Annotated in this window: 54 protein-coding genes and 1 riboswitch (1 of these 55 only partly in view); of the genes, 31 read left to right on the top strand and 23 right to left on the bottom strand. The window is 71.1% G+C overall.

Translation table 11 applies throughout. The features are described from left to right. The 3 genes in view from ACWDR3_RS24680 to tyrS are tightly spaced (at most 56 nt apart) and all read left to right on the top strand, a layout consistent with a single transcriptional unit that may run on beyond the window. A protein-coding gene (locus tag ACWDR3_RS24680; RefSeq protein WP_450354706.1) for a TldD/PmbA family protein crosses the window boundary here: on the top strand, positions 1-683 show its end. It extends 841 nt beyond the left edge of the window; 683 of the gene's 1524 nt are visible here — the last part of the coding sequence; its start codon lies off the left edge, out of view; its stop codon occupies positions 681-683. Continuing rightward, the gene (locus ACWDR3_RS24675) at positions 680-2074 is read left to right on the top strand and encodes a metallopeptidase TldD-related protein (RefSeq protein WP_450354705.1); all 1395 of its coding nucleotides are present in this window, start codon (positions 680-682) and stop codon (positions 2072-2074) included. The genes ACWDR3_RS24680 and ACWDR3_RS24675 overlap by 4 nt, the downstream gene beginning before the upstream one ends. 56 nt (positions 2075-2130) lie before the next feature. After that, entirely contained in the window at positions 2131-3399 is a 1269-nt protein-coding gene (tyrS, locus tag ACWDR3_RS24670) for a tyrosine--tRNA ligase (protein ID WP_450354704.1), read from the top strand. Between the two features lie 100 nt (positions 3400-3499). Here tyrS and ACWDR3_RS24665 read toward each other — a convergent pair whose 3' ends face one another. Further along, entirely contained in the window at positions 3500-3778 is a 279-nt protein-coding gene (locus ACWDR3_RS24665; protein ID WP_124002431.1) for a GlsB/YeaQ/YmgE family stress response membrane protein, read from the bottom strand. Between the two features lie 244 nt (positions 3779-4022). On the opposite strand from ACWDR3_RS24665, the gene ACWDR3_RS24660 reads away from it, so the two are divergent. Next, positions 4023-4421 (top strand): DUF3099 domain-containing protein, encoded by a 399-nt coding sequence (locus ACWDR3_RS24660; RefSeq protein ID WP_401727891.1) that lies wholly within the window; start codon positions 4023-4025, stop codon positions 4419-4421. Between the two features lie 247 nt (positions 4422-4668). Then, positions 4669-4884 (top strand): hypothetical protein, encoded by a 216-nt coding sequence (locus tag ACWDR3_RS24655; protein ID WP_450354703.1) that lies wholly within the window; start codon positions 4669-4671, stop codon positions 4882-4884. Positions 4885-4923: 39 nt separating this feature from the next. On the opposite strand, the gene moaA is transcribed toward ACWDR3_RS24655, so the two are convergent. The 3 genes from moaA to ACWDR3_RS24640 all read right to left on the bottom strand — a co-directional run bounded on the left by moaA (position 4924) and on the right by ACWDR3_RS24640 (position 8081). Continuing rightward, entirely contained in the window at positions 4924-5913 is a 990-nt protein-coding gene (moaA, locus tag ACWDR3_RS24650; RefSeq protein WP_450354702.1) for a GTP 3',8-cyclase MoaA, read from the bottom strand. 171 nt (positions 5914-6084) lie between these two features. Further along, entirely contained in the window at positions 6085-7728 is a 1644-nt protein-coding gene (locus ACWDR3_RS24645) for a solute symporter family protein (RefSeq protein WP_450354701.1), read from the bottom strand. Further along, entirely contained in the window at positions 7725-8081 is a 357-nt protein-coding gene (locus ACWDR3_RS24640) for a DUF485 domain-containing protein (protein ID WP_124002427.1), read from the bottom strand. Before ACWDR3_RS24640 ends, ACWDR3_RS24645 begins: the two co-directional genes overlap by 4 nt. 327 nt (positions 8082-8408) lie before the next feature. Here ACWDR3_RS24640 and ACWDR3_RS24635 point away from each other — a divergent pair, with 327 nt between their 5' ends. From ACWDR3_RS24635 to ACWDR3_RS24620, 4 genes are all read left to right on the top strand, one after another. Then, positions 8409-9935: a S8 family serine peptidase gene (locus ACWDR3_RS24635; protein ID WP_450354700.1), complete on the top strand. Its 1527-nt coding sequence runs from the start codon at positions 8409-8411 to the stop codon at positions 9933-9935. A 157-nt stretch (positions 9936-10092) separates the two neighbouring features. Next, positions 10093-11625: a S8 family peptidase gene (locus ACWDR3_RS24630; protein WP_450354699.1), complete on the top strand. Its 1533-nt coding sequence runs from the start codon at positions 10093-10095 to the stop codon at positions 11623-11625. Between the two features lie 51 nt (positions 11626-11676). Next, entirely contained in the window at positions 11677-13116 is a 1440-nt protein-coding gene (locus ACWDR3_RS24625) for a CoA transferase (RefSeq protein WP_450354698.1), read from the top strand. A gap of 135 nt (positions 13117-13251) precedes the next feature. After that, entirely contained in the window at positions 13252-14262 is a 1011-nt protein-coding gene (locus ACWDR3_RS24620) for a CopD family protein (RefSeq protein ID WP_450354697.1), read from the top strand. 54 nt (positions 14263-14316) lie between these two features. On the opposite strand, the gene ACWDR3_RS24615 is transcribed toward ACWDR3_RS24620, so the two are convergent. The 6 genes from ACWDR3_RS24615 to ACWDR3_RS24590 all read right to left on the bottom strand — a co-directional run bounded on the left by ACWDR3_RS24615 (position 14317) and on the right by ACWDR3_RS24590 (position 20612). Beyond that, positions 14317-15363: a zinc-dependent alcohol dehydrogenase family protein gene (locus ACWDR3_RS24615; RefSeq protein WP_450354696.1), complete on the bottom strand. Its 1047-nt coding sequence runs from the start codon at positions 15361-15363 to the stop codon at positions 14317-14319. Positions 15364-15506: 143 nt separating this feature from the next. Next, positions 15507-16157, bottom strand: coding sequence for a VIT1/CCC1 transporter family protein (locus ACWDR3_RS24610; RefSeq protein WP_450354714.1), 651 nt, complete (start codon positions 16155-16157; stop codon positions 15507-15509). A gap of 153 nt (positions 16158-16310) precedes the next feature. After that, entirely contained in the window at positions 16311-17567 is a 1257-nt protein-coding gene (locus ACWDR3_RS24605) for an amidohydrolase family protein (protein WP_450354695.1), read from the bottom strand. Continuing rightward, positions 17564-18847, bottom strand: a complete 1284-nt coding sequence (locus tag ACWDR3_RS24600) for an amidohydrolase family protein (protein WP_450354694.1) — start codon at positions 18845-18847, stop codon at positions 17564-17566. Before ACWDR3_RS24600 ends, ACWDR3_RS24605 begins: the two co-directional genes overlap by 4 nt. Before the next feature lie 83 nt (positions 18848-18930). Further along, entirely contained in the window at positions 18931-19815 is an 885-nt protein-coding gene (locus ACWDR3_RS24595) for an SDR family NAD(P)-dependent oxidoreductase (protein ID WP_450354693.1), read from the bottom strand. Beyond that, on the bottom strand, positions 19815-20612 hold the full coding sequence (locus tag ACWDR3_RS24590) for an acetoacetate decarboxylase family protein (RefSeq protein WP_450354692.1): 798 nt from the start codon (positions 20610-20612) through the stop codon (positions 19815-19817). The genes ACWDR3_RS24595 and ACWDR3_RS24590 overlap by 1 nt, the downstream gene beginning before the upstream one ends. A gap of 194 nt (positions 20613-20806) precedes the next feature. Here ACWDR3_RS24590 and ACWDR3_RS24585 point away from each other — a divergent pair, with 194 nt between their 5' ends. From ACWDR3_RS24585 to ACWDR3_RS24565, 5 genes are all read left to right on the top strand, one after another. After that, positions 20807-21802, top strand: coding sequence for a DEDDh family exonuclease (locus tag ACWDR3_RS24585; protein WP_450354691.1), 996 nt, complete (start codon positions 20807-20809; stop codon positions 21800-21802). Positions 21803-21882: 80 nt separating this feature from the next. Further along, positions 21883-22116: a hypothetical protein gene (locus ACWDR3_RS24580; RefSeq protein ID WP_124002417.1), complete on the top strand. Its 234-nt coding sequence runs from the start codon at positions 21883-21885 to the stop codon at positions 22114-22116. Positions 22117-22165: 49 nt separating this feature from the next. Further along, the gene (locus ACWDR3_RS24575) at positions 22166-22957 is read left to right on the top strand and encodes an SURF1 family cytochrome oxidase biogenesis protein (RefSeq protein ID WP_450354690.1); all 792 of its coding nucleotides are present in this window, start codon (positions 22166-22168) and stop codon (positions 22955-22957) included. 116 nt (positions 22958-23073) lie between these two features. After that, a complete protein-coding gene (locus tag ACWDR3_RS24570) occupies positions 23074-24867 on the top strand; it encodes a glycoside hydrolase family 15 protein (RefSeq protein WP_450354689.1) in 1794 nt (597 codons plus the stop codon). A 5-nt stretch (positions 24868-24872) separates the two neighbouring features. Continuing rightward, positions 24873-25628 carry an SDR family oxidoreductase gene (locus ACWDR3_RS24565; protein ID WP_450354688.1) on the top strand — a complete coding sequence of 252 codons (756 nt, stop codon included), beginning with the start codon at positions 24873-24875 and terminating at the stop codon, positions 25626-25628. A gap of 45 nt (positions 25629-25673) precedes the next feature. Here ACWDR3_RS24565 and amaP read toward each other — a convergent pair whose 3' ends face one another. The 5 genes from amaP to ACWDR3_RS24540 are packed head-to-tail and all read right to left on the bottom strand — an operon-like array spanning position 25674 to position 28032. Further along, positions 25674-26252 carry an alkaline shock response membrane anchor protein AmaP gene (amaP, locus tag ACWDR3_RS24560; RefSeq protein WP_450354713.1) on the bottom strand — a complete coding sequence of 193 codons (579 nt, stop codon included), beginning with the start codon at positions 26250-26252 and terminating at the stop codon, positions 25674-25676. 5 nt (positions 26253-26257) lie between these two features. Next, on the bottom strand, positions 26258-26962 hold the full coding sequence (locus tag ACWDR3_RS24555) for a DUF6286 domain-containing protein (RefSeq protein ID WP_450354687.1): 705 nt from the start codon (positions 26960-26962) through the stop codon (positions 26258-26260). Next, the gene (locus tag ACWDR3_RS24550) at positions 26959-27333 is read right to left on the bottom strand and encodes an Asp23/Gls24 family envelope stress response protein (RefSeq protein WP_450354686.1); all 375 of its coding nucleotides are present in this window, start codon (positions 27331-27333) and stop codon (positions 26959-26961) included. Before ACWDR3_RS24550 ends, ACWDR3_RS24555 begins: the two co-directional genes overlap by 4 nt. 5 nt (positions 27334-27338) lie before the next feature. Further along, entirely contained in the window at positions 27339-27524 is a 186-nt protein-coding gene (locus ACWDR3_RS24545; RefSeq protein ID WP_351764570.1) for a hypothetical protein, read from the bottom strand. A 28-nt stretch (positions 27525-27552) separates the two neighbouring features. Next, positions 27553-28032, bottom strand: a complete 480-nt coding sequence (locus ACWDR3_RS24540) for an Asp23/Gls24 family envelope stress response protein (protein ID WP_124002411.1) — start codon at positions 28030-28032, stop codon at positions 27553-27555. 87 nt (positions 28033-28119) lie between these two features. On the opposite strand from ACWDR3_RS24540, the gene ACWDR3_RS24535 reads away from it, so the two are divergent. Next, positions 28120-28827, top strand: coding sequence for a nucleopolyhedrovirus P10 family protein (locus ACWDR3_RS24535; RefSeq protein ID WP_450354685.1), 708 nt, complete (start codon positions 28120-28122; stop codon positions 28825-28827). Between the two features lie 13 nt (positions 28828-28840). Here the strand turns inward: ACWDR3_RS24535 and ACWDR3_RS24530 are convergent, their stop codons facing one another. The 3 genes from ACWDR3_RS24530 to ACWDR3_RS24520 all read right to left on the bottom strand — a co-directional run bounded on the left by ACWDR3_RS24530 (position 28841) and on the right by ACWDR3_RS24520 (position 31948). Beyond that, on the bottom strand, positions 28841-29644 hold the full coding sequence (locus tag ACWDR3_RS24530; protein ID WP_450354684.1) for an enoyl-CoA hydratase/isomerase family protein: 804 nt from the start codon (positions 29642-29644) through the stop codon (positions 28841-28843). 121 nt (positions 29645-29765) lie between these two features. Next, positions 29766-29987: a helix-turn-helix domain-containing protein gene (locus ACWDR3_RS24525; protein ID WP_018533414.1), complete on the bottom strand. Its 222-nt coding sequence runs from the start codon at positions 29985-29987 to the stop codon at positions 29766-29768. Positions 29988-30349: 362 nt separating this feature from the next. Beyond that, positions 30350-31948, bottom strand: coding sequence for an ABC-F family ATP-binding cassette domain-containing protein (locus ACWDR3_RS24520; RefSeq protein WP_450354683.1), 1599 nt, complete (start codon positions 31946-31948; stop codon positions 30350-30352). 316 nt (positions 31949-32264) lie between these two features. Here ACWDR3_RS24520 and ypfJ point away from each other — a divergent pair, with 316 nt between their 5' ends. Both ypfJ and ACWDR3_RS24510 read left to right on the top strand, forming a co-directional pair. Continuing rightward, positions 32265-33155, top strand: coding sequence for a KPN_02809 family neutral zinc metallopeptidase (gene ypfJ / locus ACWDR3_RS24515; protein WP_450354682.1), 891 nt, complete (start codon positions 32265-32267; stop codon positions 33153-33155). Positions 33156-33295: 140 nt separating this feature from the next. Further along, positions 33296-33709 carry a VOC family protein gene (locus tag ACWDR3_RS24510; protein ID WP_450354681.1) on the top strand — a complete coding sequence of 138 codons (414 nt, stop codon included), beginning with the start codon at positions 33296-33298 and terminating at the stop codon, positions 33707-33709. Between the two features lie 20 nt (positions 33710-33729). Here ACWDR3_RS24510 and ACWDR3_RS24505 read toward each other — a convergent pair whose 3' ends face one another. The 3 genes from ACWDR3_RS24505 to ACWDR3_RS24495 form a co-directional block, all read right to left on the bottom strand. Continuing rightward, a complete protein-coding gene (locus ACWDR3_RS24505) occupies positions 33730-35451 on the bottom strand; it encodes a hypothetical protein (protein WP_450354680.1) in 1722 nt (573 codons plus the stop codon). A 371-nt stretch (positions 35452-35822) separates the two neighbouring features. Further along, entirely contained in the window at positions 35823-36950 is a 1128-nt protein-coding gene (locus tag ACWDR3_RS24500) for an alpha/beta hydrolase family protein (protein WP_450354679.1), read from the bottom strand. 171 nt (positions 36951-37121) lie between these two features. Further along, entirely contained in the window at positions 37122-37853 is a 732-nt protein-coding gene (locus ACWDR3_RS24495; RefSeq protein ID WP_450354678.1) for a class II aldolase/adducin family protein, read from the bottom strand. Between the two features lie 345 nt (positions 37854-38198). Here ACWDR3_RS24495 and ACWDR3_RS24490 point away from each other — a divergent pair, with 345 nt between their 5' ends. The 5 genes from ACWDR3_RS24490 (at position 38199) to ACWDR3_RS24470 (ending at position 42330) form a co-directional block, all read left to right on the top strand. Further along, positions 38199-38891 (top strand): lysozyme, encoded by a 693-nt coding sequence (locus ACWDR3_RS24490; protein WP_450354677.1) that lies wholly within the window; start codon positions 38199-38201, stop codon positions 38889-38891. 153 nt (positions 38892-39044) lie between these two features. Continuing rightward, positions 39045-40286, top strand: a complete 1242-nt coding sequence (locus ACWDR3_RS24485; protein ID WP_450354676.1) for an anion permease — start codon at positions 39045-39047, stop codon at positions 40284-40286. 34 nt (positions 40287-40320) lie between these two features. After that, positions 40321-40542, top strand: a complete 222-nt coding sequence (locus tag ACWDR3_RS24480) for a hypothetical protein (RefSeq protein ID WP_450354675.1) — start codon at positions 40321-40323, stop codon at positions 40540-40542. Between the two features lie 382 nt (positions 40543-40924). Beyond that, the gene (locus ACWDR3_RS24475; protein ID WP_450354674.1) at positions 40925-41782 is read left to right on the top strand and encodes a helix-turn-helix domain-containing protein; all 858 of its coding nucleotides are present in this window, start codon (positions 40925-40927) and stop codon (positions 41780-41782) included. A 41-nt stretch (positions 41783-41823) separates the two neighbouring features. Next, entirely contained in the window at positions 41824-42330 is a 507-nt protein-coding gene (locus tag ACWDR3_RS24470) for a hypothetical protein (protein WP_450354673.1), read from the top strand. 272 nt (positions 42331-42602) lie between these two features. Here the strand turns inward: ACWDR3_RS24470 and ACWDR3_RS24465 are convergent, their stop codons facing one another. Next, a complete protein-coding gene (locus ACWDR3_RS24465) occupies positions 42603-42782 on the bottom strand; it encodes a DUF397 domain-containing protein (RefSeq protein WP_450354712.1) in 180 nt (59 codons plus the stop codon). Positions 42783-43034: 252 nt separating this feature from the next. Then, positions 43035-43174, top strand: a riboswitch (cobalamin riboswitch). A 101-nt stretch (positions 43175-43275) separates the two neighbouring features. On the opposite strand from ACWDR3_RS24465, the gene ACWDR3_RS24460 reads away from it, so the two are divergent. From ACWDR3_RS24460 to cobI, 7 genes are read left to right on the top strand one after another with little or no spacing between them, the layout of a single operon-like run. After that, positions 43276-44217 carry a cobalamin biosynthesis protein gene (locus tag ACWDR3_RS24460; RefSeq protein WP_450354672.1) on the top strand — a complete coding sequence of 314 codons (942 nt, stop codon included), beginning with the start codon at positions 43276-43278 and terminating at the stop codon, positions 44215-44217. After that, on the top strand, positions 44214-45725 hold the full coding sequence (locus ACWDR3_RS24455; RefSeq protein ID WP_450354671.1) for a cobyric acid synthase: 1512 nt from the start codon (positions 44214-44216) through the stop codon (positions 45723-45725). Before ACWDR3_RS24460 ends, ACWDR3_RS24455 begins: the two co-directional genes overlap by 4 nt. Further along, positions 45722-49375, top strand: a complete 3654-nt coding sequence (gene cobN, locus ACWDR3_RS24450; protein WP_450354670.1) for a cobaltochelatase subunit CobN — start codon at positions 45722-45724, stop codon at positions 49373-49375. Before ACWDR3_RS24455 ends, cobN begins: the two co-directional genes overlap by 4 nt. Beyond that, on the top strand, positions 49372-51387 hold the full coding sequence (locus tag ACWDR3_RS24445; protein WP_450354669.1) for a putative cobaltochelatase: 2016 nt from the start codon (positions 49372-49374) through the stop codon (positions 51385-51387). The genes cobN and ACWDR3_RS24445 overlap by 4 nt, the downstream gene beginning before the upstream one ends. Beyond that, positions 51387-51986 carry a cob(I)yrinic acid a,c-diamide adenosyltransferase gene (gene cobO, locus ACWDR3_RS24440; protein WP_450354668.1) on the top strand — a complete coding sequence of 200 codons (600 nt, stop codon included), beginning with the start codon at positions 51387-51389 and terminating at the stop codon, positions 51984-51986. Before ACWDR3_RS24445 ends, cobO begins: the two co-directional genes overlap by 1 nt. Before the next feature lie 31 nt (positions 51987-52017). Beyond that, on the top strand, positions 52018-53532 hold the full coding sequence (locus ACWDR3_RS24435) for a cobyrinate a,c-diamide synthase (RefSeq protein WP_450354711.1): 1515 nt from the start codon (positions 52018-52020) through the stop codon (positions 53530-53532). After that, positions 53517-54263 carry a precorrin-2 C(20)-methyltransferase gene (gene cobI / locus ACWDR3_RS24430; RefSeq protein WP_450354667.1) on the top strand — a complete coding sequence of 249 codons (747 nt, stop codon included), beginning with the start codon at positions 53517-53519 and terminating at the stop codon, positions 54261-54263. The genes ACWDR3_RS24435 and cobI overlap by 16 nt, the downstream gene beginning before the upstream one ends. A gap of 59 nt (positions 54264-54322) precedes the next feature. Here cobI and ACWDR3_RS24425 read toward each other — a convergent pair whose 3' ends face one another. After that, positions 54323-55051 carry a ZIP family metal transporter gene (locus tag ACWDR3_RS24425; protein WP_124002390.1) on the bottom strand — a complete coding sequence of 243 codons (729 nt, stop codon included), beginning with the start codon at positions 55049-55051 and terminating at the stop codon, positions 54323-54325. A 96-nt stretch (positions 55052-55147) separates the two neighbouring features. Between ACWDR3_RS24425 and cobM the strand changes: the two genes are divergently transcribed. Together cobM and cbiE are read left to right on the top strand one after the other, a co-directional pair. After that, positions 55148-55966 (top strand): precorrin-4 C(11)-methyltransferase, encoded by an 819-nt coding sequence (gene cobM, locus ACWDR3_RS24420; RefSeq protein WP_450354666.1) that lies wholly within the window; start codon positions 55148-55150, stop codon positions 55964-55966. Next, the coding region (cbiE, locus tag ACWDR3_RS24415; protein WP_450354665.1) for a precorrin-6y C5,15-methyltransferase (decarboxylating) subunit CbiE at positions 55963-56358 on the top strand (396 nt) is incomplete at its 3' end. The genes cobM and cbiE, both read left to right, overlap by 4 nt.

Here is a 56358-nt window from a genome sequence, read left to right as displayed (position 1 = left end):
CGCTGGGCTACGAGGCCGCGTACGCCGGCACCTCCTTCGCCACCTTCGACCAGCTGGGCAAGCTGCGCTACGGCTCCGAGCTGATGAACGTCGCCGGTGACCGCACCGCCGAGCACGGCCTGGCGACCATCGGCTACGACGACGAGGGCGTCGCCGGCCAGTCCTGGGACCTGGTGAAGGACGGCACGCTCGTCGGCTACCAACTGGACCGCAGGATCGCCAAGTTGACCGGCTTCGAGCGCTCCAACGGCTGCGCGTACGCCGACTCCCCCGGGCATGTGCCCGTGCAGCGCATGGCCAACGTGTCGCTCCAGCCGGACCCGGCGGGGATGGCGACCGAGGACCTGATCGGCGCCGTCGACCGCGGGATCTACGTCGTCGGGGACCGGTCCTGGTCGATCGACATGCAGCGCTACAACTTCCAGTTCACCGGCCAGCGGTTCTTCCGGATCGAGAACGGGCGGATCACCGGGCAGCTGCGGGACGTCGCGTACCAGGCGACGACCACCGACTTCTGGGGCTCGATGGCCGCGGTGGGCGGCCCGCAGACGTACGTCCTCGGGGGCGCCTTCAACTGCGGCAAGGCCCAGCCGGGCCAGGTCGCCGCCGTGTCGCACGGCTGCCCCTCCGCGCTCTTCAAGGGCGTCAACATCCTCAACACCACGCAGGAGGCCGGTCGATGAGCGCGCGTACGAGCAAGCCGCACGAGATCGTCGAGCGGGCCCTGGAGCTGTCGACCGCCGACGGGTGCGTGGTGATCGCCGACGAGCACTCGACCGCCAACCTGCGCTGGGCCGGGAACGCGCTCACCACGAACGGCGTCACGCGCGGGCGCACGCTCACCGTCGTCGCGACCGTCGACGGCAAGGAGGGCACCGCCTCCGGTGTCGTCTCCCGCTCGGCCGTCACCCTGGACGAGCTGGAGCCCCTGGTGCGGGCCGCCGAGGCCGCCGCGCGCGGCGGCGGGCCCGCCGAGGACGCGCAGCCCCTGGTCACCGGCGTGACGCAGGCACCCGACTTCACGGACGCGCCCGCCGAGACCACCTCCGCCGTGTTCGCCGACTTCGCGCCGGCCCTCGGCGAGGCCTTCGCACGCGCGCGTGCGGGCGGTCGCGAGCTGTACGGCTTCGCCAACCACGAGCTGGTGTCGAGCTACCTCGGTACGTCGACGGGACTGCGCCTGCGGCACGACCAGCCCAACGGGACGCTGGAACTCAACGCCAAGTCGCCCGACCGTACGCGCTCGGCGTGGGCCGGCCGCTCGACCCGGGACTTCAAGGACGTCGACCCGGCCGCGCTGGACGCCGAGCTCGCCGTACGCCTCGGCTGGGCCGAGCGGCGGATCGAGCTGCCCGCCGGGCGGTACGAGACGCTGCTGCCGCCGACCGCGGTCGCGGACCTGCTGATCTACCAGATGTGGTCGGCGTCGGGCCGGGACGCGGTCGAGGGGCGCACGGTGTTCTCCAAGCCGGGCGGCGGCACGCGCGTGGGCGACCGGCTCACCGAGCTGCCGCTGACCCTGCGCAGCGACCCGAACGAACCGGGCCTGGAGTCGGCGCCGTTCGTGATCGCGCACTCCTCCGACGGCGACCAGTCGGTCTTCGACAACGGCCTGCCGCTCACAGCCACCGACTGGGTGCGCGAGGGCGAGCTGGCCCGGCTGACGACCAGCCGGAACACGGCGGCCAGGACCGGCCTCGCGGTGGCCCCCACGATCGACAACCTCATCCTGGACGGCGGCGACGACACGTCCCTGGAGGAGATGGTCGCCAACACCGAGCGCGGGCTGCTGCTGACCTGCCTCTGGTACATCCGCGAGGTCGACCCGGCGACGCTGCTGCTCACCGGTCTGACCCGGGACGGGGTCTACCTGGTGGAGAACGGCGAGGTGAGCGGCGAGGTCAACAACTTCCGCTTCAACGAGTCGCCGGTCGGTCTGCTGGGCCGCGCCACCGAGGCCGGGCGCACGGAAAAGACGCTGCCGAGGGAGTGGAGCGACTGGTTCACTAGGGCTGCGATGCCCGCGCTGCGGGTGCCCGACTTCAATATGAGCTCTGTCAGTCAGGGCGTATAACCTCGTAGCCGTGGTCGCTCGACCGCTCGAAGATCATCCAAGGAGATACGAGAACCGTGACGGACATCGTCGACGAACTGCAGTGGCGTGGGCTGATCGCCCTCTCCACTGACGAGGACGCATTGCGCAAGGCGTTCGCGGACGGTCCCGTCACGTTCTATTGCGGTTTCGACCCGACCGCGCCCAGCCTGCACCTCGGCAACCTGGTGCAGATCCTGACGATGCGCCGGATCCAGCTGGCGGGCAACCGCCCGCTGGGCCTGGTCGGGGGCGCCACGGGCCTGATCGGCGACCCGAAGCCGAACGCGGAGCGCACGCTGAACGCGCCGGAGGTCGTCGCCCAGTGGGTCGAGCGGCTGCGCGCGCAGATCGCCCCGCTGCTGGACTTCGAGGGACCGCACGCGGCGGTCATGGTCAACAACCTGGACTGGACCCAGGGCCTGTCGGCCATCGAGTTCCTGCGGGACGTCGGCAAGCACTTCCGCGTGAACAAGATGATCGCGAAGGAGGCCGTCTCCCGGCGCCTGGAGTCCCAGGAGGGCATCAGCTACACCGAGTTCAGCTACCAGATCCTGCAAGGGATGGACTTCCTGGAGCTGTACCGGCGGTACGGCTGCACGCTGCAGACCGGCGGCAGCGACCAGTGGGGCAACCTCACCTCGGGCACGGACCTGATCCACCGGGTCGAGCCCGAGGCCGCGGTGCACGCGCTGGGTACGCCGCTGATCACCAAGGCCGACGGCACCAAGTTCGGCAAGACGGAGTCCGGCACGATCTGGCTCGACGCCGAGATGACCACGCCGTACGCCTTCTACCAGTTCTGGCTGAACGCGGACGACCGGGACGTCTCCAAGTTCCTGCGCATCTTCTCCTTCAAGTCCCGTGAGGAGATCGAGGAGTTGGAGAAGCAGACCGAGGAGCGGCCGCAGGCGCGGGCCGCGCAGCGGGCGCTGGCCGAGGAGCTGACGACCATGGTGCACGGGGCGGACCAGACGGCCGCCGTGACCGCCGCGTCCAAGGCGCTGTTCGGCCAGGGCGAGTTGGCGGAGCTGGACGAGAAGACGCTCGCCGCGTCGCTCTCCGAGGTGCCGCACATCCAGGTCGCCGAGCTCGTGCCGGTCGTGGACCTGCTCGCCGAGGTCGGTCTGGTCGCCAGCAAGTCCGCTGCGCGGCGGACGGTGAAGGAGGGCGGGGCCTACGTGAACAACGTGAAGGTCGCGTCCGAGGATGCCGTCCCGGCGACGGAGGAGCTGTTGCACGGGCGGTGGCTGGTGCTGCGGCGGGGCAAGAAGAACCTGGCCGCCGTTGAGGTGACCGGAGCGTAAGCGCCGTAGGGGCGTGGGGTTCGTTGCGGACCGCGGGTTCGTTGCGGCTGGTCGCGCAGTTCCCCGCGCCCCTACGGGCGCTGCTGCTTACGTCGGCTGCTCAGGCCCGCTGCTTGCGCTTGCCCAGCGTTGCCATGTACAGCATGTCTCCCACCGCCACGATGATGATCGCTGCTACCAGCTGGAAGGCGTGGCGGCTCCAGTCGATGCCTGACGTCTCGTCGACGCCCGCCGCTCGGGCGATGGCGTTGCCCGCGATCGCGCCCAGCATGCCGAAGATGGTGGTCAGCCAGAGCGGACTGTGCTGCTTGCCCGGGAGAATCGCCTTGGCGATCAGACCCAGCACGAATCCGACGATGATCGCCCACAACCAGCCCATGGCTGCCTCCTAGTACGGCTCTACGTGAGCATTACGTCGAGTGTCGGCCCGTGCGCCGTACGGCGCACGTCGGGTACACCCGTACGTGCTACGGCTGAGTCCGCTCACCCAGGCCGGAGGTGCCCCGCTCTCGTAGCCGACGCAGGCGGGGCGTAACGTGGGACGAGTCCGGGTGCCGCCTCCCGAGCGGGGTGTACCGGACCGGGGCCGGGGAGAGTCCGAATCGGGCGGATGGTGGAATGGGATGCGGAAGCAGCATGCCGGTGGCAACGGCCAGGTGTTCCGGATCACCGGAGCTCGGACCGGCCTCGAAGAGGACGTGCGGGGCCGGCAACGGCGTTACGTCATCTCGATGTCCATCCGTACGGTGGCGGTGATCCTCGCGGCCACGCTGTGGAACGTCGAACGGCACGTCGCGATCGTGGCGTTGGTGCTCGGCGTGGCACTGCCCTATGTCGCGGTGGTGATCGCGAACGCCGGGCGGGAGAACGCGACCTCGCTGCCGACGACGTTCGTGACCGTGCCGACGCGTCCGATGATTGCCTCTCCGCGGACGAATGACGGTTTCGCGGAACCCGTCCCGGAAGATGTCACGACCGAGTCCGCGCCGGGCGCACGAAGCGAGCCGCACGACCGGTCATGACCTCGGTGAGCGGGCCGTAAGCGGAATTCCGCTCCGCGCCAAGCTCAAGAAAAGCTCAGATCAATCATGTTGTTCCAGTGCCGGGCGGCGGCTTACCCGTGACATACTTCGTAGGCGCTCCGCATCCCCCGTCGGAGCGACAGACCGACGCCGGGCAGCTCCCCCCGTGGCTGCTCGGCGTCGCCTTGTTTGCCGGCCGCAGCGCCCCGCCGAGCCGCCTTGTTCAGCCCCTTTGCGAGACGAACCTGTGAGTGACGAGACCCCCATCTGCTCCGCCAAGGGCTGCCGCAACGACGCCGTGTGGGTGCTCGTGTGGAACAACCCCAAGGTCCATACGCCGGACCGGCGCAAGACGTGGGTGGCGTGCGAGGAGCACCGGGAGCATCTGTCGCAGTTCCTCGGAGTGCGGAGCTTCCTGAAGGACGTCGTGCCGCTGGCGGAGTGGGAAGCCCAGGAGTCCTGAGAGACCCTGACTCGTCGTCGCCGTCGTCGTCACCCGGGATCAGCCGCCGATCGCGGACATCGGGCGCTCCGGCTGAAGGAAGGTCGGGTCGTCCAGACCGGAACCGGCCTTCTTTCCCCACATCGCCAGGCGCCAGATGCGGGCGATCTCCTCGTCCGGGGCGTCCGCGCGCAGGGCGGCGCGCAGATCGGTCTCCTCGCGGGCGAACAGACAGTTCCGTATCTGACCGTCGGCGGTGAGGCGGGTGCGGTCGCAGGCCGCGCAGAACGGGCGGGTGACGGAGGCGATGACGCCGACGCGGTGCGGTCCGCCGTCGACCAGCCAGCGCTCGGCGGGCGCCGAGCCGCGCTCGTCCGCCTGCTCGGGGGTCAGGTCGAAGCGGGTGCGCAGCGAGGCCAGGATGTCGCCGGCCGTGACCATGCCCTCGCGCTTCCAGCCGTGCTGGGCGTCCAGCGGCATCTGCTCGATGAAGCGCAGCTCGTAGTCGTGCTCGACGGCCCAGGAGAGCAGGTCCGGTGCCTCGTCCTCGTTCAGGCCCGGCATCAGGACCGCGTTGACCTTGACCGGAATCAGACCGGCGGCCGAGGCGGCTTCCAGGCCCTCGATGACGTCCTTGTGGCGGTCCCGGCGGGTGAGGGTCTTGAAGACGTCGGGGCGCAGGGTGTCCAGGGAGACGTTGACCCGGTCCAGGCCGGCCGTCTTCAGGGCCGCCGCCGTGCGCTTGAGGCCGATGCCGTTGGTGGTGATGGACATCCGGGGCCGCGGGGACAGCGCGGCGACCCGTTCCACGATGCCGACCACCCCTGGGCGCAGCAGGGGCTCGCCGCCGGTGAAGCGGACCTCGGTAATACCCAGCGAGGTGACGGCGATGTCGATCAGGCGGACGATCTCGTCGTCCGTGAGCAGATCGGGTTTGCCGAGCCACTGCAGGCCCTCCTCGGGCATGCAGTACGTGCACCGGAGATTGCACCGGTCGGTCAGCGAGACTCTCAGGTCGGTGGCCACCCGGCCATAGGTGTCGATGAGCACGTGGGCCCCCTCCCTCACATGTCGATGAATCGTTTTCCGTCACTTGCGAGCCTACGCGACCCCACTGACATCGACAGGGCCCGATCCGACGAGGTACGACGCGGCCGCGTCGTAGAGAGCTACGACGCGGCCGCGTTCCAGGGGGCGGTACGGGGGTCTGTGCAGGGGCTGTCAGTGGGCTCCGGTGCCGGTCAGGGACCTGACCTCCAGCTCCGCGTACTTGCCCTTGTCCGGCTCCTCCTTGGACAGGTAGGTGCCGAGGATGCCCAGCAGGAAACCGACCGGGATCGAGATGATGCCGGGGTTCTCCAGCGGGAACCAGTGGAAGTCGACGTCCGGGAACATCGACGTGGGCTTGCCCGAGACGACCGGCGAGAACAGCACCAGGCCGACCGCGGTGACCAAGCCGCCGTAGATCGACCAGAGCGCTCCGGAGGTGGTGAACCGCTTCCAGAAGAGGCTGTAGAGGATCGTGGGCAGGTTGGCGGAGGCGGCCACCGCGAAGGCGAGGGCGACCAGTCCGGCGACGTTCAGGTCGCGGGCGAGGGCGCCCAGGAGGATGGAGACGGCCCCGATGCCGACCGTGGCGTAGCGGGCCGCGGACATCTCCTGCTTCTCGGTGGCCGTGCCCCTCTTGATGACGTTGGCGTAGATGTCGTGCGCGAAGGACGAGGACGACGCCAGGGTCAGGCCCGCGACGACCGCGAGGATCGTGGCGAAGGCGACGGCCGAGATGGTGGCCAGGAGGATGGCGCCCCAGTTGGAGTCGACACCGCCCAGATGCAGGGCCAGCAGCGGTGCGGCCGTGTTGCCCGCCTTGTTGGAGGCGATGATCTCGTCGGGCTTGATGAGTGCGGCGGCACCGAAGCCGAGGGCGAGGGTCATCAGGTAGAAGGCGCCGATCAGGCCGATGGCCCAGAGGACCGACTTACGGGCGGCCTTGGCGGTGGGCACGGTGTAGAAGCGGATCAGGATGTGCGGCAGGCCGGCGGTGCCGAGGACCAGGGCGATGCCGAGGGAGATGAAGTCCAGCTTGGTGGTGCCGGTGGCGCCGTACTTGAGGCCGGGCTCCAGGAAGGCCGAGCCCTTGCCGCTGTTGCTGGCCGCCGTGCCGAGCAGGTCGGAGATGTTGAAGTTGAACTTCAGCAGCACCAGGAAGGTCAGCAGCAGGGCGCCCGCGATGAGCAGCACGGCCTTGACCATCTGGACCCAGGTGGTGCCCTTCATGCCGCCGATGGTGACGTAGACGATCATCAGGACGCCGACCAGGGCGACGATGCTGATCTTGCCCGCGTCGCTGGTGATGCCGAGCAGCAGGGAGACCAGGACGCCCGCGCCGGCCATCTGGGCCAGCAGGTAGAAGATCGACACGACGATCGTGGAGGTGCCGGCCGCGGTGCGGACCGGGCGCTGGCGCATGCGGTACGCGAGCACGTCACCCATGGTGTAGCGGCCGGAGTTGCGCAGCGGCTCGGCGACCAGGAGCAGGGCGACCAGCCAGGCGACCAGGAAGCCGATGGAGTACAGGAAGCCGTCGTATCCGAAGAGGGCGATGGCGCCCGCGATGCCGAGGAAGGACGCGGCGGACATGTAGTCGCCGGAGACCGCGAGGCCGTTCTGGAAGCCGGTGAACTGCCGCCCGCCGGCGTAGAAGTCGGCGGCGTCCTTGGTCTGGCGGCCCGCCCACACGGTGATGACGAGGGTCGCCGCGACGAAGATCGAGAACAGGATGATGATCAGCGTCCGGTGCTCGCTGGCCTCACCTGCCGCGAGCGTGACCGTGGGGTTGATCGCGGTGTTGATCGCGGGGCTCATTCGCCGCCCTCCATCCGGGACTTGATCGCCTCGGCCTTGGGGTCGAACTTGGCGGCGGCGGTGCGCGCGTACCACCAGGCGATGAGGAACGTGGTCAGGAACTGGGCCAGGCCCAGCACGAGCGCGACATTGATGTTGCCGAACAACTTGGTGCCCATGAAGTCGCCCGCGTAGTTGGACAGCAGGACGAACAGCAGGTACCAGGCGATGAAGGCGACGGTCAGCGGAAAGGCGAAGCCGCGGTAGGAGCGGCGCAGTTCGCCGAACTCCGCACTCTCCTGCACCGCGACGAACTCCTCGGTGGAGGGGAGTTGGGCTGGGGTCTTCGAGGGGGGCGGTGTCTCGGTGGCCACGGAGTCTCCTCGCGTTGCGGGTGCTGTTGCGACGGTTGACGGGCGCTGCTCGGGGGGCGGGGACGGGTTGGGTACGGCGGACATGACGGCTCTGTTCCTCATCGAGTGGTCGGGAGGCTCGATCGTGCTCGGGCTTCCTGCCCAAGGTCACGGCGCCACGCGAGGGCCGGTTCAACTCCCTTGCCGTCTTTCCGAAGTCGGCTCCGGCAGGTCATTGCTGGCCAGCGACTTCGGGAGATAGCTTCAGGTCTGCACCACCCGTCATGTACCTGCCCGAGCACCACCTGTGTCTCGGGCGGATTCGTATCCGGATGATGTGGAGACCCCATGGCTCATCTGCGTTCCAGACGCCGGCTCGCCCTCGCCGTGCCGGTCGCGCTGTCGCTGACCGCCTCGCTCGGCTTCCTGCCGGCGGCTGCGCAGGCCGCCCCCTACGCGGAGCCCACGGCCCAGGCGGCCAGTGCGGACAACTTCGCGTATCTCGTCAACACCAGGACGGACCGTCACACCATCAAGTCGGTCGAGAAGGCGATCGCCGAGGCCGGCGGCAGCGTCGTCGTGACGTACGACAAGATCGGTGTGATCGTCGCCCACTCCGCCGACCCCGACTTCGCCACCCTGATACGCAAGGTGCGCGGAGTGCAGTCGGCCGGTGCCTCGCGCACCTCGCCGGTGACCGCGGCGGGCACGACCGACGAGGGCGCGGTGCAGTACCTCTCGAAGGCCCAGGCGGCGAAGGTCGCGAAGGGCTCGGCGGCCGGGGAGGAGCCGCTCGAGGCCGACCAGTGGGACCTCAAGGCGATCGGCGCCGACAAGGCCGCGAAGATCGACCCGGGCAGCAAGAAGGTGACGGTCGCCGTGATCGACACCGGCGTGGACGACACCCACCCCGACATCGCGCCGAACTTCTCCGCCTCGCAGTCCGCGAACTGTGTCAGCGGCAAGCCGGACACCACGTACGGCGCCTGGCGTCCGGTGGACGCCGACCACTACCACGGCACGCACGTGGCCGGCGAGATCGCCGCGGCCCGCAACGGCATCGGTGTCGCGGGCGTCGCGCCCGGCGTGAAGGTCGCGAGCATCACCGTGGCCCAGCCGGACGTGAACTCGCTGTTCTTCCCGGAGAGCGTCGTGTGCGCCTTCGTGTTCGCCGCCGACCACGGCGTCGAGGTCACGAACAACAGCTACTACGTTGATCCCTGGCTGTACAACTGCATGGACGACCCCGATCAACGTGCCATCGTTGATTCGGTCAACAGGGCCCAGCTGTACGCACAGCACAAGGGCACGCTCAATGTCGCCTCGGCGGGCAACTCCAACGACGACCTCGACTCGGACGCCCTGGTCGACGACTCCAGCCCCGACGACTCGACCCCCGTCACCCGTACGGTCGATCCGCACGAGTGCTTCGACGTGCCGACCCAGCTGCCGGGTGTCGTCACGGTCAGCGCGACCGGCGTCAAGGGCACCAAGTCGTACTACTCCAGCTACGGCAAGGGCGTGGTCGACGTCGCGGCGCCGGGCGGCGACAAGTACCAGATCCCGGACACGCCGTCGGCCAACGGCCGCATCCTCTCCACCCTGCCGAACAACCAGTACGGCTTCCTCCAGGGCACCTCGATGGCCTCGCCGCACGTGGCCGCCGTCGCCGCGCTCCTGAAGTCGACCCGCCCGCACGCCTCCCCGGCCCAGCTGCAGGCGCTCCTCAAGGCGCAGGCGAACAACCCGGGCTGCCCGACCGAGCCCTACGACGGCGACGGCGACGGCATCGTGGACGCCACCTGCGTCGGCGGCAAGCGCGTCAACGGGTTCTTCGGCGCCGGCATCGTCAACGCGCTGCGCGCGGTCAAGTAGTGACGGTCGAGCACTGACAGTCGAGTAGTGGCGGTGCCGCGATCACGGTGAAGTGGTGCTCGTGATCGCGGCCCGCCCGCCCGGAGGACAGGACACCGTGCCTCCCGGCTCCCCGCACAGTCCGCGCGAACCGCGAACGAACTGGAGAACCTGACACATGACAGCGCCTCACCCGCGCTTCCGTCGCGCCCTCGCGATCCCGCTCGGGATGGCCATGGCGACGGGCCTCGCGTTCCTGCCGAACGTCACCGCCAGCGCCGCGACGGCCGCCACGGACACCCCGTCGGCCACCGTCCCGGCCGACGCGACCGCGCTCAGCTACGTCGTCAACATCCGTCCCGGACACGGCCCTTCGGCTCACCTGAAGAAGGCGATCGCCGCGGCCGGCGGCACGATCGTGACGTCGTACGACCGGATCGGCGTGATCGTCGTCCACTCCTCGAACGCCGACTTCGCGAAGACCATCCGCGAGGTGCGCGGGGTCCAGTCGGCCGGCAACACCCGTAACGCGCCGCTGCCCGCCCAGTCGACGAACGACGAGGGCACGCCCAAGGCGCTCACCGCCGACGAGCTGGCGAGTGTCCAGGCCGTCGACGGGCAGGACCCGCTGGAGCCCCTGCAGTGGGACCTGCCGGCCATCAAGGCCGACAAGGCGCACGAGAAGACGCTGGGCAGCAGGAAGGTCACCGTCGCCGTGATCGACACCGGCGTCGACGACACCCACCCCGACATCGCGCCGAACTTCGACCGCCAGGCCTCGGTCAACTGTGTGACGGGCAAGCCGGACACGGCCGACGGCGCCTGGCGGCCGACCGCCGCGGAGAGCCCGCACGGCACGCACGTGGCGGGCGAGATCGCCGCCGCGAAGAACGGCGTCGGCATGACGGGCGTCGCGCCCGGCGTGAAGGTCGCCGGCATCAAGGTGGCCACGACCGCCGGCTACTTCTACACGGAGGCCGTCGTCTGCGGCTTCGTATGGGCGGCCGAGCACGGCGTCGACGTCACGAACAACAGCTATTACACCGACCCGTGGTACTTCAACTGCACCGACGACCCGGACCAGAAGGCGCTCGTCGACGCCATCACCCGGGCCTCGCGGTACGCGGAGAAGAAGGGCACGGTCAACGTCGCGGCGGCCGGCAACGAGCACTACGACCTCGCCGCCGACGAGATCACCGACCCGGTCTCCCCGAACGACGGCACGCCCTCGGACCGGGTGATCGACCCGTCCGAGTGCTTCGACATACCGACCCAGCTGCCGGGTGTCGTCACGGTCGCCGCCACGGGCGCGAAGGGCCTCAAGTCGTCCTTCTCCAACTACGGCCTCGGTGTCATCGACGTCGCCGCACCCGGCGGCGACTCGACGGCCTACCAGCCCCCGGCCCCGCCGGCCACCAGCGGCTCGATCCTGGGCACGCTGCCCGGCGGCAGGTGGGGCTACATGTCCGGTACGTCGATGGCGTCGCCGCACGTGGCCGCGGTGGCCGCATTGATCAAGTCAACCCATCCGCACGCCTCCGCCGCCCTGGTCAAGGCCCTCCTGTACGCCGAGGCCGACGCCACGGCGTGCACGGACCCGTACGACATCAACGGCGACGGCAAGGTCGACGCGGTGTGCGAGGGGTCGAAGAACCGCAACGGCTTCTACGGCTGGGGCACCGTGGACGCACTGGACGCGGTCACGAGGTAATTGAGGTAGCACGCATCCATATTGATTCAGTCAATACTGCATAGTGCAGTCATGACTGGATTGACGTTCGCATGGTCCGCGCTGGGCGGCGATCCCGCCCTCCTCCCGCGGGTGACGGCCGTGACGCGGGAGGGCGCTCTCCAAGGGCGCCTTCCCGTACGGGAGTTGGCGCGGGCCTGCGTCGGAGCGTGCGCGCTGGCCGCGGCGGAGCTGAGGGCGCGGCGGACCGGGACGACGGACGTGCCCGAGATGCGTGTGCCCGAGGTGCGCGTGGACGACGGGGCCGTCGCGACGGCGTTCGTCAGTGAACGGCATCTCCTCGTCGACGGCCGCGCACCGCAGACCTTCGCGCCCCTGTCCCGCTTCTGGCGGACCTCGGACGGCTGGGTCCGCACGCACGCCAACTATCCGCACCACCGGGCCCGACTGCTGGCCGCGCTCGGTGTGCCGGAGGACGTCGACGCCGTGGCGGCGGCGCTCGCCGAGCGGTCCTCGGTGGAGGTCGAGGAGGCCGTGTACGCGGCCGGCGGACTGGCCGTCGCCCTGCGCACGGCGAAGGAGTGGGCGGCGCACGGGCAGGCGGTCGCGGTGGCCGCGCGCCCCCTCGTCGAACGCGAGCGACGCGACACCGCCCACGCGCGCGTGCTCGACCCGATCGCGAGCACTCCCCCACCATCCGTACCGGGCACTCCCCTGCTGCCCGCCGCCGGACTGCGTGTCCTCGACCTGACCCGGGTCATCGCAGGCCCCGTGGCCACCCGCACGCTCGCCCTGCTCGGCGCCGACGTGCTGCGCGTGGACGCCCCGCAGCTGCCCGAACTCCCCGACCAGCACACCGACACGGGCTTCGGGAAACGGTCGGCGCGGCTGGACTTGGCCACCGACCGGCGCACCTTCGAGGAACTGCTCGCGGCGGCGGACGTGGTGGTCACCGGGTACCGGCCGGGCGCCCTCGACCGGTTCGGTCTGTCTCCCGAGGCGCTCGCCGAGCGGCGGCCGGGGGTGGTCGTGGCGCAGTTGTCGGCGTGGGGCGCGTACGGGCCCTGGTACGGGCGGCGGGGCTTCGACAGCCTGGTGCAGGTGGCCACCGGGATCGCCGCGCTGGAGGGCACGGCGGAACGGCCGGGTGCGCTGCCCGCGCAGGCGCTGGACCACGGGACGGGCTATCTGCTGGCGGCGGCCGTGCTGCGCGCGCTGACCGAGCAGTCGAACGAGGGCGGCAGCCGGTGCGTACGGCTCTCGCTCGCGCGAACGGCCGAGTGGCTCGTGAACGGCGTCGGGGTGGGTGGCTCGGAGGGTGCCGGGGGTGCCGAGGACGTCCTCACGGAGGCTGGCCTCCCGTACGACGATCCGGGTCCCTGGCTGGCCGAGACGGACAGCGCGCTCGGGTGGCTGCGGTACGCCCGCTCGCCGGTGTCCTTCGCGGGCGGGCCGACCGACTGGGCCCGGCCTCCGGCGCCCTGGGGGACCGATCCGGCGCGGTGGGTCTGAGGCGGTCGCGGCACGTGGGCGACGGACGGTTATGAGTCCCGGGGCGACCGAAAACGTACCCATCGGGCGAATGCCGTACCGCCAGTTGTTTTACTGCAGTTGCCCGGTTCTGCGACGGCTGGTGAAGATCGTGAGGTGACCTTGATACGACCTACGTCCGAGGTGGCCGACGCGAGCGGGCCGGTACGGCGTCCCGGTGTCGGCCGGGCCGTCGCCGTCCTCGTCCTCGTGACGCTCGCCGCGCTCATACCGCTGCTCGGCCCGTCCGCCGCCCTGCACGGCACCGGCGAGGCCGCCGCGCCCGGCATCCGAGGCATCGGGCTGCTGCGGGCGGTGCTGTTCGCCGCGCTGTGCGTGCAGGTGGGCGAGGTGTTCGTGAACCGTCTTGCCCGGCGGCTGCCCGGCGCCCCCGCCGACGCGCCCCGCAGCTGGGCCCCGTACGCGGCCGCCGCCGGTTTCGTCGCCGCGCTGGGCCTGGCCTCGGTCGTCGCCACGGGCAATCTGGTGCCGCACAGCCTCGCCGAGATCGACGTCGGCGGCCTCTACGACTCGCGCGACGGCAAGCTCGCCCTGATCGAGGTCAACGCCTTCCTGGTGGCCGCCCTGTGCGCCCGTTCGCTCCGTCCGGCGACCCAGCTGTGGCCGCTGGCCGCGGTGGTCGTGGCGGAGGCCCTGCGCGCCCATCCCACGACCGAGCACAACCCCCTGTTCGGGTCCGGACTGACGCTGGTGCATCTCACGTGCGCGACGCTGTGGGTGGGCGGCCTGCTGCACGCGCTGCGGACACTGCGGCGATGGGGACCCGGTGCGCCGGGCGCGGCCCTGCTGGGGCTCTACGCGCGCGTGGCGGCCGTACTGCTCGCCGCCATCACGGCGTCCGGGGTGTGGAGTTCACTGCGCCGCATGCCCTCGCACACGATCCTGGATCAGCTGACGACGACGGCCTACGGGCGCACCCTGCTCGCCAAGGTGATCCTCGTGGCCGCCGTCGCCGTGCTCGCCCTGTGGGCGCGGTACCGGCTGCGCCGCGCCGCCGATCCGCTCGCCGCGTGTTCGCCCGCGCGGGCGGAGGTCGTCGCCCTGGGGGTGGTGGTCGCGCTGTCAGGGCTGCTCACGGCGCTGCCGCTGCCGATCCGCTGGTCGTGACGTTGATGCATTGATGCGTTGACAAGACTGATCAAGTGTTGACGACAGGCACCTTCAGTTGTTGACGACGAGCACCTTCAGCGCCGTCCGCTCGTCCATCGCCTTGTAGCCGTCGGGGACGCCCTCGATCCCGACCGTCAGATCGAAGACGGGCGAGGCGTCGACCGTGCCGTCCAGGACGTCGGGCAGCAACTCGGGGATGTACGCGCGGACCGGCGCGACACCGCCGCGCAGCGCGATGTTCCGGTCGAACATGACCGTGAGGTCGAGACCGGTGCCGCTGCCGTGCGGCACGCCGACGTAGCCGATCGCGCCGCCGTCCCGTGTGATGCCGACGGCCGTCCGCATGGACTGCTCAGTGCCTACGGCCTCAATGACCGCGTGCGCGCCCTGTCCGCGCGTGAGTTGACGTACGGCGGCGACGGCGGCCTCACCGCGCTCCGCGACGACGTCGGTGGCGCCGAAGCGGCGCGCGATGTCGGTGCGGACCTCGTGCCGGCCGAGCGCGATGATCCGCTCCGCGCCGAGCCGCTTGGCGGCGAGCACCGCGCACAGTCCGACGGCTCCGTCGCCGACGACGGCGACGGTGGCTCCCGGGCGGACGCCCGCGCCGATCGCCGCGTGGTGGCCGGTGCCCAGGACGTCGGAGAGGGTCAGCAGGGCGGACAGCAGGTGGTCGTCGGAGGCGGCCTCCTTGGGCAGCTGGACGAGGGTGCCGTCGGCGAAGGGCACGCGCACGGCCTCGCCCTGGCCGCCGTCGTAGCCGACCGCGCCCCAGAAGCCGCCGTGCTCGCAGGAGGTGGTCAGGCCCTCGCGGCAGTAGTCGCAGACGCCGTCGGACCACATGAAGGGCGCGACGACGAGGTCGCCGACCCGGACGGTGCCCACCTCGGAGCCGGTCGCCTCGACCACGCCGAGGAACTCGTGCCCGATCCGCTGCCCCGGCCGCCGGGCCGACTCGCCGCGGTAGGCCCACAGGTCGCTGCCGCAGATGCAGGCGCGCAGCACCCGCACCACGGCGTCGGTGGGCAGCTGCACGATCGGCTCGGGCACGTCCTCCACGCGCATGTCGAACGGGGCGTGGATGGTGGTGGCGCGCATGGCGAGGGTCCCTCTCGTGCGGGTGTGCGGTGCGTGCGCCCGGGGGGTGGTCGGGCGCACTTCACGGTACGCCGACCGGGTGGCGCGTCGCGCATCGAGGGCCCCCGACCAGCGGTTACCCCCTCGCGGTCACGCGCCCGTGGTCACACTCCCGCCGCCCCCAGCAGCGTCCCGACCGCGTACGTGACCCCCATCGCCAGCGCCCCGCCCAGGACGTTGCGCAGCACGGCCCTGCCGGGCTCCGCGCCGCCCGTACGGGCGCTGCTCCAGCCGGTGAAGACGAGGGCCGCCAGGACGGACACCACGGTGACCAGGAGCCGCCAGCCGGTCGGTGGCAGCACGATCGCGAGGAGCGGCAGCAGGGCTCCCACGGTGAACGCCAGGAAGCTCGCCCACGCCGCGTGCCACGGGTTGGTCAGCTCGTCGGGGTCGATGCCGAGCTCCACGCGTGCGTGCGCGTTGAGCGCGTCACGTTCCGTGAGCTGGACGGCGGCCTCACGGGCCACCTCCCGGGTCAGGCCCCGGCCCTCCAGGAGTTCCGTCAGCTCCTCCAACTCGGCCTCCGGCTGCTCGCGCAGTTCGCGTTTCTCGTAGGCCAGGGCGGCCATCTCCGAGTCGCGCTGGGTGGAGACGGACACGTACTCGCCCGCGGCCATCGACATCGACCCGGCGAGCAGGCCCGCGAGGCCCGCCGTGAGCAGCGTGGAGCGGTCGTCGGTCGCCCCGGCCACGCCGACGACGAGACCCGCGGTCGACACGATGCCGTCGTTGGCCCCGAGGACCGCGGCCCGCAGCCAGTTGAGCCGCGAGCCGAGCGCGCCGCCGTGTGCCTCGTCGTGCGCATCGACCCGCGCGTCCGCGTTCGCCTCGTCGGGCTCTTCGGCCTTCGCGCCATTCCTCGGTTCCGTCACACGGGGAGGATGCCACCCTCGATCACGCCGGACCCGTCACCACACCCGCACCGACGCCCCCTTGGCGAACACCGGGCTCGTCGCGTCCGCCGGCGGTTCGGCGAGCGGCTCCGCGAGCTCCTCGACCGTCGGTCCCACCTTCGCAGCGATCGCGTCCAGTTGATCGAGGTCGAAGCCGTACACGCGGGCCGCGTTGCCGCCCACCATCGCGGCGACCTCCTCGCGGGGCACGCGCGCGTAGGCGCAGCGCAGGCCTTCGCGGGAGTACGGGTAGGTGCCCTCGTCGTGCGGGTAGTCGCTGCCCCACATGATCTTCTCGACTCCGATACGGTCCCGTAGCGGCACCTCGTGGGGGCGCATGAAGCTGGCGCCGACGAAGCAGTTGTCGCGCCATACCTCGGAGGGCGCCTTGCCCATGCGGGCGGCGAGTCCCGCGCCGAACTTGGACTCCGCGGTGGCCGCCTTCGTCGCGGCCCTGACCAGCCGCCCGTGGTAGTAGTCGAGCATGTCGAGGACGCCGGGGATCCAGCCGGAGCCCTGCTCGGTGAGGACCAGCCGGAGGTCCGGGTGACGGCGGAAGGCCCCGCCGAAGACCAGGTGCCACAGCGCCCTGTGCGAGAACCACGTCGTCTCCACCATGAAGACCGCCCGGGCCGCCGGTTCCTCGCCCAGCGGCGGTGAGGCCGAGCCCGCGTGATGGTTGACGGGGACGCCGAGTTCGGCGCAGACGGCCCAGATCGGGTCGTACGCCGATGAGTACAGCTCGGGCAGGCCGGAGCCCGGTGGGGTGCCGGGCAGCAGCAGGCCGCCCGTGAGGCCCGCTTCGACCGCCCACCGGATCTCCCGTACCGCCTCCTCGGGGTCGTTGAGGAGGATCTGGAAGACGCCCGCCCTGCGGCCCGGTGCCGCGGCGCAGAAGTCGGCCAACCAGCGGTTGTGGGCGCGCAGTCCGGCCCAGCGCAGGTCGAGGTCCTCGGCGGTCGGGGCGGGCGCCATCAGGGAGCCGGACGGGAAGAAGGGCGGGATGGTGTTCGGGAAGACGACCTCCGCGACGATCCCGTCCTCCTCCAACTCCGCGATCCGGCGCGCGGAGTTCCAGTTCTTGTCGGCCGTGTCGGCGAGCAGGTCCTCGTACGGGTTGACGTAGGTCGCCGCCCACGCGTCGAAGTCCTCGTGGTACCGCTTCTCCAAGTAGGGCCTGTAGTCGAGGAGATCGGCGCCCGCGTGGCAGTCCGCCGAGATGACGGTGTAGCGCTCCTCGCTCAGTGAGCGGGTGGAGCCCGTGGAGCTCACGGGGTCACCCCCAGGACGGGGAAGTCGTGGTCGGTCAGCCAGTGCCGGCCCACCTCGCGCGAGCGTGCCCAGGAGGCTGCCACGGCCGTCTGGTCGTCGGGCTGGCCGAGGTCGGCCGGGGTGGGGCCTATGCGCTGGGCCAGCGGGGTCAACTTGCCCACGTCGAAGCCGAAGACGTCCGCCGCCGCCAGGCCCAGCATGCGGCGGGTCTCGTCGACCGGGATGTCGTGGAAGGTGCGCGTCAGCCACGCGCGCGTGTCGGGCCAGGTGCCTTCGGGGTGCGGGAAGTCGCTGCCCCAGAGGATGTTGTCGACGCCGATCTCGTACCGCTGGGCCAGTTCGCGGCGCTTGGTGTTGGTGGCGCAGATGAAGACCTGGCGGTCGAGGTATTCGTGCGGCGATCGTTTCAGCTCACCGAAGGGTGACAGCTTCTTGCCGCCGTGCGCACCCAGGTACAGGCGGTCCATGAACCACAGGAGGTTGGGCAGCCACCAGCAACCCGACTCCGCCACCCCGAACTTGAGGCCCGGGTGCCGTTCGAAGACGCCCGACCAGAGCAGGAACCACAGCGGCCTTGCGGGCCACCAGGTGACTTCGGAGACGTAGATCCCGAGGTGGTCGCCGTACTCGTGCCGCGGGGCCGCCCCGGAGTGCGTCAGGACCGGCATCGCGCACTCGGCGGCGGCCGCCCACACGGGGTCATAACGGCGGTCGTGGTAGGGCTCCTTGTCGACCCACATGGACGGGATCATCAAGGCGCCGAGGCCGGACTCCTTGGCCCGGTGGATCTCCGCGACGACCTTCTCCGTGGGTGCCGTCACCGGCAACAGGGCGACTCCGCAGTGCCGTTCGGGGTTCTCGGACACGAAGTCGGCGAGCCAGCGGTTGTGCGCCTGCGCGCCCGCTATGCCCAACTCGGAGTCGTGGTCGCCGGAGAGGCCGAGACCGACCCCGAAGGGCGCGGCCGTCCGGCTGTCCACGGCGTCGGCGTCCGGGAAGACGACCTCGGCGGCCACCCCGTCTCCGTCCAGCTCCTTCAGGCGCTGCGCGGAGTCCCAACCCCCGCGCAGGCCCTCCTCGTTGTCCTGGAACCACTTCGTCGCGAAGGCCTCGTTGCGGATGCCGAGCCGGGTCATCTCCTCCCGGCGCCGCTCGCGCCCGGCGAGGAAGTCGTCGAAGTCCCGGTGGAACCGGGCGTCCAGATAGGGCCGGTACTCCTCGGTGGGCAGTCCGGCGTGGCAGTCGGAGGAGATGATCAGGTACGGGTCCTGGCCGGTCATGACGACCCTCCTCAATCCAGTCGATCAAGTTGATCAAGTCGGCAATCAACTCGACATTCAGTTGATCAAGTCAGTCCAGCAAGTCAGTCCAGAATGAAGTTTTCGAGGTACGACGGGTTCGCCCGGTCGAGCATCGACTGAGCCCGCGCCCGGATCTGCGCGTCGCTGCGCTCGCTCTCGGGCAGCAGCCAGAACCGATCCGCGCGGATGCCGTCGACGACGAGGTCGGCGACCTCCTCGACGGGTGTGAAGGCGACTTCCTTGCCGGCCGCCCTCATCGCGCTCTCCCATTGGTCGAGGCTGCGGTAGGGGGTCCTGCGGGGGCGCTCTTTCGCATACCTGGCGGGCCGGTTGCGGTGCGACTCCCACAGGCCCGTGCGCAGCATGTGCGGGCCCGGGAAGAGGACGGAGGCGCCCACGCGTGCGTGCTCCGCCCTGAGATGCGCGTACAGGGACTCGGTCAGCGTGACGACGGCCGCCTTGGTGACGGCATACACGGAGGCGGTGGGCAGCGGGGCGATGCCGCCGTCGCCGGAGGACGTGTTGACGACATGACCGGGTTGACCCGACTTGATCATCCTGGGCACGAACGCCTGGACTCCGTGGAAGACGCCCCACACATTGACGGCGAACGCCCACTGCCAGTCGTTCGGTTCGTGCTCCCACATCCGGCCCTCGGCCCCCGAGCCGACGCCCGCGTTGTTGCACAGCACATGGACGGCGCCGAACGTCTCGTACGCCGACTCGGCCAGATCCAGGACCTGTTGGCGCTCGCCGACGTCCACCACGCGGGCGTGCACCTCGGCGCCCTCGTCCCGCAGCAGAGCCGCCGCCTTGTCCAGCGCGCCCTGTTCGACGTCCGCGAGGACCACCTTGAGCCCCTCGGCGGCGAACCGCCGGGCCATCGCCAGCCCGATCCCGCTCGCCGCCCCGGTGACGACGGCGACCTGTCCCGCCCGCAGCTCCATCAGACGCTCCCCTCGGGCGGGCCGTCCAGGATCTGCCGGGGGTCGTCGTAGCGCTGGTGGATGTACGGCAACAGGGCCTGCGCGTCGACCCGTTCGACGACCCGGCCGCGCTGGTCGCTCGTCTTCTCGCCGAGGGTGATCTCGACGAGCCGGCGCACGGGAAGGTCGGCCACCGGGTCGTACATCGACTCGCGCAGGACGACGTCTCCGGTGACCCGCTCCAGCTTGCGCACCTTCTCGTGGCGCACGCAGTGCACGAGCACCGGCTCTGTGTCGAAGCCCGAACCGTCCACCGCCGGAAGGAACTTGAAGTAGAAGTCGGTCTTCCGGCTGGGCTCCGGCAGGGGCAGTCGCTCGGTGACCGCGCCACGCACCTCCACGAAGGCGATGCCGTGCCGGGCCAGCGAGGCGTGCACCACGAGGCCCTCGCGGTCGACGACGACCTCGCCGAGCTTCTTGGGCTCGCCGAAGACCTCACGGCCACCCGTGAGGGCGCGTTCGTGGGTCATCGGCATGACGAGCGGGTACCAGCCCTCGACGCCGTCGTGGGCCGCCGCGACCGCGAACGAGCCCGCGCCCAGCGGGTATCCGGGCAGCTGGACCTTGCTGATGTTGACGCGGACCAGGGGCCGCCCGGTGGGTTTCAGCGGCGGTGGCAGCACCGCGGCGACCGCGTCCGGGTCGCTCTCCCAGAGGGCCACCACTCCGGTGGACCAGATGTCGGGGAGCTTCGCGCTCGCCGTACGCGTGGCGGCGATCTCCGCCTCGGTCCGTGCGCCGTACCGTACGCGTGCCATCCGCCGTACCGCCCTTCCGTCGACCGTCACACGCCGGGCGGGCAGCACGCTTGCACCGGGCGGCGAAAAGGTCCATAGCCGTGTGCGCAGACGTTCGGGGCGCCGGCCGTGCTCGAACACGTGGGCCCGGCACGGGAGCTGACGGACAGGGGGCCGGACGGGAGTGTCAGTCGCGGCCCGTATCCTCAGGGACCATGCTCGATGACCAGACGACCGCAGTGTCCTCCCCCACTTCGTGGCCGTCCGCGTATCCCCAGGGGTACGCGGTCGTCGACGTGGAGACCACGGGCCTGGCCCGGGACGACCGGATAATCTCCGCGGCCGTCTACCGGCTGGACGCGCGCGGCGAGGTCGAGGACCACTGGTACACGCTGGTCAATCCGGAGCGCGACCCGGGCCCGGTGTGGATCCACGGTCTGACGAGTGACGTGCTGGAGGGCGCGCCCCTCTTCGAGGACATCGCCGAGGAGTTCTCGACCCGCCTGGAGGGCCGGGTGCTCGTCGCGCACAACGCGGTCTTCGACTGGCAGATGATCGCCCGGGAGTACGCGCGTGCCCGGCGCGAGGCGCCGGTGCGGCAGCGGCTGTGCACGATCGTGCTCTCCAAGGAGCTGCGGCTGCCGCTGCCCAACCACAAGCTGTCGACGCTGGCCGCGCACTTCGGTGTCGTGCAGCGGCGGGCGCACCACGCGCTGGACGACGCGCGCGTGCTGGCGGAGGCGTTCCGGCCGAGCCTGCTGGCCGCGGCGGCGGAGGGCGTACCGCTGCCGTTGCACGAGTGCCGGCCGCTGACCGAGTGGACGGACCGGCCCGCGGCGGTGATCGGGCAGCAGGCGGGTGGCGGCGGGTACGGCAACTATCGGCCGACGAGTTGGCGGCCCGCGCGCAGGCGGCCGGCGTGCCCGTATCCCAATCCCGGTCGCTACGAGGACGGCAAGCCGCTCAAGCAGGGCATGCGGGTGGCGTTCTCCGGGGACACCTCGATCGAGCGCGATCTGCTGGAGGACCGCGCGGTCGAGGCGGGGCTGCACGTCGCCACGAGCCTGTCCCGGCTGACCAGCCTGCTCGTGACGAACGACCCGGACTCGGGCACCTCGAAGGTGGTCAAGGCCCGGCAGTTCGGCACACCGGTCGTCGACGAGGCGGCGTTCGGACAGCTGCTGCGGGACGTGGCGGACGCCGACGGGTGAGCCGTACGGACGGGTGATTGCCGGGCGACGCGCCCGCCGCCCGCTCGCCCGCGCGGCGGTGACGGCCCACCCTGTGGCGCATGGCGAGATGTGAAGTGTGCGGCAATGACTACGGCATGTCCTTCGAGGTGCACGCGCAGGGCGCGGTCCACGTCTTCGACTGCTTCTCCTGTGCGATCCATCGCATGGCGCCGATCTGCGAGCACTGCCGGGTGCAGATCATCGGGCAGGGCGTCGAGGTCGAGGGCCACTGGTACTGCGGCGGCCACTGCGCCCGCGCCGAGGGGAGGGCCGGCATCGTCGACAAGGTCTGACCACACCCCCTGCGAAAGCACCCCGCGGCCCGAGTTGTACGGTCGTGGGGTGTACCGCTTCCTGATGACCCGGCAGTGGGTGATCCTCACCCTGATCGCCCTGCTCCTGATCCCCACGATGATCAGGCTGGGCATCTGGCAGATGCACCGCTACGAGATGCGCACCGCCCGCAACGACCTCGTCTCGCACGCCCTGCACGCCGATCCGGTCCCCGTCGAGCGGGTGACCACCGCCGGCCACGCGGTGACCCGCGACGAGAAGTACCGCACCGTCACCGCGACCGGCACCTTCGACACCGCCGACGAGGTCGTCGTGCGGCGGCGCACCAACTCCGACGACGAGGTCGGCTTCCACGTCCTGACCCCGTTCGTGCTCACCGACGGCAAGGTGCTGCTGGTCAACCGCGGCTGGATCCCCGCGAACGGAATCCAGACCGCCTACCCCAAGGTGCCCGCACCGCCCAAGGGCAACGTCACCATCAAGGGGCGGCTGATGGCCGACGAGACGACCGCGGCCAGCGGCATCAAGGACCTCAAGGGCCTGCCGGACCGCCAGATCATGCTGATCAACAGCGAGGAACAGGCCCGCCGGCTCGGCAAGGTGGTGCTCGGCGGCTACATCCAGCAGACCGGGCCCGAGCCGAAGGGCGGCAGCCCGGAGCAGATCTCGAACCCGGGCAGCGAGGACGCCCCGCTGAACTACGCGTACATGATCCAGTGGTGGCTGTTCGCCGCGGCCGTCCCGGTGGGCTGGTGGTTCCTGGTCCGCCGCGAGGTCCGCGACCGCGCGGAGGCGGCGGCCAAGGAGAGCGTCCCGGAGGCGGAGCCCGCCTCGGTGTAACCGCGGGACCCTCCTCGGTGTAACCGCAGGAACCGTCGCGGTGCGGCCGCGGGCCTCGTCACTCCCCCGGCCCTCCGCCTTGATTGCCGGGCCCTCCGGCCGGGAACTCGCACCCCGTGCACCCCCGTATCGAGGATTACGCGCTCATCGGCGACGAGCAGACCGCCGCCCTCATCGGCAGGGACGGCTCGGTCGACTGGCTGTGTCTGCCCCGCTTCGACTCGGCCGCCTGTTTCGCCAGACTGCTCGGCGACGAGGACAACGGTCACTGGCGCGTCGCCCCCAAGGACGCCGACGGCCTCTGCGCCCGGCGCGCCTACCGTCCCGGGACGCTCGTCCTGGACACCGAATGGGAGACCGCCGAGGGGACAGTCCGCGTCACCGACCTGATGCCGCAGCGCGACCACGCCCCCGACCTCGTACGCATCGTCGAAGGCGTCAGCGGACGCGTGACCATGCGCAGCACCCTGCGGCTGCGCTTCGACTACGGCTCCGTCATGCCGTGGGTGCGCAAGGTGCACGGACATCGGGTGGCCGTCGCCGGGCCGGACTCGGCGTGGCTGCGCAGCGAGCCCCCGGTGAAGACCTGGGGCGAGGACTTCAGCACCCTGTCCGAGTTCACCGTCGAGGAGGGCGAGAAGGTCGCGTTCGTGCTCACCTGGCACCCCTCGCACGAGCGCCGCCCGGACCTGGTCGACCCGTACGAGGCGCTGCGCGTCAGCCTCGCCGACTGGCAGGCCTGGGCGGACCGCTGCCGCTACGACGGTCCCCACCGGGACATCGTGCTGCGCTCCCTGATCACCCTCAAGGCCCTGACGTACCGGCCGACCGGTGGCATCGTCGCCGCCCCTACGACGTCCCTGCCCGAGGAACTGGGCGGGGTCCGCAACTGGGACTACCGCTTCTGCTGGCTGCGCGACTCCACGCTCACCCTCGGCGCGCTGCTGTCGGCCGGCTACCAGGAGGAGGCGGAGGCCTGGCGGAAGTGGCTGCTGCGCGCGGTCGCGGGCGACCCGGCGGACCTGCAGATCATGTACGGCCTGGCGGGCGAGCGCCGGCTGCCCGAGTTCGAACTGCCGTGGCTGTCCGGGTTCGACGGCTCGGCGCCCGTACGCATCGGCAACGGGGCGGTCGACCAGCTGCAGTTGGACGTGTACGGCGAGGTGATGGACTCGCTGTGGCTGGCCCGGCACGCGGGTCTGGCCACGAAGCCGCACATGTGGGCGCTCCAGCGCATCCTGATGGAGTTCCTGGAGACCGCGTGGCGCCAGCCCGACGAGGGGCTGTGGGAGGTGCGCGGCGGCCGGCAGCACTTCGTGCACTCCAAGGTGATGGTGTGGGTGGCCGCCGACCGTGCCGTGCGCACGCTGGAGGAGAACCCCGAGCTCCCCGGCGACCTGGACGGCTGGCGGGCGATGCGGGACGAGGTCCACCGCGAGGTGTGCGAGAAGGGCTACGACCCCGCGCGGAACACCTTCACCCAGTACTACGGCTCGGCCGAGCTCGACGCCTCGCTGCTGCTCATCCCCCGCGTCGGCTTCCTGCCGCCCGACGACCCGCGCGTGATCGGCACCGTGGACGCGGTCCGCGCGGAGCTGGGCCACGACGGCTTCATGCGCCGCTACAGCGCCGAGGAGTCGCCGGTCGACGGCCTGCCGGGCGGCGAGGGCACCTTCCTGGTGTGCTCGTTCTGGCTCGCGGACGCGCTGCATCTGACGGGTCGTACGAAGGAGGCGCGGGAGCTGTTCGAACGGCTGGTGGGGCTCGCCAACGACGTGGGGCTGCTGGCCGAGGAGTACGACCCCACCTCCGGCCGCCTGCTCGGCAACTTCCCGCAGGCCTTCAGCCACATCGGTCTGGTGAGCACCGCCGTCGCCCTGTTCGGGAGCGAAGCGGAGGAGGCAGGATAGGGGCCATGGATCTTGGACTGAAGGACCGGGTGTACGTCGTCACCGGGGCCACCCGCGGCCTCGGCAACGCGACCGCGCGCGAGCTCGTCGCGGACGGCGCGAAGGTGGTCGTCACGGGGCGGGACGAGAAGCGGGCCGCCGACGCGGCGGCCGAACTGGGGCCCGACGCGGCCGGGGTGGGCGTCGACAACGCGGAGCCGGACGCGGCGGAGCGGCTGGTCGCGTTCGCGCGGGAGCGGTTCGGACGCTTCGACGGAATCCTCATCAGCGTGGGCGGGCCGCCGGCCGGCTTCGTCGCCGACACCACGGACGAGCAGTGGCAGACGGCGTTCGAGTCGGTGTTCCTGGGCGCGGTCCGGCTGGCCCGGGCCGCCGCCGCGGAGCTGCCGGAGGGCGGTGTCATCGGGTTCGTACTGTCCACGTCGGTGCACGAGCCGATTCCGGGGCTGACGATCTCCAACGCGCTGCGTCCTGGCCTCGCCGGTTTCGCGAAGTCCCTCGCGGACGAGCTGGGGCCGCGGGGCATCCGGGTCGTGGGGCTGCTGCCGGCCCGCATCGACACGGACCGCGTACGCGAGCTGGACGGCCTGTCGGCGGACCCGGCGGCGACCAGGGCCGCCAACGAGTCGCGCATCCCGCTGCGCCGGTACGGGCGGCCGGAGGAGTTCGGGCGGGCCGCCGCGTTCTTCCTGTCGCCGGCCGCTTCCTATCTGACCGGCGTCATGCTGCCGGTGGACGGGGGCATGCGGCACGGCTTCTGAGTGCCGCATGCCTGACGTTCTGAGTGCCGCATGCCTGACGCTGGGTCAACTGACCCGTTCCGCCCGGTGCTTGACCGCGCTGAGGCGGACCTCGGCCGGGAGTTTCGCCAGGCCGGCCGAGTTGCGGGCGTGGGTCAGGGCCTCGTCCGTGAGGTGGTGGAGGGCCGTCGCCGGGTCCACGTGCGGCTCCAGCAGGAGCTGTACGCGGGCCTGGGGCGCCGTCCGGGTGCCGGTGAGGTGGACGTTGGCGTGGGCGACACCGTCCGGGGCGCCCGCGTCGCCCGCGAGCACGCCCTCCAGGGCCCGGCCCCGCAGCAGCGCGCCCTCGCCGTCGCCGGTGTCGACGAGGACCTCGGCGAGCCGGTGGCGGCGCAGGTTGGCGGTGATCCACCACAGGGCCAGCAGGACGAGGACGGCGAGTACGGCGATGACGGTCGGCCACCACCAGCCGGAGTCCCGCCACCGGGTGCGGTCGGCGTCGCTGAGCAGCACGTCGTGCCGGCCGTCGTGGATCCACCAGGACGGCGGCTTCACGCCCAGTCCGACGGCGAGCACGGAGCCGCCGAGGACGACCAGGACGAGACCGACCAGGCCGACGAGTACGCGGTTGACGATCCTGAGCATCGCGGTCATCCCTTCTTCCCGGGGCGCCTGACATGCACCGACAGGAGCGGCGTGCGGGCCAGCCCAAGGCCCTTGACCGCCTCGTCGAGGGCGGTGTCCAGGTCGTCGTGCACGTCGTCCAGTTCGCGGAAGTGCGAGACGGCGTACACATCGGCGCGGCTGCGGCGCACACGCACGCGTGCCGACTGGACGCCGGAGACCTCCATGGCGCGGTCGCGCAGCACCAGGGCGGCGGCGTTCCGGTGCAGTCCGGCGCTCACGTCGGTGTGGGCTCGGCGCATCGGCAGGACGGCGCGCAGGCCGGGCGTGGTGGCGAGGACGATCAGCCAGAGGCCGAGGGCCGTGGCGACGCCCGCGCCGACGAGCACCGCGGTGTCGTCCAGGGGGCGTTCGGCGAGCTGGCGGGCGAGTTCGCGGCGCCAGTGCATGGCGGGCCGGTCCGCGCGGACGGCCGCGATGTCGTAGAGGAAGAGGCCGGTCACGGCGAGGAGGAGCAGGGCGACGAGGGTCGCGGGGACGCGCCGCGGCGACCAGAAGCGGCCCTGTCCGCCGCCCTTGGCGTCGACCTCCTTGCCCGTGTCCTCGCCGTCGGGCAGGGGTGGGGGCCAGTGCTCGGCCGCCGAACCGTCGCCTTCGGTGCCGGGTGCCTTCTCGATCACCGGCAGTCGCTGTGTGGTGCCTTCGCCCTCGGAGCCCTGGGGCTCGCTCATCGCGTCCTCCCCTGTCCCACGCCGTGCAGAGATGTCGGATGCAGCCGTTCCACGTGCACGGCGACCTCGGGCACCTCCATGTCCACCAACGCGACTACCCGCTCGACCACGTTGTGACGCACATCCGCGCACCGGGTCCCGATGTCGCTCGGATAGTCGAGTTCGACGTGCACGCGTACGTGGGCGACGTTCTGCCGGACCACGACGGTGGCGTGCGGGGACACGGCGTCGGGCGGCAGCGGGCCGAGGGCCTCGCGGGCCGCCTGGGCGGCGATCTTCGAGACCACCCGGTCGGCGATCCGGGTCGACCCACGCTCACCGGGCGGGACGGCCGCCCGTCCGCTGCCGGCGGACTCGGTCCCCGCGCTCATGGACGTCACCGCCGCCGGTCGTCACGCGTGCGGAAGAAGTCCCCGAGCTCCAGGTCCCCCTCCAGGAACCGGCCGACGACGAACCCGATCGCGCCCAGGGCGGCCACCAGGAGGAAGGCCCCGAAACCGCCGAAGTACCCGGCGAATCCCAGTGCCATCCCGGCGATCATGCCCACCACGGCCATGCTCATGGTGTTCTCCTCCGCTCATCCGCCCCCGTCACTGGATCCGGGGTTCCGGCTCGTCGTCCTCTTCGTCCGGCAGCTTCACGTCGCTCACGGCGATGTTGACCTCGACGACTTCGAGGCCGGTCATCCGCTCCACCGCGGCGACCACGTTCTCCCGCACGGCCCGTGCGACATCGGCGATCGACACGCCGTACTCGACGACGATCTCCAGGTCGAGCGCGGTCTGCACCTCGCCGACCTCGGCCTTCACCCCGCGGCTCACCGATTTGGAACCACCGGGCACCCGGTCGCGCACCGCTCCGAAGGTGCGGCTGAGCCCGCTGCCCATCGCGTGGACGCCCAGGACGTCCCGCGCGGCGAGCCCGGCGATCTTCTCCACCACGCCGTCGGCGATGGTCGTCCGCCCGCGCGACCCCGGATCCCCGCCACCGCGCTTGGTGGGCTTGCGGGTCTGCACCTGCCCCGAGTTCTCCCCGGCCTGCACCCGGGCCTGCTCCGTCATGTCGGTCATGGCCGTACGTCCCTTCCGGTCATCGTCCTTGAACCACCGTATGTGGGGTTGCCCCACCGCGCCCCGGGGATGCGGCAGGCTGGGGCAATGACGGCGGATCAGTGGGCGCACGCGGTACGGCATCGGCTCGGGCTGGGCAGGTTGCTGCCCCTGGGCGGCCCGCGCGACGGCGCGTGGATCACGGAGGAGGCGGCCGACGCGGTGCTGCGACACGCGGCCGGAGGACTGCGCGGGGTGCGCCTGGAGGGGCTGCGGATCGCGCTCGCCGATCCGGATCAGGCGTACGACAGTTCCGTACCGTCGCCGCCGAGCGCGCTGCCGCCCGGTCCGCTGCGGGTGACGGCGGAGTTCGCGGCCACGGCGGCCGAGGCGCTGCCGACGACGGCGGACCGGCTGCGGGCGGCGTTGACGGTCGCGGCGACCGAGCGGCTCGGCATGACGGTCGTGGAGGTGGATCTGCGGGTCACGGCCCTGCTGGACGAGGAGCCGGAGCCCGCGCCCGCACTGGAGCCGTCCGTGCCGGCGGCTCCGGAACCCTCGGGCGCGGACGAGGAACGCGTGGCCGCGGCCGCCCTGGCCGTCGCGGGCGTGGTCCGGCTGACCCGTGGCCTGGGCCGGGCGGTGCACATCGAGGAGCGGCAGGAGGAAGGGGCGCTGGCCCACCGCCACGTGCGCGTGGAGATCGCCGTGCACACGGACCGCCGGGCGCTGGAGGTGGCCCTGGAGGTCCGTGCGGCGGTGTCCGGGGCGCTGCCCGATCGCCCGACGGTGGCGGTACTGGTGACGGCGGCCTGAGCCCCGTCCCCGGCTATTCGCCGAGGCCGGCGAGGTCCCGCAGTCGGCGTGCCTGTGCGGCCCGCTCGGCGGCGCGCTGGTCGTCGTAGGACCGGCCGTGCGCTCCGCGCAGCAGGGCCTTGGTCTCGATGACGGCGTCGCGGGGAGCGGCCAGGAGGGCGGACGCCAGGTCCTTGACGGCGGCGTCGAGCTGGTCGCCGGGCACGGCGAGGTTGGCGAGGCCGATATTGACGGACTCCTCGGCCAGCACGGCCCGTCCGGTCGCGCAGATCTCCAGCGCGCGGGCGTAGCCGACGAGGCTGAGCAGCGGGTGCGTGCCGGTCAGGTCGGGCACCAGGCCGAGGCTGGTCTCGCGCATGGCGAACTGCACGTCGTCCGCGACGACGCGCAGATCACAGGCGAGGGCGAGCTGGAAGCCCGCGCCGATGGCATGGCCCTGCACGGCGGCGATGGAGATGATGTCGCTCCGCCGCCACCAGGTGAAGCCTTCCTGGAACTCGGCGATGCTCGCGTCGAGTTCGCCGTCGGCACTGCGCGCGAGGTCGACGAACGTCGGCTCGCCCTCGATGCCTTCGGGCGTGAACATCTGCCGGTCGAGGCCGGCGGAGAAGGAACGGCCCTCGGCACGCAGCACCACGACCCGGACCGACCCCGGCAGCTGCCGTCCGGCCTCGGCGAGCGTCCGCCACAGGGCGGGGCTCTGCGCGTTGCGCTTGGCCGGGTTGGTCAGCGTCACCGTGGCGATCGCGTCGTCGACGGTGAGCCGTACGCCGTCCTTGTCGAGTACCGGACCGAGGTCCTGGGCGGGCGAAGCCATGCGTGCCTCCGATGAGTGCGGTCAACAGAGCAAACTACTAGCTAAGTGACTGCACAGTAACCACCCGGTCGGTCAGCCGACCGACCGGGTGGCCACCATCGAAGCGATGGACCGCCCGGAGTCAGGACGCGGCGGCTTTTTTGCCTCGTGTCGCTCCGCCACGCCCACGAAGCGTGACGCCCGACTCACTGAGCATCCGGTGCACGAAGCCATACGAGCGGCCGGTCTCTTCGGCCAGCGCCCGAATGCTCGCACCGGAGTCGTACTTCTTCTTCAGGTCTGCCGCGAGCTTGTCGCGCGCGGCGCCGGTTACCCGGCTGCCCTTCTTCAGAGTCTCGGCCACCCGTGCCTCCTCATGGGAAGTGCGCTCTGGTCTCCTCATGATCACCCCTCCCGGGCTTCATGGCCACCCATTCGGCAAGGTCCGTGAGACAGGGTTTTGACGACAGGAGTACGTCCACACAAGGGGAATCTGTGATTCCACACAGAGGCGTTCGTTCCGCCGAACGGGTTATTTCGCGAAGTGCCAGGTCAGAGACGCGCGACGGCCGAGCCCTTGTCGATAAAGGACTCGGCCGGAAAATCGATGTAGGACACACTTCGGTACGAGGAGATCTCACACAGATGGTGGATCACCGGTCGGCCGAATGATCCATACGCAGTGGATCACGCCTCCGCGAAGCCGGTTCGATCAAGCCGCCGCGATCAGGCCAGGGCGACCAGGTCCGCGTAATCGGCACCCCACAGGTCCTCGACGCCGTCCGGCAGCAGGATGATCCGCTCCGGCTGCAGCGCCTCGACCGCGCCCTCGTCGTGGGTGACGAGGACGACGGCGCCCTTGTAGGTGCTCAGTGCCCCGAGGATCTCCGCGCGGCTGGCCAGGTCGAGGTTGTTCGTCGGCTCGTCCAGGAGCAGGACGTTCGCCGCGGACACGACCAGGGTGGCGAGGGCGAGGCGGGTCTTCTCGCCGCCGGAGAGGACCCCGGCGGGCTTGTCGACGTCGTCTCCGGAGAACAGGAACGAGCCGAGCGTCTTACGGACCTCGACCAGGTCCAGGTCAGGGGCGGCGGAGCGCATGTTCTCCAGGACCGTGCGCTCCGGGTCGAGGGTCTCGTGCTCCTGCGCGTAGTAGCCGAGCTTGAGGCCGTGCCCCTTGATGACCTCGCCGGTGTCCGGTTCCTCGACACCGCCGAGGAGCTTCAGGAGGGTCGTCTTGCCGGCGCCGTTCAGGCCGAGGATGACGACGCGCGAGCCCTTGTCGATGGCCAGGTCGACGTCGGTGAAGATCTCCAGGGAGCCGTAGGACTTCGACAGGCCCTCCGCCATGAGCGGGGTCTTGCCGCAGGGCGAGGGCTCCGGGAAGCGCAGCTTGGCGACCTTGTCGGAGACGCGCACGGCTTCCAGCCCGGCGAGCAGCCGGTCGGCGCGCTTGGCCATGTTCTGCGCGGCGACCGTCTTGGTGGCCTTGGCACGCATCTTGTCGGCCTGCGAGTGCAGGGCGGCGGCCTTCTTCTCGGCGTTCTGCCGCTCGCGCTTGCGGCGCTTCTCGTCGGCCTCGCGCTGCTGCTGGTAGAGCTTCCAGCCCATGTTGTAGACGTCGATCTGGGCGCGGTTGGCGTCCAGATAGAACACCTTGTTGACGACGGTCTCCACGAGGTCGGCGTCGTGGGAGATCACGATGAAGCCGCCGCGGTACGTCTTCAGGTAGTCGCGGAGCCAGACGATCGAGTCGGCGTCGAGGTGGTTCGTGGGCTCGTCGAGCAGGAGCGTGTCCGCGTCCGAGAACAGGATGCGGGCCAGCTCGATACGGCGGCGCTGACCACCGGAGAGCGTATGGAGCGGCTGGCCGAGCACCCGGTCGGGCAGGTTCAGCGCGGCGGCGATGGTGGCGGCCTCGGCCTCGGCGGAGTAGCCGCCCTTGGTGAGGAACTCCGTCTCCTGGCGCTCGTACTGGCGCAGGGCCTTCTCGCGGGTGGCGCCGCTGCCGTTGGCGATGCGCTGTTCGTTCTCCCGCATCTTGCGGATCAGGGTGTCCAGGCCGCGGGCGGAGAGGATGCGGTCGCGGGCCAGCACGTCCAGGTCACCGGTGCGGGGGTCCTGGGGGAGGTAGCCGACCTCGCCGGAGCGGGTGACGGTGCCTCCGGCGGGGGTGCCCTCGCCTGCCAGGACCTTGGTCAGCGTGGTCTTGCCGGCGCCGTTGCGCCCGACCAGACCGATGCGGTCGCCCTTGGCGATACGGAAGGTGGCGGACTCGATGAGGACGCGGGCACCGGCTCGCAGCTCGATACCGGAGGCGGAGATCACGGACAGACTCCAGGGCGGGAAGAGGTTGACGGTGGACGGCTGAGGACGTTCCCGCCGTCTAGTGCGCGAGGAGAATGGCCATGAGACAAGTCTAACGGGGCCGTGCAAGCACTTTTTCTGCGTGCGCGTGTTCGGGCCGCTTTCCCCGCGGCTCGTCGGCATCCGCGCAGGGTGGCGGCGACGAGCGGCACGCACGCGTGACGTACGGCACGTGTCCGGGACGCGTCGCCCGTTCGGCCGCGGGTCCGGCGCCGGGCGCGAGGGGGCGGGCGAGGATGGCGGCAGGGGGACGACGTACGCAGAGGGTGGTGCCCCCGTGCAGTTCGACGACGACGCCCAGCTGGACACCTCCGAGGTGCAGGACGTGCGCGGCAGCCGGATCCCGGGCGGCCGGGCGACCGTGGGCGGCGGGCTCGCCGGTCTGATCGCGCTGCTCCTCGGGCTCTTCTTCGGGGTCGGTCCCGACAACCTCGGGCTCTCCTCCGGCTCCGACCAGCCCGCGGCGACGGCCTCCTCGCTCGCGCAGGTCCAGCAGACCTGCCGTACCGGGCAGGACGCGAACACCAAGGACGACTGCCGGATGGTGGCGGTGGTCAACAGCGTGCAGGACTTCTGGGACCAGGAGTTCGCCCGGCGCAGCGCCAGATACACGCGGTCCCCCACGGTCTTCTTCAGCCAGCAGATCGGGACGGCGTGCGGTACGGCGACCAGCGCGGTGGGGCCCTTCTACTGCCCCGGTGACCGGAAGGTCTATCTGGACCTGGGGTTCTTCGACGAATTGCGGTCGAAGTTCGGCGCGAGCGGCGGGGCGTTCACGCAGGCGTACGTGGTCGCGCACGAGTACGGGCACCACGTCCAGGACCTGATGGGCACGCTGAGCCGGTCGCAGGACGGGCGGACGGGTGCGAACAGCAACGCGGTGAAGGTGGAGCTGCAGGCCGACTGCTACGCCGGGGTGTGGGCGCACCACGCGACCACGACCAAGGACGAGTCGACCGGGCGGCCGCTGATCACCAGCCTCACCGACGCGGACATCCGGGACGGGCTGGACGCGGCGGCGGCCGTGGGCGACGACCGGATCCAGGAGCGGTTCCAGGGGCGGGTGACGCCGGAGACGTGGACGCACGGGTCGGCGCGGCAGCGGCAGCAGTGGTTCGACGAGGGGTACCGGAGCGGGGACATGGCGCGGTGCAACACGTTCCGCTGAGGCGCGTGCTCCGTCGAGTCGGCGTTCTCCCTTTTGCCGGTGTTCTCCCTTTCCGGGGCCGTTGTCAGTGGTCGCTGCGAGACTGGGTCGTGGCCGGCCGGTTCCACGGTTTCCGGCGGTGATCACGATGGGGGTTCGGCATGGCAGGCACGAGCGGCGGACGTCCGAGCATGTACCCGACGCTGTTGTACGTCGACGCGAAGGCGGCGATCAAGCAGCTCACGCAGGCCCTCGGCTTCACCGAGCTGTCGGTGTACGAGGGTGAGGACGGCACGGTGCTGCACGCCGAGCTGGCGCAGGGCAACGGGGTGGTGATGGTCGGTTCCAAGGGCCGCGGTGGTGTCTTCGACGCGGCGATGAAGGACGCGGGCCCGTGCGGGGTGTACGTCGTCGTGGACGACGTCGACGTACACCACCAGCGGGCCGTGGACCACGGCGTGGAGATCCTGATGCCCCCGACGGACCAGGACTACGGCTCCCGGGACTACATGGCCCGTGACGCCGAGGGCAACATCTGGAGCTTCGGCACGTACGCCCCTGAGATACCGGCCTGAGCGCTCCCTCCTTGCCGGGTCTAGTTGCCCCCGGTGTGGACCTGGAAGGCGGCCCGGCGCACCGCCTTGGCCAGTGCGGGGTCGGGGTGGGCGGCGGCGAGGGCGACCAGGACCTGCACGGTGCGGGGGTGGCCGACGGCGCGTACCTCGTCGAGGAGCATGGGGACGGTCGGCTGCACCGCGGACTCCAGGTGGCGCACCAGCATCGGGGCCTCGCCGTGGTCGGCGACGGCGGCGGCGGTGTCGACCCACAGCCAGGTGGCCTCTTCGCGGGTGAGCACCTCGTGGGCGTCCTCGGGGTCGATGCCGTCGTGCTCGGCGAGCCACAGCAGGGCGTAGGGGCGCAGGGTCGGCTCGTCGGCCACGGAGCGGACGTCGGGTTCGGCGGGGGCGCCGACCACCCGGATCGCCTCGAAGGCGAGGCCGCGCAGCAGGGCGTCGTCGCCGCGGGCGGCACCGAGCAGCTCGGTGACGGCGCTGCCGACGGGGCGGGCGGCGAGCCAGGCGCGGTACTCGGCGCGGGCCGCGTTGGGCCGCAGCTGGGCACAGCCGCGGAGCATCTCCTCGGCGGCGACCTCGATGTTGCCGGCGGGGCTCTGCGCGGCGACGCAGATCTGCTCCAGCTTGACCCACACCGCCCAGCTGCCGAGCGGGGTGAGCGTGGCCTGCCCGGTCCCGTAGGTGAGCGCCCCGACGGAGGCGAGCGCGTGCAGGGCCCAGTCGAGGAGGGGGGCGAGGGGGGTGTCGGTGGAGGTGCCGGTGCCGGTCGATGCGTCGGCCGGAGTGCCGGCGGAGGTGCCGGTGCCGGTCGATGCGTCGGCCGGAGTGTCGGTGGAGGCGCCGGTGCCGGTCGATGCGTCGGCCTGGATATCGGTGGAGACGTCGGCCGGGGTGGCGGCTGCGCTGCCGGTAGACGTTGCGGAGCCTGCCGGGGCGGCGGAGTCGGCCAGGGCTGCGGGGATCGCCGGGCCGGAGGGAGCCGCGGGGCCCGCAGGGGCAGCGGGGTTCACCGGAGCAGCGAGGCCCACCGGGGCGGGGGCATTCTCCGCAGCCGCGAGGTCCGTGGAGTCCGCCGGTGCCACGGAATCCGCCGGGGCCGCGAGGCCGGAAGGAGCCGCAAGGTCCGAAGGAGCCGCAAGACCCGTGGAGTTCGCCGGGGCCGCCGGAGCGGTGGAGTCCGCGGGGGCGGAGGCGGGGGCCGCCGGGGCCTCGACGCCCGTCGACGTCGGCTGCTCGACCGGCTCGCGCTGCGGCCCGTACGGGATCTCGCAGCGTTCGGTGCGCAGTTCGGTGACCCGCTGCTCCAGGAGGTCGAGGAGCTGGTCCATCGGGACGGGGCCGGCGGAGAGCTGGAGGAAGGAGAGCACCTGGGGCATCGCCGAGACGACCTCGGCGACGGCGGCGGGCTCGTGTTCCGGGGCTTCCGGGTGGGCGAGCGACCAGGCGTCGAAGAGGGCGACCCAGCCGCGCAGTACGGCGCTGTCGTCGCGGTCCCAGGCGCGCAGTCGCCAGCCGGGGCGCGCGCTGTCGCCGTGCACCTCGACGAGGCCGGCGAGGCGGGCGGTGTCCCAGTCGGCGCGGACCTGGTGCACGGTCAGGCCCAGTTCCTCGGCCGCGCGTTCGGCGGTGGACTCGGAGAGCGTGGCCTTGCCGTCGGCGGTGCCACTGTCGTTGCCCGGTCCGAGGGCGGTGTCGGCCCAGCGGGCCAGGCGGGCCGCGGCGGCCAGACCTGAGCGAGCCATTCTGGCCAGCTCGGCGGGGGCCGGTGTGCCCTCCGGGGGGCGGGGCGCGGGGCGGCGCGTGGGCCGCTGGTTCACAGCTCGGGGGGCGGCGGCCAGGGGTCGGGGGCGGACGAGTCGAAGCCTGGAGTCGCGCGGGATACGGGACGTCACGGGTGCAGTCTTCCGGTTGACGGTCGGAAAACCCAAACGGAATGTCACCGCGGGCGACGGGGATGGCCAAGGCACGGGGTCCGGCGAGCCCCTCAGGGCCGAGAACCGGCCAGTGGTACGGCCTTAAACGGAATGACCGGGACCGGGGTGAGGCGGTCGCTGTGAGCGGGGTGACACGGCCGAGGAGAGCAGACGTCGGCCGGCCCCGCCGGGACCGGTCGTCACATCAGCGGCGTAAGGAATCGGCGCAGGGTCTCCTCGTAGGTCGCCGGGTCGGCGTTCCACATGGCTGCGTGGGGGGCCTGGTGGACCGGATGGAGGGTGACCAGGTCGGGGCGGGCGTCGGCGAGGCGGCGGGAGTGGGACCAGGGGGCCAGGGTGTCGTCCGGGCCGTGCAGGATCAGGGTCGGGACGGTGAGCTGCGCGGCGTCGGCGGTCTCGGCGGTGGGGTCGCCCCGCAGGCCGGTGCGGCCCTGGGCGGCGCGGACCGCGAGCGGCAGCAGGGCGCCCGGTGTGTGGCGGGCCGAGGCGAGGGCGCGCAGCGTGGCCGGCCAGTTGAGCACCGGGGAGTCCAGGACGAGCCCGGAGACACGGTCGCGCAGGCCGGAGTGCGCGACCGCGCGCAGGGCCATGGTGGCGCCGGTGGACCAGCCGTACAGGACGACCTTCGACGCGCCCTGGCGCACGGCGTGCCGGATCGCCGCGTCCAGGTCGCGCCACTCGGTCTCGCCGAGGTGGTTGAGGCCGTCCGGGGAGCGGGGTGCGCCGGGGTCGCCGCGGTAGGCGAGGTCGAGGACCGGGAACTGCTGGCGGTGCAGGAACTCCATGACGTTCATGGGGTGTTCGCGGGTCGCCCCGAGGCCGTGCACCGTGATCACCCAGGTGTCCCGCACGCCGGGCACGAACCAGGCGGGCAACGCGCCGAGTTCGCCGGTGACCTCGACGTCGGTGTGGTCGAGGCCGAGGGCGGTGCCGGGGTCGCCGACGTGCACGTTCGGGGTGAGCCAGACCTTGTCGCCGGGTTCCAGGGTGCCGTGCGTGACGCGTTCGAGGCGGCGTACGACGGTGTCGGCGGAGTGGGTGGCGCTGTCGAGGACGGGCCCGACGACCGCGTGGCTGCCGTCGCCGGCCAGGCCGTAGGTGCCGGGGCGCAGGGAGGCCAGGGCGCGGGTGAGGGCGATCTGGCCGGCCGCCGTGGCGTGCACGGTGAGCCGGGGTTCGGTGGGCAGCGGTCTGCCCGGCGGCGCCTTGAGCGCGGCGTCGCTCGCGAACCGGCCGGCCGCGACGGAGGCTGCGCCGGCGGCCAGGGCTACGGTGACGGCAGCGGCCGTCGCTTTGACTGTGCGCACCCGTCCAGTGTCCTGGCGGAGTCGGTCACCGGCCAGCCGGAGGGAGGGACGGGTGACATCTCTTGCGGGCCGGCCTCACTCCTGCCGGGCGAGCTCTCCCGCAAGGCACCTCCCCCTCGGCCTCAGCCCCGCCTCCCACACCTCAACCCCGCGCCCTCCCCCGACCCCGCCTCACCCCCGCTGCCCATACCCCCGCAACTTCTCCCCCACCTCCGCCAACTGCTCCCCCGTGAGGAGCGTGGGCGACAGGCCCGGTACCGAGGACGCCGTCAGCCACAGGCGGCACATCCACTCCAGTTGGGCCGTGCGGTCGTAGGCCTGGTCGAGGGTGGCGCCGTGGGTGACCGTGCCGTGGTTCTGGAGGAGGCAGCCGGAGCGGTCGGTGAGGGCGCGGAGCATGTTCTCGGCCAACTCGTCGGTGCCGTATGCCGCATAAGGGGCGACTCGGACCGGTCCGCCGAGAGCCGCGGCCATGTAGTGGATCACCGGGAGTTCGGGGACGAGCGTCGAGACGGCCGTCGCGTGCACGGCGTGCGTGTGGACGACGGCGTGCGCGTCGGTCGTGCGGTACACGGCGAGGTGCATCGGCAGTTCGCTGGTCGGGATCAGGGTGCCGAGGACCTGCCGGCCTTCGAGGTCGACGCCGGTCACGTCGTCCGGCGCCAGCCGGTCGTAGGGCACGCCCGACGGGGTGACCAGCACGGTGTCGCCGACGCGCACCGAGACGTTGCCGGAGGTGCCGACGACCAGGCCCTCGGACACCGTGCGGCGGGCCGTCGCGACAAGGGTCTCCCAGGCCTCGGCCTCGTCGGCGTGCACGGCTCTCCCCCACGCCTCCGGCACTCCCTGTGCGCCGCCGCGTTCGTCCCGACCGCCCCGCCCGTCCCGCCTCTGCTCAGCCATGGCGCGATCCTGCCAGCCGCACCCCTCGACCGCCGCCGGGTCGGGGCACTTTAGGGCGGAACCCGCACCACCGGAAGATCGCCTATGCGGACATACCTCTTCCGTGTCGCGCTTGGCCGGGGAGCGCCGAGCGCACGGGGATCTTCCAGTACTCTCCGGGTGTTTTGTCCACACGTCGCCATTCCGGGGGGAAATATGGCCCGTGCCCACGCACCGCTCCGCGCGCCCTTCCGTGCGCCGATCCACGCATCATTCCGCGCGCCCTTTCACGCGCCGATCCACACACCGCTCCGCGCACCACTTCGCGCACCCATCCGCCGCCGCAGCCGCCTGATCGCGGCCTGTGTGGCGGCGCTGGCCGTCGGCGGCACCCTGCTCGCCGAGGTTCCCGCCTCCGCCGCGAGCCTGCCGAAGGGGCACGACGTCTCCTCGCACCAGAAGAACGTCAACTGGTCGAGCGCGAAGGCCAAGGGCGCCAAGTTCGTCTACATCAAGGCGACCGAGTCGACGACCTATCAGAACCCTTACTTCGACCAGCAGTACGACGGCGCCCGCGGCGCCGGCATCCTCCGCGGCGCGTACCACTTCGCGCTGCCGAACAAGTCCTCGGGCAAGGCGCAGGCGGCGTACTTCGTGCGGCACGGCGGCGCCTGGACGGCGGACGGCAGGACGCTGCCGCCCGCGCTCGACATCGAGTACAACCCGTACGACTCGAAGAAGAAGTGCTACGGGCTGAGCAAGGCGAGCATGATCGGCTGGGTCAAGGCGTTCAGCGACGAGGTGCGGCGGCTCACCGGGCGGCGGCCGGTGATCTACACGACCGCGCACTGGTGGAACCTGTGCACCGGTGGCAGCGGCGCGCTCGCCGCGAACCCGCTGTGGATCGCCCGTCACGGCTCGGGGGACACGGGATCGCTGCCGACGGGTTGGTCGTACTGGACCTTCTGGCAGTACGACAACAGCGGCAGCCTGCCGGGTGATCAGAATCTCTTCAACGGGTCCCAGACCCAGCTGAAGAGGTTCGCCCGGGGCTACTGAGCCAAGGGGCGCACGGCTCGCCGGGGTCGCCGATGCCGATCGGAACGGCGACCCCTCGTTTCATACACCACCAAGCCCCCCTCAGTTCACTTTCCGTTCATTCAGGTTACCTACGTTCAACCGGCCGATGACTTCGAACGATTGCCTGGGTAAATGGAAAACTTCTCGCTGATCCTCGCGATTGTGGTCGTGACCGCTCTCGCGTTCGATTTTACGAACGGTTTCCACGACACCGCCAACGCGATGGCCACGACCATCTCGACCGGTGCGCTCAAGCCCAAGGTGGCGGTGGCGATGTCCGCCGCGCTCAACCTGGTGGGCGCCTTCCTCTCCGTGGAGGTCGCCAACACGATCTCCAAAGGTCTCGTCGACGAGACCGGCATCCGTCCCGAGGTCATCTTCGCCGCGCTGGTCGGCGCGATCCTGTGGAACCTGGTGACCTGGCTCGTAGGGCTGCCGTCCAGTTCCTCGCACGCCCTCATGGGCGGGCTGATCGGTGCCACCATCGCGTCGGCCGGCGCCGGTGCGGTGCACGGCGACGCGCTCGTCACCAAGGTGCTGCTCCCGGCGGTGGCCGCCCCGATCGTGGCCGGCGTCGCGGCGCTGCTCGCGACCCGCCTCTCCTACCGGCTCGGCAGGAAGGCCGACGGCAAGGCCGCCGCGAAGGGCTACCGCGCCGGTCAGATCGCCTCCGCCGGACTGGTCTCGCTGGCCCACGGTACGAACGACGCGCAGAAGACGATGGGCATCATCACCCTCGCTCTGGTCGCCGGCGGCGCCGTCGCCCCCGACTCCGACCCGCCCACCTGGGTCATCCTCTCCGCCGGTCTCGCCATCGCGCTCGGCACCTACCTCGGCGGCTGGCGCATCATCCGCACCATGGGCAAGGGCCTGACCGAGCTTCAGCCGCAGCAGGGCTTCGCCGCCCAGACCAGCGCGGCCATCGCCATCCTGGCCTCCTCGCACCTCGGCTTCTCCCTCTCCACCACGCACGTCGTCTCCGGTTCGGTGATGGGCGCGGGCCTCGGCCGCAAGGGCGGCGTGGTCCGCTGGTCGACGGCGACCCGCATGTTCGTCGCCTGGGGCCTGACCCTGCCGGCCGCGGCCTTGGTGGGCGCGCTCGCCGAGTCCGTCACCGACCTCGGCGACTGGGGCACGGCGGTCGTCGCCGTCTTCCTGATCGCCTCCAGCGCGGCCATCTGGAAGCTGTCCCGCCGCGAGGTCGTCGACCACAGCAACGTCAACGCCGTCGACGAGCCAGCCGGCGTGGTGACCACCGCGATCGCCGCCGTGACGCCGCCCCCGGCGGGCCCGGTGACCGACGACCTGACGGCCACGATCCCGGCGCCCACGGCCGACCCGGCCGCCCCGTCGACCGCCGCCCCCGCTCTCTGATCCCCGCCCACCCGGCAACGAAGGAATCACCAGCATGCACATCGACTGGGCGGCACTCGGCTCCGTCTTCGGCGTCAGCCTCGTGGTCACCGTGGCCCTCGTGGCCCTGTTCACCCTCGGCGTCGCGGGCCTGTCCCGCCAGGAGAAGGCCACGGCCCAGGGCGGCTCGGCCACGCTCGCGGTGACCGGCGCCTACGTCTGCTTCGCGGCGTGCGCGGCGGCTGTGGCGTACGGGATCTCGCTGATCTTGGCATAGGGCTGATGGCTCAGCGGCCGACGGCGAGCGTCAACATGCCGAGCGCCAACGACGCACGTGGCGGCAGAGACGGCTGTCGCCCATCGAGGCCGCACCACGAGGCTCGCTTGTGAAATTTTTCGCTGAACACGGAGTGCAACCGAAAATCCCACTGCTGCTGCCGCGTCACGCGAACTACTTTCCTATCACTCTCTCGCGCCTTTATGTAGCACTTTCGAGCGTTATACATGCATTCGAGCTACCCATGCGACCTAGCCCAAATAGACACATGTCATACTGACCACCGCTGGCCGCCGCGGTCGAACTAACCTACTCTAATTGAGAGTTACTGTTCGACGGTGGCGGCCTGACCAGTCAACGACGACATGTGGCAGGGAGCACCATGGCGAGAGATATCGATCCGAGCCTGAATCGACGCAGGCTCCGAATCGAGCTGCGCAAAGCCCGCGAACAGGCTGGACTGACCCAGCGGGATGCCGCAAAACGCCTCGAATGGTCGCTTTCCAAGCTGATCAGGATCGAAGCGGGAGCTGTCAGCCTCGGTGTAACCGATCTTCGGGCACTGCTCCAGTTGTACGACACCACGGAACCAGCCCTGGTCGCAGAACTGGAAGAGGCGGCCCGCGGCTCGAAAGGGCTGTCGTGGTGGGCCCAGTACAGCGAGGTGGTGTCAGCTCAGTACGCCTTGTACCTGGGATACGAGGGCTCGGCGGACCTGGTCCGCGTGTACAACCCTGTCATCCTTCCCGGCCTCGTCCAGACGGAGGACTACGCCACGGCGCTCCTGTCCGTCACGGCACGCGAGTCGCAGGTGCGACCACAAGTCGATCTACGCCTCACCCGGCAAGAGCGGTTCTTCGACAGCGACCAGGGACCCAAGGTCGACGTCGTCCTCGATGAGGCAGCCCTGCGGCGGGAAGTCGGCGGTCCCGCGGTGATGCGGCGGCAGCTCGACCACATCAAATCGCTGGCAGAACACCCCAGGGCCACCGTCCGCGTGTTGCCACTCTCCGCGGGGGCTCACTTCAGCGTCACCACGCCCTTCATCCTGCTCGGATTCAAGGACGACGACGATCTTCTCTACCTGGAGGGCCCTGCGGGGGGTCTCTCCAGCCGTGACGACCTGGGGCTCTCGGCTCGCTACCAGGAGTGCTTCGAAGAGATCAGCGCCATCGCGTACGAAGGCGACCGGATGACCGAACTCCTCGACACGGTCAAGGAGAGCCTGGGCAACAGCTGAATCCGGGCTGGAACAGCCCGGTGTGAGACGGGGGAGGGCCCATGGCGGTCTTCGGAATACGAGCGTGGTGGCAGCGATTGCGGATGCCCACCGAAGCCGCTCCCACCAGCGGCCTGTCGAACACCCCATCCGATACGGCTGACAATGGCTCGATCCCTCTCGACGACTGCGCCCTCAAGGCGTACGCCATGCAGCGGCCGGAATGGGCAGAAGCTCTTATCCAGGTGGAGAGCGCCCGAGTGACCGGAGAGATACGGCTCCTGTCCGTCCGGCTGTTGCTGGGCACGGCCTGCGGCAGCATCTTGCTCTTCAGCATCACGGTCGCCACGCGGGTCGCGCCCAGCATTGCCCTCGGTTCCACGACGCCACTCACCACAGCCGTCGTCGGTGCCGTCAGCGCAGCGGTCCTCACCGCGCTGGGCGCGGGCCTCGGCAGAACACTGCGCAATCGTTCCACCGGTGCACCGGGCACGTCCGTCAGCGGTGGCGCCTCCGGCCGGACTGAACCGCCGCCAGACCACGGTTCAGAACCTGGAGGCGCTCCGTGACGGGGGTGAGCCCCCACCACAGGCCGGCTCCCACGGCCAGAAGGGCCGTCACCACCAGCCAGACGAGACCGCGCGTCGCGCCCGCCGGCACCAACAGCGCCGCCAGTGCACCCATCCCGACGGCCAGTACTCCCGTCACCGAGCAGAAGAGCGCCAGCGGTACAACATCCGCTGTCCACGCGACCCCCGCACCGCGATCACCCACATGAGCAGAAGCGGATTCCTTGGCCCGGTCTCCCATACGTGTACCTCCCGTCCCCCCGCGCGGCGAGTCAGCCACCGCGCATATCCGGGTCCACAAGCCCCGCCAGAAAACCACACCACGCCGCGTGACGAAAGGTGAGCACAGCGTCTTGATGACGCTTTGAGTCACGCACCAGTACGCGATCTCTCCCCGAGGCCAATTCGACGCACTCACCGGCGTTGCTGGAGTGACTGCTCCTGAACCACACCCGCACCGACAGCTCCCTGTCGACCACGCCCACCTCCTCCAGTTCCGATAGCAATCGCACGGTCACGAACACTGGCTCCGCGCACCGGCCGGACACCGCCGGTCGACACGTACACGCACTCCTGTTCCCGTAGTCTGCCCACCTTCCTGGCCGGGAAAGAGCACAGAAAGCGCCGTTTCAAACTCCTGACGGCAAATCAACGATGTGGACCTCAGCACACCGCAGCTGTGCAGGTCAGCGGCAAGTTGACGGTTCTTCCAGGCCCGTGGTGGACTGCCGGGGCCAAGTACGGCGGCAAGAGAGGAAGCCGGTGTGATTCCGGCGCGGTCCCGCCACTGTCACCGGGGTAGGTAGTCCCGGGAGCCAGGAACTCTCGCCGTCGCTCTCTTCGAACCAGGGCGCGGACACCCTGAGTGAGGACAATTCGCCATGCGCGGCCGCCTGTTGAGGTTCATCACCCGAGCTCTGCCCGATCCCACGGCCGGCTGAGCCGATGCGTGCCGATCGCGTCTTCGCGTACGGCGCCGCCGCCGGCCTCCTCGGTGACCATCTGCTCGGCGATCCGCGCCGCGGCCATCCGGTCGCCGCGTTCGGCCGGGCCGCCGGTGCCGTGGAGCGGGTGCTGTGGCGCGACCACCGCGGCTGGGGCGCCCTGCACACCGCCGTGTGCGCGGGCGGCGCCGTCGCCCTCGCCGCCGCGGCCACTTCGGCCGTACGACCCTCCCGTACCGCCTCCGTCGCGCTGACCGCGGCCGCAACCTGGGCCGTCGTCGGCGGGAACTCCCTCGCCCGCGAGGCCGGGGTCATCGGGCGGGCGTTGGAGGCCGGGGACATCGAGGGCGCGCGGGCCCGGCTGCCCCATCTCTGCGGGCGCGACCCCCAGGCCCTCGACGCCGACGGGATCGCCCGGGCCGTCGTCGAGTCCGTCGCCGAGAACACCTCCGACGCGGTGGTGGGCGCGCTGGTGTGGGGTGCCGTGGCGGGCGTGCCGGGGCTCGTCGGCTTCCGGGCCGTGAACACCCTCGATGCCATGGTCGGGCACAAGTCGCCCAAGTACCGCCGGTACGGCTGGGCTTCGGCCCGTCTCGACGACGTGGCCGGCTGGCCGGGGGCGCGGCTGACCGCCGTCCTCGCGACCGTCGCGGGCGACGATCCGCGCGGGGCGGTACGCGCCTGGCGCACCGACGCCGGCAAGCACCCGAGCCCCAACGCCGGGCCCGTGGAGGCCTCGTTCGCGGGGGCGCTCGGGGTGCGGCTGGGCGGGACGCTCGCCTATGGCGGGCGAGTTGAGCACCGGCCCGTGCTCAATGGGGCCGGGCGTGCGGTGGCCGTGGACGACATCGATCGGGCCGTACGGCTCTCCCGGCGCGTCGGTCTGCTCGCGCTCGGCGTGAGCGTCGCCGGGCGGCTGCTCGCGAAGGGACGTAACTCATGAGCGGCGGCGGGCTGTTGGTCGCCGGGACCACCTCCGACGCCGGCAAGAGCGTCGTGACGGCCGGGATCTGCCGGTGGCTGGTGCGGCAGGGCGTGAAGGTCGCGCCCTTCAAGGCGCAGAACATGTCCCTCAATTCGTTCGTGACGCGCGAGGGCGCGGAGATCGGGCGCGCACAGGCCATGCAGGCGCAGGCCTGTCGGATCGAGCCGACCGCGCTGATGAATCCCGTGCTGCTCAAGCCCGGTGGCGAGCGGAGCAGTCAGGTCGTGCTCATGGGTAAGCCCGTGGGCGAGATGAGTGCGCGTGGGTATCACGGGGGGCGGCAGGAGCAGTTGCTCGGGACCGTGCTCGACTGTCTCGCCGAGTTGCGGGGCACGTATGACGCGGTGATCTGTGAGGGGGCCGGCAGTCCTGCCGAGATCAATCTGCGGCGGACCGACATCGTGAACATGGGGATCGCCCGGAATGCCGGACTTCCCGTGCTCGTGGTCGGGGACATCGACCGCGGGGGCGTCTTCGCCTCCTTCTTCGGAACCGTCGCGCTGCTCTCGCCCGAGGACCAGGCCCTCATAGCCGGGTTCGTCGTCAACAAGTTCCGTGGCGATGTCTCGCTGCTGGAACCGGGGTTGGAGATGCTCCTCGACCTCACCGGGCGCCGGACGTACGGCGTCCTGCCGTTCCAGCACGGCCTCGGGATCGACGAGGAGGACGGGCTGCGGATCTCCCTGCGCGGGACCGTGCGGGAGTCCAACACCGCCCCACCCGTCGGCGAGGACGTGCTGCGCGTCGCCGTGTGCGCGATCCCGCTCATGTCCAACTTCACGGACGTGGACGCGCTGGCCGCCGAACCGGGCGTCGTGGTGCGGTTCGTGGACCGGCCCGAGGAACTGGCCGACGCCGATCTCGTCGTGATCCCAGGGACTCGGGGGACGGTGAAGGCGCTGGAATGGCTGCGGGAGCGGGGACTTGCCGACGCCCTCGTCCGCAGGGCCGCCGAGCAGCGACCCATCCTCGGTATCTGCGGTGGTTTCCAGGTCCTCGGCGAGCACATCGAGGACGAGGTCGAGAGCCGGCGCGGACACGTGGACGGGCTCGGGGTACTGCCCCTGCGGGTGCGGTTCGCGCGCGAGAAGACCCTCACCCGGCCGGTGGGGGAAGCCCTCGGCGAGCCGGTCGAGGGGTACGAGATCCATCACGGAGTCGCGGAAGTCCTAGGAGGGGACGCCTTCTTGGACGGGTGCCGGGTCGGTCAGACCTGGGGCACGCACTGGCACGGCTCGCTGGAGTCGGACGGGTTCCGGCGGGCGTTCCTGCGCGAAGTGGCGGCCGCCGCGGGGCGCCGGTTCGTGCCGGCCGCCGACACCTCGTTCGCCGCGCTGCGCGAGGAGCAGCTCGACCGGCTCGGCGACCTGATCGAACAGCACGCGGACACGGACGCGCTGTGGCGGCTCATCGAGTCCGGCGCGCCGCAAGGACTGCCTTTCATTCCACCGGGAGCGCCCGCATGAGCACAGTGTTGTTGTTGTCGACCGCCGACACGGATCTGCTGGCGGCCCGGGCCGCCGGCGCCGGGTACCGGATCGGCAACCCGAACCGGGTGGATGTCGAGGGCGAGTTGCCCGCGCTCCTCGATGGCGCGGACGTCGCCGTCGTACGGCTGCTCGGCGGCAAGCGCGCGTGGGAGGACGGGCTCGCCGCGCTGAAGGCGTCCGGGATTCCGACCGTGCTCCTCGGCGGAGAGACCGTCCCCGACGCGGAGTTGATGGCCGAGTCGTCGGTGCCGGCCGGTGTGGTGGCCGAGGCGCTGCGGTACCTCGTCGAGGGTGGGCCGGAGAACCTGGCCGAGCTGGCCCGGTTCCTCTCCGACACCGTGCTGCTCACCGGCGAGGGCTTCGAAGAGCCGCGCAAGATGGCCGAGTTCGGCGTCCACGGCGAGCGTGCCTTCGTCGAGGGCCGGCCGACGGTCGGCGTGCTTTTCTACCGAGCTCATCACCTGTCCGGCAACACCGCCTTCGTGGACACCCTCTGCGACCAGGTCGAAGCGAAGGGCGCCAACGCCCTTGCCGTGTACTGCGGTTCGCTGCGCGGTGCCGATGCCGGGCTGTACGAGATCCTCGGCAGGGCCGACGCGCTGATCGCCACCGTCCTCGCCGCGGGCGGCACGCACGCCTCGCAGGCCTCGGCCGGCGGCGACGAGGAGGCCTGGGACATCGGGGCCCTCGCCGACCTCAACGTGCCGGTGCTGCAAGGTCTTTGCCTCACGTCGTCCCGCGCGGCCTGGGACGAGTCCGACGCCGCCCTCTCCCCCATGGACGCGGCGATGCAGGTCGCGATCCCCGAGTTCGACGGCCGGCTGATCACGGTCCCGTTCTCCTTCAAGGAGCAGGGTCCCGACGACGTCCCGGTCTACGTCGCCGACCCCGAGCGGGCGGCGCGGGTCGCCGGAATCGCCGTCAGGCACGCGAAGTTGAAGCACAAGCCGAACGCGGAGAAGAAGCTCGCGCTCGTCTTCACCGCGTACCCGACCAAGCACTCGCGCGTCGGGAACGCCGTGGGGCTGGACACGCCCGCCTCGGCCATCCAGGTGCTGGACGCGCTCCGGGACGCCGGGTACGTCGTCGAAGGGCACCCCGACAACGGCGACGAGTTGATCCACACGCTCATCAACGCCGGTGGCCACGACGTGGAATGGCTGACGGAGGAGCAGCTGGCCGCCGCGCCCGCCCGGGTGCCGCTCGCCGACTATCAGGCGTGGTTCGACAAGCTCGAACCGGAGCTCAGGCAAGGCATGTTGGACGCGTGGGGCGAGCCGCCCGGCAACCTCTACGTCGACGGCGACGACATCGTGCTCGCGTCCCTGCAGTTCGGGAACGTCGTGGTCATGATCCAGCCGCCGCGCGGCTTCGGTGAGAACCCGATCGCGATCTACCACGACCCCGACATGCCGCCGTCGCACCACTACATGGCCGCGTACCGCTGGCTCGACAACAGCTTCGGCGCGGACGCGATCGTCCACATGGGCAAGCACGGCACGATGGAATGGCTGCCCGGCAAGGGACTTGGGCTGAGCGGCGGCTGCGCGCCGGACGCCGTACTCGGCGAACTCCCCCTGATCTACCCGTTCATCGTGAACGACCCCGGCGAGGGCACGCAGGCCAAGCGGCGCGGGCACGCCACGGTCGTCGACCACCTCGTGCCGCCGATGGCGCGTGCCGACACCTACGGCGACCTCGCGAAGCTGGAGCAACTCCTCGACGAGTACGCGATGGTGTCCGACCTGGACCCGACGAAGGCCCCGGCCGTGCGCGCGCAGATCTGGACGCTGGTGAAGGCGGCCGAGCTGCACCACGACCTGCACGTGGACGACCAGCCGGACGACGCGGCCTTCGACGAGTTCGTGATGCACATCGACGGCTATCTGTGCGAGATCAAGGACGTGCAGATCCGCGACGGGCTGCACATCCTCGGCGGCGGCCCGGTCGGTGAAGCGCGCGTTAACCTCGTGCTGGCCGTGCTGCGCGCCTCGCAGGTGTGGGGCGGGCAGGCCAACGCGCTGCCGGGGCTGCGGGCCTCGCTGGCCGAGCACTTCGGGCTCAGCGAGAAGGAGTTGCTCGGCGAGCCGGGCGCTCCCGTGAAGGTGCCGGTGGAGCTGACGGAGCTGGTCGAGGGTCCGGCCCGGTCGGCCGCCGACGCGATCGATCTGCTGGAGCAGCTGTGCCGCCGGTTCGCGGAGGGCATGGAGTCCCAGGAGTGGGAGGTCACGGCCGTCCCGGCGCTCGTGCGTGCCGTCATCGGCACCGAACTCCCGGACGCCGTCGCGGTGTTGGAGTTCGCCTGCGAAGAGGTGGTCCCCCGGCTGGCCCGCACCACCGACGAGATCGATCACATCCTCAAGGCGCTGGACGGCGGTTACGTCCCGGCGGGCCCCTCGGGCTCCCCGACCCGTGGTCTGGTCAACGTCCTGCCGACCGGCCGCAACTTCTACTCGGTCGACCCCAAGGCCATTCCGTCCAGGCTGAGTTGGGAGGTCGGCCAGTCGCTGGCCGACTCCCTCGTGCAGCGGTACCTCCAGGACAACGGCGAGTTCCCGCAGTCCGTCGGCCTCACGGTCTGGGGCACCTCGGCGATGCGCACCCAGGGCGACGACATCGCCGAGATCCTCGCGCTGCTGGGCTGCCGTCCGGTCTGGGACGACGCCTCGCGCCGGGTGACCGGCTTCGAGATCGTGCCCGTCACGGAGTTGGGCCGGCCGCGCATCGATGTCACGGTCCGGATCTCCGGCTTCTTCCGGGACGCGTTCCCGCACGTCGTCGGATTGATCGACGATGCGGTACGGGCGGTGGCGGAGTTGGAGGAGCCCTCCGAGTCCAACTACGTCCGCAAGCACGCCGACGAGGACACCGCCGAGCACGGCGACCGGCGCCGGGCCACGGCCCGTATCTTCGGCTCCAAGCCGGGCGCGTACGGCGCCGGGCTGCTGCCGCTGATCGACGCGCGCAACTGGCGCAGCGACGCGGACCTCGCCGAGGTGTACGCGGTCTGGGGCGGCTACGCCTACGGTCGCGGGCTCGACGGGCGGGCGGCACGCGGGGACATGGAGACGGCGTTCAAGCGAATCGCCGTAGCCGCCAAGAACGTTGACACCCGCGAGCACGATCTCGTCGACGCGGACGACTACTTCCAGTACCACGGCGGCATGGTCGCCATGGTGCGACACCTGACGGGCACGAGTCCCGAGGCGTACGTCGGTGACTCGGCCACCCCGGACCAGGTGAAGACCCGCACGCTGGGCGAGGAGACGCACCGCGTCTTCCGGGCCCGCGTGGTCAACCCCCGCTGGATGGCGGCGATGCGGCGGCACGGATACAAGGGTGCCTTCGAGATGGCGGCGACCGTCGACTACCTCTTCGGCTACGACGCCACGGCCGGGGTCGTCGACGACTGGATGTACGAGAAGCTCAGCGCCGAGTACGTCTTCGCCCCGGAGAACCAGGACTTCATGAAGAAGTCCAACCCGTGGGCGCTGCGCGGCATCACCGAACGGCTCCTGGAGGCGGCCGAGCGCGGACTGTGGGCCGAGCCGGACGCCGACACGCTGGAGCGGCTGCGGGCGATCTACCTGGAGCTTGAGGGCGACCTGGAGGGCGACGAGAAGTGAGTACCCCCTTTCCGTTCACGGCCGTTGTCGGCCAGGACGACCTGCGGCTCGCGCTGCTGCTGAACGCCGTCTCCCCGGCGGTCGGCGGTGTGCTGGTGCGCGGCGAGAAGGGCACCGCCAAGTCGACGGCCGTACGCGCCCTTTCGGCGCTCATGCCGGCGCTGAACGTCGTCGCCGGGTGCCGTTTCTCCTGCGACCCCGACTCCCCCGACCCCGCCTGCCCGGACGGGCCGCACGAGCCGGGGGCGTTCGAGACACGTCCGGCGCGGATGGTCGAACTGCCCGTGGGCGCCTCGGAGGACCGGCTCGTGGGCGCCCTCGACATCGAACGGGCGCTGTCCGAGGGCGTGAAGGCCTTCGAGCCGGGCCTGCTCGCCGACGCGCACCGCGGGATCCTCTACGTCGACGAGGTCAACCTCCTCCACGACCACCTGGTCGACCTGCTGCTGGACGCGGCGGCGATGGGCGCGTCGTACGTCGAGCGCGAGGGTGTCTCGGTGCGCCACGCCGCGCGCTTTCTGCTCGTCGGCACGATGAACCCCGAAGAGGGCGAGCTGCGGCCGCAGTTGCTCGACCGGTTCGGCCTGACCGTCGAGGTGGCCGCCTCGCGCGAGCCCGACCAGCGGGTCGAGGTCGTCCGGCGCAGGCTCGCCTACGACGACGATCCGGCCGGCTTCTCGGCGCGTTGGGCGGACGAGGAGACGTCGGTACGGCAACGGATCGTCGCGGCGCGGGAGTTGTTGCCGTCGGTGCGGCTGGGCGACGGGGCGCTGCGGCAGATCGCGGCGACCTGTGCCGCCTTCGAGGTGGACGGCATGCGGGCCGACATCGTGATGGCGCGTACGGCGACCGCGCTGGCCGCGTGGGCCGGGCGGACCGACGTGCTCGCCGAGGACGTACGGCAGGCGGCGTTGCTCGCACTGCCGCACCGCAGGCGCCGTAATCCCTTCGACGCGCCGGGACTTGACGAGAACAAGCTCGACGAGACGCTGGAGGAGTTCGCGGAGCCGGAGCCCGAGGACGATCCCGATCCGGATGGAGACGGGCCCACCGACGACGGACCCGGCGGGGGCGGCGGGGAGCCGACCCCGGACGATGCCGGTCCGCAGGACGGGGACGCGGGGGCGCAGCCCGAGGCCGGGGAGTCCGGCGAGCCGCAGCCCTCCGGTGCCGGGGCGGGTGAGCAGTCCGCCGTGCGGGCGGCCGAGCCGTTCCGGACGAAGGTGCTGAGCGTGCCCGGGATCGGGGCGGGTGCCGCCGGGCGGCGGTCTCGGGCGCGGACCGAGCACGGGCGGACCACCGGGGCCCGGCGGCCCCAAGGAGCGCTCACCAAGCTGCACTTGGCGGCGACCGTGCAGGCGGCGGCACCGCATCAGCTGGCGCGCGGGCGGGCCGGGCGCGGTCTGGTCGTGCGCCGGGACGATCTGCGGCAGGCGACGCGGGAAGGGCGTGAGGGCAACCTCGTGCTGTTCGTCGTGGACGCGTCCGGGTCGATGGCGGCCCGGCAGCGGATGAGTGCGGTGAAGGGGGCTGTGCTGTCGCTGCTGCTGGACGCGTATCAGCGGCGGGACAAGGTGGGGTTGGTGACGTTTCGGGGGGCTGCTGCGGATGTCGCTCTGCCGCCTACTTCGTCCGTGGACGCCGCTGCCGTACGGCTGGAGTCGTTGCCGACGGGTGGGCGTACGCCGCTCGCGGCCGGGCTGCTGAAGGCGCATGACGTGTTGCGGGTGGAGCGGTTGCGGGATCCGGCTCGGCGGGCGTTGGTCGTCGTGGTGACCGACGGGCGGGCGACCGGGGGGCCCGAGCCGGTGGCGTTGGCCGGGCGGGCGGCGCGGCTGTTCGCCGCCGACGGGGTCGCCTCCGTGGTCGTGGACTGCGAGTCGGGGCCCGTACGGCTGGGCCTGGCCCGGCAGTTGGCCGGTGAGCTGGACGGTACGGCGGTCACGCTGGACGAGTTGCGGGCCGACTCGATCGCCGGGCTGGTCAAGGACGTGCAGAGGAGGGCCGCGTAGTGCCGCAGGGACAGCCGAGTGTCGTACCGGACGACGGTTTGACGACTCGTCAGCGGCGGAATCGGCCGCTTGTCGTCGTGCATACGGGAGTTGGGAAGGGCAAGTCCACCGCTGCTTTCGGGTTGGCGTTGCGGGCCTGGAATCAGGGGTGGCCGATCGGGGTGTTCCAGTTCGTCAAGTCGGCGAAGTGGAAGGTCGGCGAGGAGAACGCGCTTCGGGTGCTGGGGGCTTCCGGCGAGGGCGGGTCCGTCGACTGGCACAAGATGGGTGAGGGCTGGTCGTGGGTGCAGCGGGATGCCCAGATGGACAACGAGGAGAAGGCCCGGGAGGGGTGGGAGCAGGTCAAGCGGGACCTTGCTGCTGAGACGTACCGGCTGTACGTGCTTGATGAGTTCGCCTATCCGATGCACTGGGGGTGGGTGGACACGGACGAGGTGATCGAGGTGTTGCGGGGGCGGCCCGGGAATCAGCACGTGGTAATTACTGGGCGGAACGCACCTGAGAAGCTGGTCGAGTTCGCCGATCTTGTGACCGACATGTCCAAGGTCAAGCACCCCATGGACGCCGGCCAGAAGGGCCAGAGGGGTATCGAGTGGTGACCCCGTGACTTCCTCCTCGCCGTCCGTCTCCGTGACTTCTTCCTCGTCCTCCGTGCCTCGGCTGGTCATCGCCGCGCCGTCCTCCGGGAGTGGCAAGACCACCGTTGCCACGGGGTTGATGGCCGCGTTCGCCTCGCGGGGGCTTGTCGTGTCGCCGCACAAGGTCGGGCCCGACTACATCGATCCCGGGTATCACGCGCTCGCGACCGGGCGGGTGGGGCGGAATCTCGACGCGTATCTGTGTGGGCCGGAGTTGGTCGGGCCGCTGTTCGCGCATGGGGCGCGCGGGTGTGATGTCGCGGTTGTCGAGGGTGTGATGGGGATGTTCGACGGGGCGGCCGGGGAGGGTGAACTGGCGTCCACCGCGCATGTGGCGAAGTTGCTGCGGGCGCCTGTTGTGCTTGTCGTCGACGCGTCTTCGCAGTCTCGGTCGGTTGCGGCGTTGGTGCATGGGTTTGCCTCGTGGGATCCGGAGGTTCGGGTCGGGGGCGTGATTCTGAACAAGGTCGCTTCGGATCGGCATGAGGAGTTGTTGCGGGAGGCGTTGGAGTCGGCCGGGGTATCGGTGCTTGGGGTGTTGCGGCGGGTGGCTCAGGTGGATACGCCGGCTCGGCATTTGGGGTTGGTGCCGGTCGCCGAGCGGCGGGTGGAGGCGGTGGAGGCTGTTGCCGCGATGAGTGCGCAGGTTGAGCGGGGGTGTGATCTGGAGGGGTTGCTTGCTCTGGCGCGCAGTGCGGGCGGCTTGTCCTGTGCGGCTTGGGATGCGGCTGAGGCTTTGGCGTTTTCGCCCCCGCCGCCCCTACCCGTCCCATCCTGGGGCTCCGCCCCAGACCCCGCTCCTCAAACGCCGGAGGGGCTGAAAGACACCGGCGTCCCTGTGGGTGGGCGGGGGATCGGGATGGCACATCCCCAGCCTCAAACGCCGGACCGGCTGAAAAACAAAAACGTCAGAGTTGCCGTTGCCGGTGGGGCTGCCTTTAGCTTCTCCTATTCCGAGCACGTCGAGTTGCTCAGTGCTGCCGGGGCCGATGTCGTCAGCTTTGATCCGCTCCGTGATGAGGAACTTCCCGACGGGACACGCGGGTTGGTCATCGGGGGCGGGTTTCCCGAGGTGTACGCCTCCGAGCTGTCCGCCAATGAACCCCTCCGCAAAGCCGTCGCCAGCCTCGCAGAGACCGGCGCTCCCGTTGCCGCCGAGTGTGCCGGGTTGCTTTATCTGGGGCGGGAGTTGGACGGGCTGCCGATGTGCGGGGTGCTCGACGCGAGTGCGCGGATGAGCGAGCGGCTCACGCTCGGGTATCGGGATGCCGTGGCTGTGAGTGACAGCGTGCTGGCCGTCGCCGGGACGCGGATGCGGGGGCACGAGTTCCATCGGACGGTCGTCGAGCCGGGGGCCGGGGTGGTTGCCGCTTGGGGCATGCGTGCTCCGACGCGGCGTCTCGAAGGTTTCGTGCAGGACGGCGTGCACGCGAGTTATCTGCATACTCACTGGGCGTCCGAGCCCGGTGTCGCCCTTAGGTTCGTCGAGAGGTGCCGGACGTCATGAGCAGCAGCAGGCTTATCGGAGTCGGAGTGGGGCCCGGCGATCCCGAACTGGTCACCGTCAAGGGCGTCAACGCGCTGCGGGCCGCCGATGTCGTCGTCGTACCTGTGATGGACACCGGCGAGCGGGGGCGCGCCGAGGCGACCGTGCTCCACTACGTGCCCGCGGAGAAGGTCCTTAGGGTCGTGTTCGCGCTGAATGAGCGCAGCGATCGGGCGCGGCGGGAGGCCGCCTGGGATGCCGCCGGGGGGCGGGTCGCGCAGTTGTTGCGCGAGCGTGGGAACGTCGCCTTCGCCACCATCGGTGATCCCAATGTCTATTCGACCTTTACCTATCTCGCGCAGACCATCGGGGAGTTGGTGCCGGGCGTCCTCATCGAGACCGTGCCCGGCATCACCGCCATGCAGGACCTCGCCGCGCGTTCCGGCGCCGTGCTGACCGAAGGCACCGAGCCGCTCACCCTCGTGCCTGTCACCGCCGGGGCCGCCGTGCTCAAGGACGCCCTCGCAGGGCCCGGCACGGTCGTCGCGTACAAGTTCGGGCGGCAGGCCGGTGAGGTCGCCGAGGCGCTGCGAGAGACCGGGCGGATCGGCGACGCGGTGTGGGGGTCGGCCCTGGGTCTCGAGTCCGAGTCCATTCGGCCCGCCGCCGAGCTCGACGGGACTCCGTTGCCGTATCTCTCCACGCTCATCGCCCCCGCGCGGCGCGAGGGCGGGCGGGGTGGGAAGTTGTGAGACATCGCAGACCACTCGTGAGACCCCCTGGACCACCGGCCGATGGCCCCGCCGCCCGCTCAGCCCGCCAGGCCCACCACCAGCCAGATGAAGCCCACGCCCGCGACCGTGCACAGCAGGGTCGAACGGGCGGGGTGTTCGTGGTGGGCCTCGGGGAGGATCTCGGCGGCGGCCAGGTAGAGGAGCACGCCGGCGAAGAGGCCGAGATAGCCGCCGAGCAGGCCCTCGGGGATGGTGACGAAGGCCGTGGAGGCCGCGCCCACCACCGGGGCCAGCGCGTCCGCGAACAGCATGGTCAGCGCCTTGCGGCGGGCGTTTCCGTACAGGCTCGTGATCGTGTACGTGTTGAAGCCGTCCGCGAAGTCGTGGGCGACCACGGCCAGCGCGACCGCCGTGCCCATGCCGCCGCCGACCTGGAAGGCCGCGCCGATCGCCACGCCGTCCATCGCGCTGTGGCCGACCATCGCCGAGGCCGCCGTGAGGCCCACCTCGGGCGCGCGGCCGTTGTGCTCCTCCCCGCCGTGGGAGGCCTGGCGGGCGGCGAGCAGACGTTCGACCAGATGGGCCAGCAGGAAGCCCGCCACGAACAGGAGCAGGGCCGCCGGTACGCCGAAGATGTCGTCGCCCGCGGCCTGCAACGCCTCCGGCAGCAGGTCCAGGCCGACCACGCCCAGCATCAGGCCACCCGCCAGGCCGAGGACCAGATGGCGGCGGTCGGTGACCCGCTGTGCCGTCCAGCCGCCGGCCAGCGTCATCAGGAACGCGCCGAGCGCGACGAAGACCGCCATGTGCCCTTGCTATCCGATCAACCCCCGTTCGCGCACATCCAGCGGGCGCGGCGGCACCACCCGTAAGACTTTTTGTCCAGAGAGGACCGTTTTCTGATGGCCGATGCCCCCACCGGCAAGGTGACCTTCGTCGGTGCCGGCCCCGGCGCCGCCGACCTGCTGACGTTCCGTGCCGCGCGCGCCATCGCCGAGGCCGACGTCGTGATCTGGGCTGCGAGCCTGGTCCAGGCGGAGGTCCTCGAACACGCGCGCGAAGGTGCCGAGATCCTCGACTCGGCGACCATGTCGCTGGAGGACGTCGTCGGCGTCTACGAGCGGGCGTACGAGGAGGGGTTGCGGGTCGCTCGTATCCACTCCGGCGACCCGGCTCTGTGGGGCGGCACCCAGGAGCAGGTCGACCGGTGTGCCGGGATCGGGATCGCGACCGAGATCGTGCCCGGGGTCTCCGCGTTCTCCGCCGTCGCCGCCCTCGCGCAGCGCGAGCTGACCATCCCCGAGGTCGCACAGTCCGTCGTCCTCACCCGGCTCGGCGGCGGCAAGACGCCGATGCCGCCCGGCGAGGAGGTCCGCGAGTTCGCGCGGCACGGCACCACCATGGCGATCTTCCTGTCGGCCGCGCGCAGCGGGCAGTTGGTGCGGGAGCTGCTGGAGGGCGGCTATCCGACGTCGACCCCGGTCGTGGTCGCCTACCAGGCGACCTGGCCCGAGGAACTGCTCGTGCGCTGCACGATCGGCACGCTGGAGGAGACGGTCAAGGAGCACAAGCTCTGGAAGCACACGCTGTTTCTGGTCGGCCCCGCGCTCGCCGCCGAAGGCACGCGCTCGCACCTGTACCACCCCGGTCACTTCCACGGCTATCGCAAGGCGGATCCTGAGGCCCGTCGGGCGCTGCGCGAGCGAGGGGCGAGTACGTGATCACCGTCATCGGTACGGGGACGGGGGCGGGATCGGGGGTGTCCCTCGCCCCCGAGGCGCTGGCCGGCGCCGAGCTGGTCGTCGGCGGGCGGCGGCACCTGGACGCCGTACGGCTGCCGGAGACGGCCGAGCGGATCGTGCTCGGTCCGCTGGCGCCGGCGCTCGACGCGATCGAGGAGTACGTCGGCAAGGACCGGCCTGTCGTCGTGCTGGCCTCGGGCGACCCCGGGTTCTTCGGGATCGTGCGGGCGCTGGCCGAGCGGTTCGGGTCGGGGCTGCTGGACGTGCGGCCCGGCGTCTCGTCCGTCGCCACCGCGTTCGCGCGGCTCGGGCTGACCTGGGACGACGCGGTGGTCGTGAGCGCGCACGGGCGTGAGCTGCGGACCGCCGTG

The organism is Streptomyces sp. NPDC001002, from assembly GCF_053599215.1.
This window is presented reverse-complemented; position numbering and strand designations above follow the sequence as displayed.

Coding starts and splice junctions, on each gene's coding strand:
- ACWDR3_RS24545 (WP_351764570.1), bottom strand. CDS start 27,524: ATGAGCATGGCCGTGGTGGGCATGATCGCCGGGATGGCACTGGGATTC.
- ACWDR3_RS24480 (WP_450354675.1), top strand. CDS start 40,321: ATGCACATCGACTGGGCGGCACTCGGCTCCGTCTTCGGCGTCAGCCTC.
- cobN (WP_450354670.1), top strand. CDS start 45,722: ATGAGCACAGTGTTGTTGTTGTCGACCGCCGACACGGATCTGCTGGCG.
- ACWDR3_RS24455 (WP_450354671.1), top strand. CDS start 44,214: ATGAGCGGCGGCGGGCTGTTGGTCGCCGGGACCACCTCCGACGCCGGC.
- ACWDR3_RS24595 (WP_450354693.1), bottom strand. CDS start 19,815: ATGGAGCTGCGGGCGGGACAGGTCGCCGTCGTCACCGGGGCGGCGAGC.
- cobM (WP_450354666.1), top strand. CDS start 55,148: ATGGCCGATGCCCCCACCGGCAAGGTGACCTTCGTCGGTGCCGGCCCC.
- ACWDR3_RS24675 (WP_450354705.1), top strand. CDS start 680: ATGAGCGCGCGTACGAGCAAGCCGCACGAGATCGTCGAGCGGGCCCTG.
- ACWDR3_RS24535 (WP_450354685.1), top strand. CDS start 28,120: ATGACGGCGGATCAGTGGGCGCACGCGGTACGGCATCGGCTCGGGCTG.
- ACWDR3_RS24665 (WP_124002431.1), bottom strand. CDS start 3,778: ATGGGCTGGTTGTGGGCGATCATCGTCGGATTCGTGCTGGGTCTGATC.
- ACWDR3_RS24635 (WP_450354700.1), top strand. CDS start 8,409: ATGGCTCATCTGCGTTCCAGACGCCGGCTCGCCCTCGCCGTGCCGGTC.
- ACWDR3_RS24495 (WP_450354678.1), bottom strand. CDS start 37,853: ATGGCTGAGCAGAGGCGGGACGGGCGGGGCGGTCGGGACGAACGCGGC.
- ACWDR3_RS24485 (WP_450354676.1), top strand. CDS start 39,045: ATGGAAAACTTCTCGCTGATCCTCGCGATTGTGGTCGTGACCGCTCTC.
- ACWDR3_RS24550 (WP_450354686.1), bottom strand. CDS start 27,333: ATGAGCGCGGGGACCGAGTCCGCCGGCAGCGGACGGGCGGCCGTCCCG.
- ACWDR3_RS24625 (WP_450354698.1), top strand. CDS start 11,677: ATGACTGGATTGACGTTCGCATGGTCCGCGCTGGGCGGCGATCCCGCC.
- ACWDR3_RS24540 (WP_124002411.1), bottom strand. CDS start 28,032: ATGACCGACATGACGGAGCAGGCCCGGGTGCAGGCCGGGGAGAACTCG.
- ACWDR3_RS24510 (WP_450354681.1), top strand. CDS start 33,296: ATGGCAGGCACGAGCGGCGGACGTCCGAGCATGTACCCGACGCTGTTG.
- ACWDR3_RS24600 (WP_450354694.1), bottom strand. CDS start 18,847: ATGACCGGCCAGGACCCGTACCTGATCATCTCCTCCGACTGCCACGCC.
- amaP (WP_450354713.1), bottom strand. CDS start 26,252: ATGCTCAGGATCGTCAACCGCGTACTCGTCGGCCTGGTCGGTCTCGTC.
- ACWDR3_RS24645 (WP_450354701.1), bottom strand. CDS start 7,728: ATGAGCCCCGCGATCAACACCGCGATCAACCCCACGGTCACGCTCGCG.
- ACWDR3_RS24590 (WP_450354692.1), bottom strand. CDS start 20,612: ATGGCACGCGTACGGTACGGCGCACGGACCGAGGCGGAGATCGCCGCC.
- ACWDR3_RS24660 (WP_401727891.1), top strand. CDS start 4,023: ATGCGGAAGCAGCATGCCGGTGGCAACGGCCAGGTGTTCCGGATCACC.
- ACWDR3_RS24530 (WP_450354684.1), bottom strand. CDS start 29,644: ATGGCTTCGCCCGCCCAGGACCTCGGTCCGGTACTCGACAAGGACGGC.
- ACWDR3_RS24505 (WP_450354680.1), bottom strand. CDS start 35,451: ATGGCTCGCTCAGGTCTGGCCGCCGCGGCCCGCCTGGCCCGCTGGGCC.
- ACWDR3_RS24580 (WP_124002417.1), top strand. CDS start 21,883: ATGGCGAGATGTGAAGTGTGCGGCAATGACTACGGCATGTCCTTCGAG.
- ACWDR3_RS24425 (WP_124002390.1), bottom strand. CDS start 55,051: ATGGCGGTCTTCGTCGCGCTCGGCGCGTTCCTGATGACGCTGGCCGGC.
- ACWDR3_RS24555 (WP_450354687.1), bottom strand. CDS start 26,962: ATGAGCGAGCCCCAGGGCTCCGAGGGCGAAGGCACCACACAGCGACTG.
- ACWDR3_RS24565 (WP_450354688.1), top strand. CDS start 24,873: ATGGATCTTGGACTGAAGGACCGGGTGTACGTCGTCACCGGGGCCACC.
- ACWDR3_RS24475 (WP_450354674.1), top strand. CDS start 40,925: ATGGCGAGAGATATCGATCCGAGCCTGAATCGACGCAGGCTCCGAATC.
- ACWDR3_RS24460 (WP_450354672.1), top strand. CDS start 43,276: ATGCGTGCCGATCGCGTCTTCGCGTACGGCGCCGCCGCCGGCCTCCTC.
- ACWDR3_RS24470 (WP_450354673.1), top strand. CDS start 41,824: ATGGCGGTCTTCGGAATACGAGCGTGGTGGCAGCGATTGCGGATGCCC.
- ACWDR3_RS24630 (WP_450354699.1), top strand. CDS start 10,093: ATGACAGCGCCTCACCCGCGCTTCCGTCGCGCCCTCGCGATCCCGCTC.
- ACWDR3_RS24585 (WP_450354691.1), top strand. CDS start 20,807: ATGCTCGATGACCAGACGACCGCAGTGTCCTCCCCCACTTCGTGGCCG.
- ACWDR3_RS24615 (WP_450354696.1), bottom strand. CDS start 15,363: ATGCGCGCCACCACCATCCACGCCCCGTTCGACATGCGCGTGGAGGAC.